The following is a 48,896-nucleotide window of genomic DNA, read 5'->3' as shown; positions in this document are numbered from 1 at the left end:
GATTGGCATTTCTCCACCAACCTCGTTACAGTAAATTCGGGAATGCAGGTTATATATAGACCATCCTAGAAAAGCGTTAATGAAGAAGTTTTAGCCCACTAGAACTTTGCCTCAAATCCGGAGACGTTCTATACGTCTCCGGATTTGAGGATGTGATTTTTTTGTTGGTTATTTCGTCTTCAGCGACTGGGCATTAATGGCCACAATCACCGTACTTAACGACATCAGTACAGCACCAAGGGCCGGGTCAAGGATAATCCCCCATGGAGCCAATATTCCGGCTGCGAGTGGAATAGCCGCAATGTTATAGCCTGCTGCCCACCAGAGGTTCTGGATCATCTTTCGATATGTGAGCCTGGACAAGTCAATGATGGAGACCACATCTTTAGGATGACTGTTCACAAGTACGACATCAGCGGTTTCCATAGCTACATCCGTTCCCGCTCCAACCGCAATACCAAGGTCGGCGTTGGCAAGGGCTGGCGCATCGTTGATTCCGTCTCCTGTCATTCCGACACGGTTCCCGCCTTTCTGAAGTTCTTTGATCTTTTCCGCTTTTTCGTGGGGAAGAACTTCTGCAATAACGTAATTGATGCCAATCTGCTTCCCGACTTCCCGTGCTACTTTTTCGTTGTCGCCTGTTAACATTAGCGCTTCAATTCCTATCTGATGCAAACGATCCACGGCTTCTTTGGCGGAATCCTTTACCGCATCAGCTAGGGCAATCGCACCGAGAAGTGCTTGATCCCTAAGTACAAAGACAACGGTTTTTCCTGTTTCTGACAGTTTGGAAAAATGATCCTCATCGTAACGGATGCCTTCCCTTTGTAAAAAGCCAGGACTAACGACAGAAATGCTCTGGCCATCCACTTTTCCTGTAATGCCTGCTCCTGTCATGGAATCAAAGTCTTCTGGCTGTGGAATGTCGACCTGTTCTTCGCTTGCCTTATTGACAATCCCCATGGCGATCGGATGCTCTGATTGCAATTCAACAGATGCAGCAAGCCTTAACAATTCCTTCTCAGATGTCTGTTCCTCTGTCAGGATGTCCGTAACCCCAAACTCCCCTTTCGTTAAAGTCCCGGTCTTGTCAAAAGCAATCGTATCGACGCGTCTGGCGTCTTCAAAGCCAATTCGATTTCGAATAAATAACCCTTTTTGGGCGGAAATTGCGGTCGAACGGGCAGCGACTAATGGAATCGCAAGTCCAAGCGCATGGGGACAGGAAATAACGAGTACGGTGACCATTCGCGTCATCGCATCTCCCACACTATAGCCAAGCGCTATCCAAATGATGAACGTAAGCAGCCCGGCAACGATAGCGACATAGAATAGCAGCTTAGCGGCTCGATCTGAAAGCATTTGTGTTTTCGATTTGCTTTCCTGGGCTTCCTTTACAAGTTGTACGACTTGTGACAAGTACCCCTCATCGCTTGTCTTTGAAACCTCAATGGTAAGGGAGCCGGAGGAGTTAATCGAACCACCGATTATTTCATCTCCCTGTTCTTTTTCCACAGGGACAGACTCTCCCGTTAGCATCGATTCATCAATCGAGGATTTTCCCTTTAGAATGTGCCCATCTGCCGGTATTTTTTCCCCTGGCTTGATAAGAAGGCGGTCGCCTTTTTTCAGCTCGGCGACAGGCACGGGCGTTATTTCATCGTTCTCCATTAATTTATTGGCTTCCTGCGGCATAAGTTCCACCAGAGATTCAAGGGAATCCGAAGCTTTCATAACGGATTTCATTTCGATCCAATGACCAAGAAGCATGATGGCGATCAGCGTCGCTAGCTCCCAGAAGAAGTCCATACCTTCGACGCCGAAAACTGTTGCAACGCTGTAAACGTAGGCGACGGTGATGGCAAACCCGATAAGTGTCATCATACCTGGGGATTTACCTTTCACTTCACTAACAAGCCCCGTTAAAAATGGCCACCCTCCGTAAAAGAAGACAATGGAGGACAGAATGAGTTCAATAGCCGTATCTCCAGGAAACGTAAGAGAATAGTTAAAGAACATCTGGATCATGTCTGAAAGAACGATGATGGGGATCGCTAGAACCAGTGTAATGAAAAATCGTTTTTTAAAGTCAGAGATCATTTCTTCATGGCTGCCGTGACCGTGATGATCATGCCCCCCATGTCCACTATGTACATGATTTCTGTGGTTTTCATGGTGAGAGTGATGGGGATTTCCTCCAGCATGGTGTTCATGACGCTCATGAGGGTGATCTTCTTGTTCGTGTTTATCCATTTTGGACATTTCTACTTCCCTCCTTATAAAATATGTTACCCTGGTAAGGTATGAGTGAAACATAGGTCATAATTAACCATTTAAAAGCTATTTAAAGCGATATACATAGTATGTGCCAAAATAATGAATTGATTCATCAATAGGGGTATTGTATAATGGAGCCATGTATCGTGAATGGTGCCTGCCATTCTTGCCATAAGTAGGAGGTGAGTATAACGGCTTCATCAGATAAAGGACATACCGTCCAACCAAACAAACAGCAGTTGTTAAACAGACTTAAACGCATTGAAGGGCAAGTACGGGGCGTTCAGAAAATGTTCGAAAACGAACAATATTGTGTAGATATCCTCCATCAAATTAGTGCTGTGCAAGCAGCGACCATTAAAGTAAGTCTTGCATTGATGGAAGATCATACTCATCACTGCGTTGTGAATGCAATTGAGGAAGGCGATAAAGACAAGGCCATTGATGAGTTGATGGATGTGATGAAGCGCATGGTGCGCTAATACGTTAAGGAATTAAAAGTGAATCAAACATTTTCTGTCCAAGGAATGTCGTGCAATCACTGTGTCCATAGCATTGAAGAGAGTGCAGGGAAACTTACTGGAGTTGATTCTGTTAAGGTGGACTTGCAATCTGGACAAGTGGAGGTCTCTTTTGATGAGAACGCCATTTCCCTCCAAATGATTAAAGAAGAATTGAGCAAGGTTACGAAGTTGCATAGCTGTTAATTAATTAAAAATTTAAAATATTTATGTGCTAGGCCTTTAGCCTGTCGACAAAGTCTCGATTTTCTCAAGACGGTGGGCAGTTTTTTTGTATAAGAGGCGTAGAGAAGCCTAAAGGCGTCGCTGTCGGAAGACAACTAAAAAAATTAAACAAAACTACTTGAATACTATAGGGGGGTATAGTATGATGTGATCATACACAATAAGAAACAAAGAAGGAGGTTGATGTTTGTACTTCATTTAAAAACGAAAACTTAGGGAGCGAGAGAGGGATGGGGGAATGAACTTAGAGGGAGTCTCTGGCCACTTTCTTTTGTGCAATGGGAAATCGTGTACGAGAAAAGGAGCCGAAGCTGTGACACAAGCGGTTCGGAAAACAATTAACGACCATGATTTCACTAAAAGCATTCATACAACCAAAACATGGTGCAATGGCCAGTGTAAACATGGACCGATTGTCATTTCTTACCCAAAAGGGGATTGGTACCAGGCAATGACCCCTACACTTGCAAAACAACTGGTACTCGCGCATATCCAACGACAACCCTTTTTAAATAATCGCTTATATACGTATGCAGAGGAACATTTTAAAAAAGAAGAGAAAGACAATACCCCAAAGGAGGGATAGAACTTGGCACAAAAAGAAGTATCGTTACTCATCACTGGCATGACATGTGCAGCCTGTGCAAACAAAATTGAGAAGGGCCTTTCAAAGATGGAAGGGGTTCAAGAAGCCAATGTTAATTTTGCCATTGAAAAAACAAAAATCACCTATGACCCCGACCAAACGAGTGTTCAGGAGTTTGAAGAAAAGATTGATAAACTCGGCTATAAAGTCGTTCATGAAACGCAGACCTTTGATATCTCAGGCATGACGTGCGCAGCGTGCGCTAATAAGATTGAAAAAAAATTATCGAAAATGGATGGCGTAGCAAGCGCCAATGTTAACTTCGCATTAGAAAATGTGGCGGTTGCGTATGACAAGGCTCAAGTGGCTGTCAGGGATATGGTTGAGGCTGTACACAAGTTAGGGTATACGATTAAACCGCAAACATCAAAAGAAGAAACGGCCAATGACAAGGAAAAAGAGATTCAGCATCAAACTGGAAAGTTTATTTTTTCGGCGATCTTATCCCTGCCGCTTCTATGGACGATGGTGACGCATTTTGAATTCACTTCCTTCCTATATATGCCTGATTTGTTTATGGATCCATGGGTTCAATTGGCACTAGCCGCACCGGTGCAATTTATCGTAGGGGCCCAATTTTACAGAGGGGCCTACAAAGCCTTGCGAAATAAGAGCGCCAATATGGATGTGCTTATTGCCCTTGGAACGACTGTTGCGTTCTTCTATAGCATTTTCTTAGGCTGGGAGTGGTATCAAGGCGGTCAAGTCGGCATGCCGGAGCTTTACTTTGAAGCGGCAGCTATTATTATCACCCTTGTTGTATTAGGGAAGTTATTTGAAGTTCGGGCCAAAGGACGCACCGGTCAAGCGATTCAAAAACTTCTTGGACTGAAAGCGAAATCAGCAAGAATCATCCGAGAGGGAGAAGAAATGGAAGTGGCCATTGAAGAAGTGCTCGTTGGGGATACCGTTGTTGTTCGTCCAGGTGAGAAGATTCCTGTTGATGGGAAGATTTCGCAAGGGCAGTCGGCGGTTGATGAATCCATGATTACGGGCGAAAGTATCCCAGTGGACAAAAAGCCAGGCGATGCAGCGATTGGCGCCACCATTAATAAAAACGGCCTTTTGAACATTGAGGCAACAAAAGTTGGAAAGGATACGGCGCTCTCACAGATTGTCAGAGTGGTCGAAGAAGCTCAAGGAAGTAAAGCGGATATTCAGCGGATTGCGGATAAAGTATCCGGTATCTTTGTTCCTGTCGTTGTTGTTATTGCCGTTGCTACATTCCTTGTCTGGTACTTCATCATTGCACCAGGGGACTTGCGTTCAGCGCTCGTGCCACTCATCACGATTTTGGTTATCGCTTGCCCCTGTGCGCTCGGTCTTGCGACGCCAACCTCAGTGATGGCTGGTTCTGGCCGTGCTGCCGAGATGGGCGTCCTTTTCAAAGGCGGCGAGCATCTTGAAAACACGCGTTCCATTCAAACGGTGGTTCTTGATAAAACCGGAACGGTGACAAAAGGGGAACCAGAATTGACGGATGTGCTCGTTGCTCCAGGTTTTGAGGAAGAACAAGTGCTGTCCTTTGTCGGTTCTGCTGAGAAAAACTCGGAGCACCCGCTCGCTGAGGCGATTGTAAAAGGTGTGGAGCAAAAAGGGATTTCTCTGGAAGCTCTAGACGACTTTGAAGCTATTCCGGGATATGGAATACGTTCAGTTGTGAAAGGTTCTGAAGTGCTCGTAGGGACACGCAAGTTACTAAAGAGCAAAAGCATCTCAATGGGAGCATTTGACGAAAAAATGACTACACTGGAGGAGCAAGGAAAAACGGCGATGCTGATTGCCATTGATCAACAACTAGCTGGACTAGTCGCTGTAGCTGATACGGTGAAAGACACATCGAAAGCGGCGATTAAGCGAATGCATGACCTTGGTTTAGAAGTGATTATGCTGACGGGTGATAACCAACGGACAGCCAATGCCATTGGCCAGAAAGTGGACATTGACCGAGTCATCGCTGAAGTCGTTCCTGAACAAAAAGCAGAAGAGATCAAAAAGATCCAAAGCGAAGGCAAGAAGGTCGCGATGGTTGGGGATGGTATTAATGACGCACCAGCACTTGCAGTGGCCGATATTGGCATGGCCATTGGTACCGGCACGGATATTGCCATCGAAGCAGCAGACATTACCCTTATGCGCGGAGACCTTCATAGTGTAGCGGATAGCGTGCACATTAGTAGTAAGACGATCCGTAATATCAAGCAAAACTTATTCTTCGCCTTCTTTTACAATTCTGCATCGATTCCGATAGCGGCAATGGGTCTACTTGCGCCTTGGGTAGCGGGAGCCGCGATGGCTTTCAGTTCTGTTTCCGTTGTGTTTAATGCCTTGCGCTTGCAACGTCTGAAGTTAGAGGGCAGGGGGGAATAAGAGGATGATTAGAACATGGGTAATCAGTGGCATTGTATATGTTGGGCTTGTGATTGCGAGCTATAGCGCAATCACAGGCGAAAATCCTCTTAATAGTGGCGGTATGGACCATGGAGAACATGAAGAGCAGAGCAGCCAAAGCGATGGATTTGAAGAACATGGAGATCATGGGGAACAGACACCTTCTGAGGAGGAAAGTCATATGAACGACCATCAGAACCATAACATGAGCAATGATTCTGACGTTCAAACTGGTGTCAGTTACGAAAACGAACACCTACAAATTGAGCTAATGGATGACGAAGGAAACGCGCCAGAGCTTGAGGTGTCACACGAGAAAGAATTGCACCTGATCGTGGTCTCGGAAGATCTAGAGGAGTTTATTCACCTTCACCCAGAAAAGCAAACGGAAGGGACATTTTCTGTAAAGACACCTCTAGATTATGGACGCTACAAAGCATTTGTGGATATTACACCGAAAAACAAGGAATACGTGGTTGAAGCGAATGAACTCGTTGTGGGTGATGACGTTTCTGAATCAGAAGAGACAGAACTCACGGCAGATACGTCGATGACAAAAGAGGTTTTAGGCAAAACAGTAACGCTTGATGCGTCGGGGATAGAAGTAGGAGAAGACGCCACCCTTTCGTTTGACTTGCATGGGGAAGTGCCAAAACCTTATTTAGGAGCATTAGGTCATGTGGTCATTCTAGATGAAGCGGGAGAAAAATTCATCCATGTCCACCCGTCATCCGAGACGGAGACGGTCTTTGAAACACATTTTGAGGAACCTGGACTTTATAAAGTATGGGCGGAATTTGACCTTCCGGACAGTGGAGTTGTGGCGTTTCCTTTCGTCATTGAAGTGAACTAACCTTCAAAAAAAGGAGGCCGTTTGTAATGTATTCATTAGAGCTGTATACACACCCATGGTGCTCAGATTGCCAAGACAGCAAGCAGTATTTGAAAAAAACGAAAGTTCCTTATGTGGAGCATGATTTAGGTCAGCACCCAGAAAAGGAAGCACGGCTAAAAAATCTTACAGGATCTAAAGTTGTTCCCGGATTTGTGTTTAAGAAAAAGTCGCTTTTGGGGAAGCTTCAAAAGCCTACTGTGTTTACCGGTTTTGAGCGTAATGAAGAAGAAATTAAAGCACTCATTCAGAAAATGGAGGAAAGATAAGAGACGGCGCGCCAGCCGCTCAAACTGTGCAGCATGATTTTGAACACAAGTATGGGGGTAATTGATGTTCTACTCTTGTAAGGGAGGCGGGATCAAATGATTAAAGTGTATACCTCTGCAAGTTGTCCATCCTGTCGCAAAGCAAAGAGTTGGTTAAACGAGCATCGGCTTGAATTTATTGAAATCAATCTGTTTCAAACGAAACTAACGGTGGGTGAAGTGCAGGAGATCTTTCGGCTGACTGAGAATGGCATCGATGAAGTTATTTCAAGGCGATCAAAGGTTTTTGATGAATTGGGTATCAACATCGAAGAACTGTCGTTGCAAGAGTTATTTCGCATCATTTGTAAGTGCCCTGTTCTATTAAAACGACCCATTTTGATTGATAATAAACGCTTGCAAGTGGGCTATCATGAAGAAGAGATCCGGCGCTTTCTCCCGCGATCCATTCGAAAACGAAGTAAAGGAGGGGATATATATGTAAGTAATAGCCGCAGGGATAAGATAAAACGGCCAAACGAATTAAAATCGAGGAGTGATTCACATGAACCACACGAAATTGGAAAAATGTATTGAAGACTGTCTGGCGTGTTTGAAGGAATGCGATGTTTGCTTTGATGCCTGCTTGAATGAAGACGATACGGCGATGTTAGCAGACTGCATCCGTTTAACAAGAGAGTGCGCTGAAATTTGTGCATTTGCCGCGAGCGCGATGTCACGAAACAGTCCATTCTATCAGGAGATCTGTCAGCTTTGTGCAGCCATTTGCAAGGCCTGTGGCGAAGAATGTGAGACCCACGCCAGTCATCATGACCAGTGCAAACGCTGTGCTGAGGTATGCAAACGTTGTGCGGAAAGTTGTTTGGCAGTCGTGCAGTAATAATAGCAAGGAGAATAGATCACATTATTTTTATACCTTACCAGCGTATGGTAAATCGAGCGTAAAGAGAGGAGCAATCAGTCATGAAGGAAATGACATTAAATGTACAGGGGATGTCTTGCGGACATTGCGTGAACTCCATTGAAGGCAATGTGGGCGATCTAAACGGGGTGAATCACGTAAAGGTTCATTTAAGTGAAGGAACAGTTGATGTAACCTTTGACCCGGACACGGTAGCTCTTAAGGAAATAACAGAAGTGATTGAAGAGCAAGGATATGATGTAGCCTAAGAGATGAAGCACAGCAACTTAGCTGAAAACGAATGATTTGTCCTTAAAGAAGATCGAGAAAACCCGCTGTTGAGAGCGGGTTTTTCCTTCCCTAAGCCTAGTTTTTCTCATTTATCATGTCTTTCATAAAGGCTAGATATGGACAAAGTATGAACAGTGGCATTGGAGTCGTGCTCTTCATAAATTCTATAAATTTGTCGTTTAAAGTATATGGTAGGTGTTAATTCAAAGGGGGCAGAAACTTGAAAAAATCATATGCACTAATTGGTGGGACGTTCGCCTTGTCCTTGGTGATAGCTGGCTGCTCGGATGAAGGGGTGGATCATTCTGAAATGGAGATGGGGTCCAGCCCAAGTGAAAGCCAGCAAGAGGAACCAGATCAAGAGGGTCAAAATATGACGAACGAGGATGGCCAGAAGATTTTCAATCTGGATGTCACGGAAACTCATTGGATGTATGATGATGAAACCATGACTGAAGCCTGGACCTATAATGAAACCGTCCCGGGCGAGGAGATTCGTGTGCAGGAAGGCGATGAGGTTGTATTAAACGTAAAGAACAATTTGGAAGAACCCACTGCTCTTCATTTGCACGGCTTTCCTGTTCCTAACGAGATGGATGGCGTCCCTGGCGTCACTCAGAATGCGATTATGCCTGGGGAAGAGTTCACGTATGAGTATCAAGCAAACGTACCGGGAACATACTGGTATCACTCCCACCAGGACGGTGCGACTCAGGTCGACAAAGGGCTTTACGGTGTCTTTATTGTTGAACCAGAAGATCAGGAATCCTATGATGTCGATGAAGTCATAGTGACCGATGAATTTGCTTCTACGGAAATGGACATGGGCGACATGAATGGAATGGATCATGAAGGCATGGATATGGGTATGGATGATACGGGCGATATGGATCATGCGGAGATGGAGAACGGAGACATGGATGGCATGAGCCATACTGAAATGATGAACGAAATGTATGACACGATGGTGATTAATGGCCAAGCATCCTCGCAAATTGAATCAATTGATGTAGAGGAAGGGAATAAAGTAAAGCTACGATTTGTTAATGCGGGACTGTTTACACAAGTCGTATCAATTCCTGAGCATTCATTTAAAGTGACGCATTATGACGGTCAACCTGTTAATGAGCCTGAGGTTATAAGTGATACGGCCTTCCGAATCGCTCCGGCCGAACGATATGACGTTGAGATTGAAATGGACAATCCAGGTGCTTGGGGAGTTCAAATCTTTGCTGAAGAAAATCAAGAAAGATTGAATGCGTTAGTTCCACTTGTTTACGACGGGTATGAAGACGAGGAGCTACAAACCAAGGAAGTTAATTCTTCATTCTTGGACTTAACCACATACGGGGAGGCTCAAGACATTAATGTGGGAGACATTACTAAAGAATATGACATGCTCCTTGGGTCGGATGACGGGGGAGACACCTTCACAATCAACGGCAAGCAATTCCCCGACCACGAGATCTATGAAGTGGAAGAAGGGGATGTGGTGAAGGTAACCATTGAAAATGACACAGATTTCGACCATCCAATGCACTTACATGGGGAGTTTTTTAACGTGATTTCGAAAGATGGAGAGCCAATTCAAGGGTCGTCTGTCCTTAAAGATACGTTAAATGTGCGGCCGGGCGAGACCTATGAAATTGTGTTCGAAGCCCAGAACCCTGGGAACTGGATGTTTCATTGTCATGAGTTTCACCATGCAAGTGGCGGAATGGTAGCTGAAGTGCGCTACGAAGGGTTCGAACCCGCATTTACCCCGAACCCTAATGTCCCAAATAAGCCTGAGTAAATACAGGAAGGGGTCTTTCTAAAAACCAAGAAAGACCCCTTCCTTTGTAAGGATTTGCAGTGGCAAAGAAAGTACTATTGAAGAACAATATTGCTGGCATACTAGTAGTACAGACGGCTAAATCTAGAATTGTTGCGGTGCTCTTATGAATACACGAGCGCTTCGGTTAAGATTGCATTGAGTTTAACATAATAGTACACTTTTAAATCTTCACAAATTGCACATAAAATTAAGGGGCAAGGCTTCCAATGGAACTGTGGCAACTAATGAAAGACATAGGTTTTGATAATCAAGTAAATAAAGAACTAGACATACAAATTAAAGGGATTACCGACATTTCCTCTAACGTAAGAGAAGGGTACCTTTTTATTGCTATTCGGGGTGGCCAAGTGAATGGCCATGATCTTATAGAACAAGCTGTTCAACTAGGTGCGTGTGCAGTCGTAGGGGAAGAAGATAGAGAAAGCGAAACGATTCCCTATATAAAGGTTGAGAACAGTAGGAAAGCATTAGGACACATAGCAAGACATTATTACGGGAATCCTTCGAAACAAAAAGTGGTGATTGGCATTACCGGAACTAATGGGAAAACAACTACTAGTTATCTTGTAAGGCACATTCTTGAAGAGAGCGGTATCTCTTGTTCTTTAGTTGGAACGATTCATAACATCATAAATGGGGAGGTTGTAGAGGCTGTCAATACGACCCCTAATTCCCTTGTTTTAAACGAATTATTGCTAAAAAGCAATGATCAGGTCGTAATCATGGAAGCATCTTCGCATGGACTAGCTCAATTCCGGTTGGAAGGAATCGAATTCGATTTCTGTGTGTTTACCAATTTGACCCACGATCATCTTGATTATCATGGATCGATCGAAAACTACTTTCAAGCTAAAAGGTCGCTTTTTGATAAAATAAAACCAGGGGGAAAGGCCCTCGTCAATACAGACGATGCATGGGGCGAGAAATTAATCACACTCCTGCAAGAGAAGGAAGTAGTCACCTATTCGGTTGGCCAATCTAATAGAAACGATTTACGCATTTTGGATTTCGTTACTGTGGAAAACCCATCGCTTTTGGTTAAAGAAGTTCAGGAGACGGTGACCATCAATGTGCCGATGGTCGGCATACACAACCTATACAATTCAGCTATGGCGTATGCCGTAGCGAAACAGCTTCCAATTGAAACAGAACACATAGTACAGTCGATTCTACGTTTTCCAGGAGTAGAAGGCAGGTTTGAAGTGTTAAAACAAAAAAACGGTTCTATCGTTGTAATAGATTACGCTCATACTGCAGATGCCATTTTTTATTGTTTAAAGGCAGCAAGAGATTCAGGTGCTAACAGAGTCGTTCATCTTTTTGGATTTAGGGGAAACAGAGATCTTACGAAAAGAGAAGAAATGATTAAAGTGACGGCTGAAATGAGTGATGGATACATTTTAACGATGGATGATTTAAATTCATTGCCAATGGATGAAATGGTAAAGACGTATAAATCACTAAATACTAACTATGGAAATCACAAGGGTGAAATTATCCCTGATCGAACTTTGGCTATAAAACAAGCAATGGAACACAGCAAGCCGAATGATTGGATTGTGATAACGGGCAAAGGACATGAGAAGTATGAGCAAGATTTCAAATTGCCAACAACCTCGGATATGGAAACAGTGAAGTACATAAATAATGAACTGTGAGACGTCAATTGCAGATGCTGATAATACATTGCCCACAAAATGGAAGGAAAGAGGTAGACCAATAAGAAATGAATGGTTAGGTGGCATCCTCATCAGAAGCAAGCCCAACGCCCAAACCAAAAATAGAAGAAAGAAGAGAAGAATGAAGTAGGCAGCGAATGTGCAGGAGGTAAAGGAGTCAGAATCTCTACCTGCTAATCGTTGCCTTTAAGTTTATGATTCTCTTTTGCGAAGGTGAAATTGAATTACCTACTAGTATCGCTTGTTTTGATTTGTATATACTCCGTTAAGACTTCCGCCAGAGTATCTCCAGTGTGACATGCTTCTTCAAAAGAATTATCAACTCCACCGACTTTAGTCATCTAATATCTTGGCTCCATTATGATTTGTGGCAGCAAAGCCTTTGACTCTATTACTTCCTGAAAATCGCTAATAAATGTGAATAGGTGGTGACATCTCCAACGTTCCAGTCTATCTTCATTTTTTCCACATATTTTTTCATTAGAATTTGTAATAAGAACGTACGAAAGGAGGAAACCATGAAAAGGAAACGGTTACTTATGCGGTCGATGATATTACTCGTTATGATAGGGGCAATTGGATACATGTTTTATATTAATTTCTTTTCCGATAGTGAAGCAGCTGTACGAGTCGGAGATGAAGCTCCGAATTTTGTGCTAAAAGACTTAGAGGGGAATGAGGCTGAACTAGAGGATTATCGGGGGCAGGGGGTGTTTTTGAACTTTTGGGGAACGTACTGTCCGCCGTGTGAGCGTGAAATGCCCTATATGCAAAATCAGTATGAGATTTATAAAGATCAAGGCGTTGAAATTCTTGCTGTGAACGTTGGGGAGGCCGAATTAACAGTAGATAGTTTTGTGCAACGGCATAACTTGTCTTTTCCAATTCCGATGGATACAAACCGACAGGTGTTGGATCAATACGGTGTGATCCCGCTGCCGACAACAATGCTTATTGATTCAGAGGGAACGGTAGTCAGCGTTATTACAGGTGGAATGACAGAAGCGGACATTGCTGAGTACATGGAAAGTATTAAACCATAGGGGTGATTGGAATGTCTGATTTGCGCTGTGCCTGTGGACAGCAAAATCCCAAGGGCACTGCTTTATGCGGGGCGTGCGGGAAACCTTTGGAGGAGGGAAGCAAAGAAGAAACCGTATTAAATATGCGCTATGAGGGGGCAGCCCGACGTTCCCAAACCTATAACAAAACATTCATTGACCACATTTGGAATTTCTTTTCATCAGTAAAAATAGGAATCTGGATTATTGTCATTTTGCTAGGGGCTTCCTCATTGGGAACGATTTTTCCCCAGGAAATGTATATCCCCCCCGCAGTGAATCCTGCAGAGCATTATGAGGATGAGTATGGTGTGTTCGGAAAGATTTATTATGAGCTTGGCTTTCACAATCTATACCAATCTTGGTGGTACCTATTAATAATGGCTGCCCTGGCTGTGTCACTTACCATTGCCAGTGTTGACCGATTTTTCCCACTTTATCGTTCATTAAAAAATCAGCGTGTACGTAAGCATGTCCACTTTATGAAAAGGCAGCGTCTCGTTAGTGAGTCGCAAATAGTGGATTCAGCGATCGATGAAAAATTAATGAAACGATTGAAAACTAAAAAGTACAATGTCAGAACGGATGGGAACGCAATTCTAGCTGAGAAGGGTCGGTTTGCCAGATGGGGACCCTATGTGAATCATATCGGTCTTATTATTTTTCTAATCGGTGGAATGCTTCGTTTTTTTCCTGGCATGTTCGTGGACGAGCAGCTTTGGGTTCGGGAAGGAGAGACTGAAGTTATCCCTGGGACGGGGGGAGAGTATTATTTAGAAAATCATCAATTTTTATTGGAGATGTACGATGAAGATGATGAAATTTTTCAGGATGCCATTCAGGGACTCGGAGGAGAAGTCGTCGAGACATATGAATCAACGGTGACATTATACCAACGTAACGCGAACAGTCCCGTAGGTTCAGTTCCCGATCTAGAAGAGGTAGATTCATACCAAATTCGAGTAAATGACCCATTTAAATTTGATAGCTTTGCCCTCTACCAAGTTTCATACAAGCTTCATGAGTTCAACCAAATGATGTTCACCCTAGAAAATGAAGAGACCGGGGAAGAGATGGGGGAATTTTCAGTTGACCTTTTCAATCCGGACGAACAATACGAGCTATCAAACAACTATGTCATTTCATTAAAAGATTACTTCCCCAATTTCTACATAAATGATGACGGTGTCCCAGGCACACAAACGAGAATCCCCGATAACCCGGCTTTCATTTTTCAAGTCGATAGTCCAAACCAAGAAAAAAGCGAAGTGAGTTTTTTATCGATTGGCCAAAATTTTGATCCTGAAGAGGATAACACGTATACGATTAGATTGTCTGGTCTTGAGACAAAAAACGTCGCTGGTCTAACGGTTCGGAAGGACTATACATTGCCATTCCTGATCGTAGGGGGAGCTATCTTCATGATTGGACTCGTGCAGGGAAGTCATTGGACACACCGAAGAATTTGGGTCTTACAGGAAGGAAATAGCGTTATCGTTTCAGCCTATACAAATAAAAATTGGTTTGCTTTTCGTCGAGAACTGGTGCAATTGACAGAGGCGATAGGGCTTGAACAACCTATAGATAGAAGGATAGACACACCATCTGCTAAAGGGAAGGAGTAAAAAATGGTTGAACTAAGTAGTAATTTGTTACTTGCTGCGTTTTTTATCTATATTGCCTCGATGGTTGTTTTTTCGATGACAATGTATTATGAAAACAAACAACAAAAGAAGAGAGCGAAGAAATGGGGGTGGTCCAGTTTTGGTCTTACTCTGGCAGGTTTTCTAGCTCAGCTGGGCTATTTCATTACAAGATGGATCGTAGGCGGGCATGCGCCCGTGAGCAACATGTTTGAATACACGACATTTCTAGGAATGACGATCGTCTTAGCGTTTCTTATCCTTTATATGATTTATAAGAAGCCTGTCCTTGGCATTTTCACCATGCCTATCGCGATCGTTATTATTGCCTATGCCTCCGTGTTTCCAAGTGATGTCTCACCGCTAATCCCCGCCTTGCAAACCTACTGGCTTCACATCCATGTCATCACAACAGCCATCGGTCAGGGGATACTTGGGATTGGCTTTATTGGCGCACTGATCTATTTAATCCGAGTTGTCGATCAAACGAAACGCTCCAGGCAAACGTTTTGGCTTGAGGCCATTGTTTTTGCCAGTACCTGCGCTGTTGGAATCGCGATCACGGTTGGTTTGTTTCAGGCTAATAATTACTCAGTAAGTTTCAACTGGGTGAATGAGCTTGAAGTTGAGGCAGAACTCGAATATGATCTCCCAGCAATTGTTGGGCCTTATAAAGGGGAGCTAATCCCTTCCGATCAGAACCGCTTTGGACCATTGCTTCAAACACCGGGATGGATGAATGGGGTGGAAGCACCTCGGAAATTCAATACACTTCTATGGTCGATTGTTTCAGGGAGCCTACTCTATCTTGGTTTGCGAATTATTTTGAGAAAGCGGGTTTCCGCCGCAATCCAACCGGTTTTAAAAAACGTAAACCCAGAATTGTTTGATGAGGTCAGCTATAGAGCCATTATTATCGGTTTTCCGGTGTTTGCGCTTGGGGGATTGATTTTTGCGATGATATGGGCTCAAGTCGCATGGACAAGGTTTTGGGGATGGGATCCGAAAGAAGTATGGGCTTTAATTACTTTTCTTTTTTATGCTGCCTATCTACACTTACGTCTCTCAAGAGGCTGGCATGGGGAGAAATCGGCCTGGCTGTTAGTGATTGGGTTTGGGCTTATTATGTTTAATTTGCTCGCCATTAATCTCGTCGTGGCTGGGTTACACTCTTACGCGTAAAAAGGAGTTCTTTATGAATGATATAAGCATCATACTGGCATTTGGGGCAGGGCTGTTATCTTTTGTCTCGCCTTGCAATCTTCCCCTTTATCCAGCATTTCTGTCGTACATTACTGGGTTATCAGTGGAGGAGTTAAAGGAGAAAGGGAAGGGGGTATCCCCGAAAGTAGTACACACATCCATTTTTATCTTAGGGTTCTCAACAATTTTTATCGTGCTTGGCATGTCCACCTCCCTTATTGGTGAGGCTTTTATCAGGTATAACAATTTGATTCGGCAGATTGGTGCCATTTTCATCGTTGTTTTCGGACTAGTGACAATGGGTGTCATAAAGCCTTCGCTTCTAATGAGGACTCAGCAGCTCCAGCTCTCAAAAAGACCCAGTGGGTATATTGGAACATACGTCATTGGGCTGGCGTTTGCAGCGGGATGGACACCTTGTGTTGGCCCGATATTGGCATCAGTGATTGCCTTAAGTGTCAGTAATCCTGGCTCAGGGATGTTATACATGAGCGTCTATAGCGTTGGATTTGCGATTCCTTTCTTTTTAATGGCATTCTTTGTAGACAAAATGAACTGGATCAAAAAGTACATGAATCTCATTATGAAGGTTGGTGGATCGGTGATGGTGGTGTTTGGCGTCATGCTGTATTTTGACTGGATGACTCGAATCACTTCATTTCTAGTAAATAACGTATTCAACGGGTTTATGGGATTCTAATGGGTCACAACTATTAAAAGAAAGGGTCTGCATGTAATCTGTTAAAAGAAAAGATGAGATGGACTTGCTGAAAATTAAACACTAATACTAAAAGAAAATGATTTTGATGTTAGTGGATATTCAACACATTTCGACATATTTTGTAATTGAATTGTAATCGAACCTCCTTAAGATCTCCTTGTTTTATTGATAGATTTATCTTATGCAAATTTAAGGAGGTTCAAACAAAAATGTTGGCAAACACAAAGAAAGCTTTTATCTTATCTACATCACTGATTGCTGCAATGACTGTTGGTGCGGCTTGGGGTCAAGAAGCTTCAGCTTATGTTAAACCAAACGCAGTCAACTCTCAAAAGGAGACACAAATAAAGAGTAGTCAATCTCAGAATCAAACGTCGACAGTTATTAAACGAAATGATAGAGGAAGCAATGTTGAAAAGTTGCAGATAGAGTTAAACAAGGAAGGGTACAATATTCAGGCGGATGGAATATTTGGACCTAAGACGGAGCAAGCCGTGAGAGAATACCAACAAAGCCAGGGACTCATTGCTGATGGAATTGTAGAATCTAACACTTCTAATGCACTAGCATTAAATACTTCGGTGGAAAACTATTCGTTAGTTAATACGTCTACTAGAGATTCCGGTGAAGGGGAACAACAACCTAACCATTCTGTTGAAGTTCAACAGGCATCAACACTAGAATCAAATATTGTGTCAACCGCAAAAAGCGTGTTAGGAACCCCCTATGTATGGGGAGGGACAACTGCCGCAGGTCTGGATAGCAGTGGTTTTATTAATTATGTATTTGCTCAAAACGGGGTTAGTTTATCGCGGACGCATGCAGAAATGTGGGTAAACGATGGAAAAGAAGTTGAATCCCTTACTATTGGAGATGTATTATTTTATGAAGGTACTTATAATACGAATGGGGCTTCCCATAGTGGCATCTACATTGGAAATAACCAAATGATTCATGCCGGAGCTGCTGGGGTCGAGAAAGCGGACATTACAAACCCTTATTGGCAAAGCCACTTTATAGGCATTAAATCGTTTAAGTAGTCCACACGATAAACTATAACTACATTTAAAACCAATGATTCATGGAATGACTCACGGTATTGTGATTTAGAAAGAGCATCTAAGCCGTGTTGAGTACTTTCTGATTATGTATTTTAGTTATAAAAGTGACAAGTATTGCTTCATGGTTTCACCTCAATGGCGGCATTATCATGGCAGTTCCTATTATGGGACATGCTGGTGATAATGCCTTTTTCTTTGACTAAAGTCGTTCGAAAGTTGAGTAAAGGAAAAATAGAATCTTCACAAAAACCTCAGATTTATTGTCTATACTGAAAAAGTCCTAGTCATGAAAGGAGGAGATACGTGAATTTCTAAAACACCACCGTTCGACTTAAGATACACGATAGCTATTATCATGATTGCTTTCAAAATGCTCAGCAAGTATGGACAATTCTCCTGAAGGGGAGGGAAGAGATGAATGGGCAAGTGGTTCGCTCGACTTTACGATGTAGCGATGTCACCGCTTGAGCAGTTTAAATTTAAAAAAATCAGGAAGCGTCTATTACGTAAGTCAGAGGGAAGGGTTTTAGAAATTGGATCAGGAACAGGGACAAATTTTCAATTGTATCGGGGGGGCCTACAGGTAGATGCGATAGAACCGGACCCTTTCATGAAAGAGATCTCTATAAAGCAAAAGGAAAAAAGTAAAGTGCCGATTCGGACCTATTTAGAAAAGGCTGAATCTCTCCCTTTTGCTAACGATACATTTGATTCCATAATTGGAACCCTTGTTTTTTGTACGATTGAAGATCCTGGTAAAGCATTAAAAGAAGTAAAACGGGTTTGTAAACCGGGTGGAAGAGTGCTTCTCTTTGAACATGTACGTTTCGATAATCCAGTTTTAGGACGACTGCAAGACATGTGTACACCGATTTGGTCAAAAGTATGTGGGGGATGTCGTTTAAATCGAAATACACGCGAACGGCTAAAAAATGCTGGATTTGCAATTGATAATACGGAAGAATATTTTAAAGGTCTTTTTCTTGTTATCGAATGTGTAAATTCAAAAGAGTAAGCGTTTGTTTGAAGTCAATGAAGGCACTAAAGTAATTGCCTATAGGGAGGGGGGGGAAGATGGAGTGGCTATCCCTTTTGATCTTAGCCGCGTGTCCCTTGATGATGATATTTTGCATGAAGGGGATGTCTGGTAAAAACAGTCATCATTAGGTCGTAACAAATAAGCAAGCATGAAGTTTTGTAAAGAAAGGGCATTCTTGAGTTAAAACGGGATGTCTTTTTCTTGTATATAAAAGCCATTGCCTTTAGCACAAAAACTTCAGTACTACATACATTATTCAAATTTATCTCCTATACTGATAAGAAGCTTTAGAGAGAAAGGAGTGGGAACTTGGAACCTCTGAATCGGGTTGCATTCGAAATAGGGCCGTTCGCTGTCAATTGGTACGGAATTATTATTATGATAGGCGTTTTATTGGGTGTATGGGTAGCAAACAGGGAAACAATACGACACGGTTTTCCCCCTGGCTTTTTTTCTGATTTGCTTCTATACGCACTGCCGATTTCAATCGTTTCAGCAAGGTTGTATTACGTTGTTTTTCGCTGGGAGTATTTCAGTCAAAACCCACAACAAATCCTTGCTATCTGGGAAGGGGGCATTGCTATTCATGGAGCATTAATAGGGGCCTTCCTAACCGCATACGTTTACACGAAAAAGAAACAGGTTTCGTTTTGGAAAGTGGCTGATATTGCCGCTCCGAGCCTCATTCTTGGCCAAGCAATAGGCCGATGGGGGAATTTTATAAATCAGGAGGCGCACGGAGGGCCTGTTACAAAAACGTTTCTTGAAAGTTTAAGATTGCCTGATTTTATCATTAATCAAATGTACATTGACGGTGTGTATTACCATCCGACATTTCTCTATGAATCTGTGTGGAATTTCTGTGGATTCATTCTCTTTATGTTAATGAGAAAGTTGAACCCGACAAGAGGATACCTTATCGTCTCATATGCAATTTGGTATTCGGTTGGCCGTTTCTTTATAGAAGGAATGCGGACTGATAGTTTAATGGTGACCGAATCCCTAAGAGCTGCACAACTCATGTCCATTTTCTTGGTTGGACTTGGGGTTTGCTTACTCGTCTACTTGAGAAGGAAATACCCCGATGTTCAATACTGGAGTCAGGATCAAAAACGAAAGCCAAAGAGGAAGAAAAAGAAGAAGTAATAAACGATCATTTGTTAGTTAGTCATGTATAAACAAACCCCACTAGCATCCACATGTCAAGATGTGTTTGACTAGTAAGGTTTATTGTTATGTCTTCGCTAGCTGTTTGCGCTTCCTGACTCGATATGAAAAATAAACGGCGATGCTAATGGAAAGGAAAAGAACTATTCCACCAATCATCCAGCGGTGAGGGTCTGATTTGAAAACGACTTCTTCTCCAACAGTCCATTCCGTGCGATGACCAATGCCATCGTCGGCAACGAAAAAGTGAGCTTCCGTTTCATCGAAGTAAAAGTAACCGTCAGAATCAAGGCTGCCATGATCAATCTCATTTCCTGTTGCATCATAAACCGTAATCAATGTGCGGGTTGAAAAGCTACCATCTTCATACACCGCGCGAATGGTTCCGGGTTCTAGTGGTTCGATCACCAATCGATGAGCATAAGCAGGGGAAGCATCAAAGGTAAACAAAAAGATGAAAAACAAACTAATAAGGATTTCTTTTTTCATGATCACAACTCCTAACGAAGATGTCTTATTTTTGATCACTAATGGCTATGTCCATGTTCTTCATACACCGTTGGGTTTTGCGGAGAAATTTCTTCCCCTACTTCATCGCTAATGGTCATCTCAAATTCCTCTGGATGATGCTCTGTAAAAATGGCATAGTCCCCTGCTTCTTTAATGGTGAACGTAAATTGCGTTATGTCTTCGTTTAACGATAGGTTGTAAACAAACTCATGGTTCGCTTGAAATTCGTTGTTTTCTTTTACTTCTTCAGCACTAGAATCAATAAGATGAGCAGCATGATGTTCGAGGTCCATGATATTCTGATTTTCCAAAATAAAAGCGATTCGCATGCTTTCATCACCGAACTCGTTTTGATTAAAGACAAGGGAGTAGATGCCCTGTTCGAACGAATAACTGCCTGACCATTCATATGGCAATTCTTCATGATGCTCGATGCCTTCTTCCTCAGCGTCGGCTATTTCATTTTCTACGGCTGGCTCATCTTTGGATTCAACATCCGTGTCAACGTCAATGACTTCGGTTTCTAACGCTTCTTCATTTGAAGACGTCCCTGTTTCTTTCTCGGTTGTACATGCCACTAATCCGAAACTAATCAAGCACCCTAAAGCAATAGTTCCTCCCTTTTTCATTGTATCTCCTCCAATATGATTGTATTTTAAGCAAAGGCTATGAGCCTCATGAGCGATCATGAACAGTAATAGCTATGAGACAGAAAAGCTGATTATCATTGCTTTCTAAAAAGGACTTGCCTCAACGTAACTTTCTTTTTTTCTCCATAGTTTCATCAAAGTTAGGGTCTATACTAGTAGTGATTCAAGAATGGAGATGCCCCCTGTTAACAAGCTTCTTCTCAAGGTCATAAATTTGCCACTAATCTGTACAATTTTCGCAACAGATTTACTAGTATCCAAATGATACAATATAAGCAAGGAATAAATTATTACATATTTGATAAAAAAAGGAGAGATCAAATTGAAAAAGAGCTTCTGGTTAACACTTGTCTTATTGTCGTTGTCGGTTATAATCGTTGCTTGTGGATCGGATGGTACATCCTCTGAACCTGAAGAAGAAGGTACGGAACAAACGGAGAACGCCAGTGATGCTACTAATGAAGGCGAAGTCGTGGAACTTGTTGTTCACGCTGAAAATTATGCATTTGATCAAGCGGAGTATGAAGTGCCTTTAGGTGCCACTGTCGAGGTAACGTTTGAGAACATGGAAGGTTACCATGAGGCGTTAATTGAAGGATACGACGTTACGCTGACTGAAGACGAAACCGTTGCCTTTGTTGCGGACGAAGCTGGAGAATTTGAACTTCTTTGTAGTGTTGTATGTGGTCCGATAGATGACCACGAAAATATGAAAAGTACACTGGTTGTAACAGAATAAACGCAAAAGGATCAAAACCTTTCTTTAGTAAGGGAGAACCATTGTGACGTCTCTTCTTACTAAAGGAAGGTGTTTTTTTAGAAGAGCCAAATACTTTTTCCTTCTTCATAATTTCTTTATATTTACAATGTATACTGTTATTGAGTGAGCATAAGGGTAGAATCATGCTGAAATAAGGTTCTGTGGGAAACGAGGGGAAGTAGTGATCAGCTCTCTTTTTTTGCTTAAAAAGTTGCCTTTGTGCAATAAAGTATTGAACATGCCACTTTCTTTCCCACGATGAAAGGAGTAAAAAGATGAACGCTATTGGAGTAAGGGATTTGAATGCCTCTTATCATGGAGTAGAAGTATTGAAGGATATTACATTTACCGTTGGTTCTGGTCGTATTGTTGGGATCATTGGACCAAATGGTGCAGGGAAATCGAGTTTAATAAAATCCATGCTAGGTCTTTTACGGATTGATAAAGGAAGCATTCAATATTTTGATAAACCGATACAAGAAATAAGAAAAACGATTGCCTACGTGCCACAACGGAACGAGATTGATTGGGATTTTCCGATTACCGTTCTTGATACTGTGCTCATTGGCACATACCCTAAGGTAAAACTTTTCAAGCGACCAAAGAAAAAGGAGAAGCAATTGGCATATCAGTGTCTCGGGAAGGTCGGAATGGCTGAGTTCAGTCAACGTCAAATTGGCGAATTATCTGGGGGACAGCAACAACGAGTCTTTTTGGCGAGAGCTTTAGCTCAACAACCAGAGATGCTTTTTTTAGATGAACCTTTTATAGGGATTGACGTGGCAAGTGAAAAAAAGATCATGACTCTTTTACATGAGTTTCGAAAGGATGGGAAGACGATTGTCGTTATTCATCACGACCTCAGCAAAGCCGCTGTTTATTTTGACGACCTTCTTTTACTGAATAAAAAACTGATCAAATACGGAAAAGCTCATGACGTGCTGCAACCGGTAACCCTCAGAGAAGCGTACTACGATCAGTTTTCTTTTCTGGAGGATATCGGGGTGACGTTGACATGATGAATGTCGTTTCTTTTGTTGAATCGATTATGGCCTATGAATTCCTGCAACGAGCGCTTCTTACGTCGACGATGGTAGGAATTCTATGCGGAGTAATCGGATGCTTTATTATCCTAAGGGGCATGTCGTTGATGGGGGATGCCATTTCTCATGCTGTTCTTCCTGGGGTAGCCATCTCTTATATTTTAGGGATTAACATTTTCTTTGGAGCGATTTTCACGGGACTCCTAACAGCGATCGGTATTGGCTACATTAGCCAGAACAGCCGGGTAAAACATGACACATCTATTGGAATTATGTTTACAGCAGCATTTGCATTGGGGATTATTATTATCACGTTCGTTCAGAGTAGTGCCGACCTCTATCATATTTTGTTTGGCAACGTACTAGCTGTCCCAACGTCCGACATGTTGATGACATTCATTGTTACACTAATCGTTCTAATGACAATTTATCTCTTTTACAAGGAACTCCTAGTGACGACATTTGACCCGACTATCGCGGCAGCCTTTGGACTACCAATCAAGCTGATTCACTATTTGCTTATGATTCTACTAACGATGGCGACAGTGGCATCTTTACAAACAGTAGGCATTGTTCTTGTCGTCGCGATGTTAATCACACCAGCCGCGACTGCTTATTTATTAACAAATAAACTATCGCTGATGATTTTGCTTTCAACAGGGTTTGGTGTGTTTGCGTCCGTCGTTGGTCTGTATTACAGCTTCACCTATAATTTATCATCTGGATCAACCATTGTCATGGTTGCAACCACGATGTTTTTTATCGCTTTCATTTTCTCACCGAAGCAAGGACTTTTATGGAGAGCAATGAGAACGAGAAAATATCGCGCACAGCTTGCCAAAAATTAGGGAGGTATATTTAATGAAAAAGAAACTTCTATCCTATGGAATCGGATTTCTGATATTGCTAGTTCTTGCTGCTTGTGGTCAGACTACTACATCTCAACAAGAAGGTGAGTCCGACAGGTTAAAAATTGTGACTACCTATTCAATTCTTTATGACATTGTGAAGAACGTGAGCGGGGAGGAGGCGGACATTTATAGTCTTGTTCCAATTGGAGCCGACCCTCACGAATATGACCCTTTACCGGAAGATGTAAAACAAACAACAGATGCAGATCTTGTATTTTATAACGGGTTAAACCTTGAAGAAGGTGGGTCTTGGTTCAGCCGGCTTGTTGAAACCACAGGAAAGTCTGCTGAAGAAGTTTTCTTGGTAAGTGAAGGTGTGGAACCTATTTATCTCGAATCGCAGGGGCTTGACGGGGAACCTGACCCGCACGCTTGGATGGATGTAAAAAATGGCATAACGTATACGGAAAATATTCGCGATGCCTTGGTAGAAGTAAATCCTGAAAATGAAGATGTTTATGTAAAAAATGCCGAAGACTATATCCAGCAGCTAGAGGAGTTACACAATGACATACAGAAAAAGATGAGCGACATTCCCGAAGAGAAGCGGTTTTTAATTACGAGCGAAGGAGCGTTCAAGTATTTTGGGGCAGCGTATCAGGTTGAAACCGGCTATATTTGGGAGATTAATTCGGAAAACGAAGGCTCTCCCCAGCAAATTCGTGATGTCATCGATTTAATTAGGGAAAGGGACGTCTCTGCACTCTTTCTAGAAACAAGTATTGACGCAAGGAGTATGGAAATGGTCTCAAACGAAACCAACGTCCCGATTGCCGGAGAAGTTTATACGGATTCCCTTGGAAACGAAGGCACGCCTGGAGATACGTACATGAAGATGATGGAGTCCAACGCCAACACGATTTTCAATGGACTTGTCAATGATGGCCGTTAGAATGAATTCATCTACTCGAAAATAAAGAATGAGCCATAAGTTTTAGCGAAAAAAAAAACAGTGTGTTTGAAGATTCATGCACACTGTTTTTGCTCTAAAAATAGAGAACAAATGCCCGGGTATTTCGTATGGTTTATGAAACTTCATACTTTTAACAAAGAATCACCATAATATTAACAAACTTTTTTTTATTCTAAGGACAAAGCATCAAAGGATATGGTTGAACGCCCCTTCTGGGCTGGAGCTGCTATTGAACCACCAGTGCATTTAAGCCAAATTGAAAGGCGTATCATTTCAATCACCTCCAATTACATCTGGAAATCGTTGCGCAAACGAAGAGAGGAACCCTTTGTTGAAAAGGAGGTTCCTCGTTCAATCTGAAAAGCGCTATGTAGCGCTTTTTTCATAACATAGAATAGATGTGGCGAGAGGCTTTAGTTAAAGTAAACAAAGCCTCCAAAGTGAAACAAGTAAAAGTTGTTGAATTTCAACAAAAGCTCTAAACTCCAAAACTCCCATAGATTACGAATAAAGTTACAAAAATAATAAAATATGTAACATTTATTATTTTTTACGGGTCGCACACAATTGGAATCAATAATAACGAAACTCACGCTACTATCAAAGGGAGATGAAAATATGTTGCAAGAAATAAAAAGCAAAAAGGTCATTTGTCTGCGCCATCTGTGCATAGCGGTTTTTTCCGCCCTTTTAGTCTATTTGTTTTACCTATCGTATTCGGCCTGGGGGGTTGAACCTGCCCTGTGGCCTGACTGGGGGGCTGACCATCCCTACTGGCGAGCGTGGGCACATGCCGCGTTTGTTCTTCTGTTCCTCGCTCTTATTTTATCACCAGCTGCTAGGCTCTGGCACCCCATTAAACGGTTTATTTCCTGGAGGCGGGAGCTTGGAATATGGTTCGCGGTACTTTCGTTCGGACACGCTTATGCGATTTGGGATCGCTGGGCGCGATGGGATGTGGCTACGCTATTCGGGTTTGGATATATGGAAGAGCTGGGCGGTTATGTTCTCTTTAGGCCGGAGGTTGGCATCATGAATATGATGGGGCTTGTAATGGCCCCTATGATCATCTTACTCGCCGTGACTTCCTTTAACAGAGCGGTGAAGTTTCTAGGTGCATCTTCGTGGAAATGGCTCCACAGCACATTAGTTCATGTCATTTTCTATATTGCTATGCTTCGCGGCATGTTATACCTATTCTATTTTTTTCAAGCCACACCCCCTGACTGGAGATTTTATCCTCCGATCTGGTTCTTGTATATCTTTTTTGGGATGGGGGTTTTTGCTGTCTTGCTTCAGGCGGCTGCTTTCGCTAAAACTGTTCTTCAACGGAGAAGTCATAGACAAAAGAATAGCCTGTTTCAGGTAGCCGCTGTGATTGGCGTAGCCGTCATGTTTGTCATGCCTATGGCGCTTATGCTGGGAGTGGTAGCTTATTTTGACAGCCGGGTCATAAAAGAACCGCCCACGTTTGCCGAACAAACACAGCCTCCACAGGATTATGCGCAAAGCTTTGAGATGGTGATTCAAGCTGGAGACCAGGATACCTACTTTTGGGCAAGGGAGTTGGACAGCGCACCGTACTTTCGCCAAACGACTGAAATCGCAGGGGAGCTAGTCTCTCACCAGATTTATCGATACAGCGATCGGACTTTGTATACTGCAGAACAAGACGCTGACTTAGAGCTTGTTTGGTCTAAGATTGAAAATGTCGAACCAGAAGATATTGAGGTTTTGGAGGTGGCCATGGAACTGGGAGTGTGGGCGGCGCAATATGGAACAGGAGAGCACCAAATCCAACTTCCAGAGGGAGAGTTACAAGCCACTATGCATAGCGTGGAAGAATCTATTGCTGATGAGGTTTTTGAAATTCCCGAGGACGCTTAGCCGATGTTGATAGCACCCTAATTTACAGTATAATAAGATATTCTACACAATTATGGTTGGACAGTAACAGTCCCAAGCATATTCATGATGAGGTTTAAACAACGTTGGATACAGAAAAGCTTATTTAGCTGGCTAGTTGTTGCCCTTTACATCTGAAATGACGACATAGTCATTAAATCTCTCTTGTTTAACTACATGGAAATTCTGAAAGGGTCTCCCAAAATCTGTTTGGGAGACCCTTTTGTCATGCATTTAAGTTATGTTCCTTTAATTACTCATTCAACCCCTGTTTCAAGGATTCAATATTTCCTCTCATCAAACTAAGATAGTTAGCACCGGTTTCAATATCTTCATCTGTTCGCACTTCAAGGTTGTGTAAATAAAGAACTTCTGCACCGATCTCGTTTGCAATCATTTCCGCAACTTGAGGCGTGAAGTTTTGTTCAACATAGAGGTGATCCATATACAATGACTCTCCTAGTTCGATCACCTCTTGGACTTGACGTTGAGAAGGTTCATTCGTAGGCGATAGACCTGAGATAGCAATTTGTTCTAAGCCATAGCGATCTTCCCAATAACCGTAACCAGCGTGTGAGACGATAAATTGGTCACGATCCGCTGTTGAGACCATCTCTTCAAATTCATTATGCAATGTCTCAAGGGCATCCTTCAAATCTGTATAGTTGCTTGTGAATTCATTTTCGTACTCTGGATAGAGCTCAAGTAAGAGCTCATAAATATTCTCTGCGTATTGAAGGGCAAAAACAGGGTCTAGCCATGCATGAGGGTCAGCATCCTCATGGGCATGCTCCTCTTCAACATGCTCTTGGTCCGTCGCTTCCTCGCCGTGTTCATCTTCATGTTCGTCAGCAGTTTCATCCCCATGCTCATCTTCATTTCCTTGTCTTAATGATATTCCAGTGGTTGCTTCGAGTGTTAAGATCCCCTCTCCCTGCAAAGAGTTCAGGACAGACTCGACAAAGCCTTCAAAGCCAGCGCCGTTATAAACAAACGCGTCAGCCTCCGCAATTTCAATCATTTGTTGTGCGGTTGGCTCAAACGAATGTGCATCCCCACCAGAAGGAACAAGATTGGTTACTTCAACGTTTTCTCCACCAATGGTCTGAATAAAATCTTCTAAAACAAACGTGGTTGTGATAATCGAAGCTGTTGCCTCTGATTCTGTCTCGGCTGGTTGAGATTGTTGTGGTACATCATCACTCCCTCCAGAATTGCATGCCCCTAGCACAAAAAGTGATAACAGCAGAGTGAAAATAAAATTTTTACTGAACATCTTTCTTCTTCACCTCTCACAAATCGAAATAGTTACGTTTTATATTGTAATAGGTAAATGTGTAGAAAGTATGTAGGGGTGAAAGATAGTAGGAATTGTGAGAGGAACTTTTTTATTGTATAGGTTCTGGTAGACAAGGGGAGGTCTTTTTGGACATCTGTGGAAGGTATGGTTAACTAATTTTGAACCATCACATTTTCTTCAACTTTTTGGTCTAAACTGAAAGAACGAGCGATGGTGGCAATGGCTTTTACCTCAATACCCTCTTTTGATAAGGTTGAGACCAAGTTCATTGGAAGACATTTATCTAGTAAAACTTATTGAAGAGCCTGAGAACTAGGACAGTCGCGAAGAAAAGCCAAGCAGGAACTAACAGAAAATGTGATGTCCAATTAACTGGCACAAGATGTAATAAATTTAAAGACTGGAGTGGGTGAACAAAATGATGGGCGACGGGATGATGAACACTGGGATGGTCCTATATATGATATTTACCATTTTCATTGTAGGGTTACTCATTTACGGTGTAATTACGTTCGTGATGAAGTTCTTTGATAGGCGCGAAAGAAAGTCTGCAGATGCAGCGGGAGGAGACAGCGCAATTCAAATGTTGAAAGAACGGTTTGCAAGGGGGGAGATAAGCGAGGATGAATTTGAACGCAAGTATAAAATCATAAAAGAAGAAAACTAATTTTGATTCATCACAATTTCTTCAAATTTTTATTAAAACTAGAGTGATACAGAGGAGGAGACGGAGGAGATGAAAGTGCCAAAAAAGACGAAAGTGCTTATTTTCTCATTCGCATTTGCTACGGTCTTAGTAATCGGTACTGTAGGTTTTCCAGGTACTTCTGGTGCAAACATCATGAACGTAAACAAAATGATGGAGGCGATGAACATGGACTCTCCTGAAGCCCAAGAATGATCGATGCTTGCACTAGCTTTATGTCATCATAGGAGAACTAAACAATGTTTAAAAGGAAGGGTATTGCTCCTTCCTCTTAAAAAATTAGCCGGAGGTAGCAACTAGTCTGACTTCATATGTGAGTTTTCCTATAAAGTGGGGTAAAACCTTCTGGCTTGCATTCTACCGAAGCAAACAACCAACCAATAATATCTTGCGGGACATAAGGACAGGGGGGATGGCAATTAAAAAATGGTGGTTAGGGCTGCTAATTGTATTATTTATTTTGATCAATATCGTAATAACTAGGCAATCTAACAACTATGAAAAAAAGGAGAATGATATTAACCCTTTTGACAGTGAAATATCAACCCATTGAAGGGATGTCTTAGTGTCTTCCTGTTCGTACAAGCTGCTATTTATAGAGTCCAATAACAAACTGTTTTTACCAGTAGATTAGAAAGTGGGTGAAGGAATGGGCGGTAAATATTTAATGCCAATCATTTTTATCGTGACATTAGCCTTAGCGGTTCTTGTCATCATTAATCCATTTACATCTGAAACGGCTGTTGATGATGGTGCGGATTGGGAAGAAATTAATCAAGAAGAGGTAAAGAAAGAAATTGGTGATGAAACGGTTGAATTTGTGGACTTGCGTGAAAAAGAGCTTTATGAGGAAGGGCATATTTCTGGTGCAATTCATATTCCTTACGAAGACTTTCAACAGCGTTATCAAGAACTGAGCGATGAAAAGCGCATCATCCTAATTTGTCATACAGGGCGGATGGGTGTTGAAAGCGCGGACTTTTTGGTCAGTCAAGGATTTGATGATGTTGCCAATTTCGGCGGTGGCATGGCCGTATGGGAGGGCCCACTGGAAACAAGCTAAAAGACCAGCAATTGTTCCACGCTGGTCTTTTTTTATCGTTGTTCTATTTCCAGTAGATCACCAGAAAATATGTAGAAACAACCTATTTTTCTACATATTTCGTCATATTTTGTGTTAAATCATGCAACTTCATGTTTTCTCCACACTTGCCTCGTATACTCTATAACATCATGTTTAAACCATAAGTAAGAGTCCGAATCGGGCAAAGTATTGACTCACTTCTTCAAGGGAGAGGCTACATAATTTATAGCTGAAGATATGAACGATTTCGATATTGCAATGATCTAGGAAGGGGCCTCGTATTTTGAAACATAAGATCTCTATTATGCTATTACTATTTCTGATGATTTTCTCAAGTCACTCATCATCTCTTGCCAGTTCAGAGGATCAACCTAATTTGATGAGCGAGGCAGCTATTTTAATTGATGCCAATTCGGGAAAAGTCATCTTTGGCAAGAATGCCAAGAGGCAGATGTACCCTGCAAGTATCACAAAAATGGTAACTGGGATTCTCGCCATTGAGGAAGGGGATTTAACTGATATTGTTCGAGTGAGTAAAGAAGCGACCAAAGTGGATGGAACAAGGGTCTATCTGTTAGAGGAGGAAGAAGTGAAATTGAAGCGATTAGTGCAAGGGCTTCTTGTCAATTCTGGCAACGACGCCGGAACAGCGATTGCTGAGCATTTGGCTGATAGTGAATCTGCTTTCGCAACGAAAATGAATAACTTTGTAAAAGAGGAGGTTGGGGTGACAGACTCTAACTTTACAAACCCTCACGGCCTATACGATGAAAATCATTATACAACAGCGTATGATATGGCCAAAATTGCACAGTATGCAATAGAGAACGAATCCTTTAAAAAGATTGTCGGAACAAAGGAATTGGAATGGAATGGCGAGGGCTGGGAAACCACTCTCTATAACCATCATCGTCTTCTGTGGGATTACGAGGGAGTGACTGGTATTAAGAACGGATACGTGTTGCAATCGGGTTTTACCCTAGCTACCTCTGCAGAGCGGGAGGGTGTTGAATTAATCGCTGTCACGTTAAACGCTCCTTCCTCTCAAGATGCCTATAGAGATACAACCAAGTTACTAGACTACGGGTTTGGAAACTTTTCAACTGAAGAATTTTCAGCCGGTCAAACGTTTGAAGATAATGAGGGGAATCAATACCAGCTGGAATCGCAAACATACGTCACAGTTCCGAAAAATAGCACTACTACAACAAACATCTTTGATGATGCCCTGGTGATACGAAACGAGGATGGCACAGTTATTTTTGAAGAAGAGCTCAGCCCGGTAAATGACTTCGAAAAACCTCTCAAAGAACGTGTTGAGGACTTCGTTGCCTTAGATGACAAAGTAGAACCGTGGCCTCCGAATTTGGGGATTCGTAACTGGATTAATCAGGAAGTGAACAAATGAATTTCAGGGGAGTGTGATACTTTCCATGGTTTATCGGAAGAAAAATATTTCCCATTTGGTTTGCCCGGCTGGTCTATAAGTGGTTCACGAAGGACTCATAGGTTGACGAGCACCCAGACACAGAAACGCACTTCTAGGTAGACCTTCCCTCAATCTTCATAATTAATGGGTAAATCATATAAAGACGCGGAAGGTTACCAAATGCCGTAGTCTATTGAACAATAGAAAGGAGAATGAAGGGTTATGACTTATCAGGAGTGTATTCAAGCATGCCTAGAATGCATGGAGCAATGCAAGCGGTGTTTCGATGAATGTTTGAAGGAACAGGATGTTAAAATGATGGCTGAATGTATTCGGTTAGACCGAGAATGTGCCGATGTTTGTGCTTTTGCTGCTAAGGCAATGCAGACGAACAGCCAGTTTGCAAAGCAAATCTGTGGATTGTGCGCGGACATTTGCCAGGCTTGTGGCGATGAGTGTGCCAAGCATGACGCACAGCATTGTCAAGACTGTGCCGAGGCCTGCCATCGTTGCGCAAAAGTATGCCGTGAAATGGCGGCTGCATAACTTTAGTAATGAGAACCTTGAAAGGCGATTGATCTTTTTTGCCTTCAAGGTTCTTTTCATGCTTAATTCCGAGCGGACTAGATGAAAATAACCTATTTGCAAGTGAAGTTTACGAATTAAAGGGTCCGTCCTTTTTAACCTTTAACGTTGATTAAATCGCCCAGCCGCCCTCTCGAAAGACCGGCTCCCGCGTGCCGTCCTTATGAACGCCATCAATGTTCATATCCGCTGCACCCATCATAAAGTCGACGTGGGTAATGCTCTGGTTGATTCCTTTTTTCTGAAGTTCTTCCTTGCTCATGTCCTTGCCACCTTCAATATTAAAGGCATAAGCACTGCCGAGGGCAAGGTGATTGGACGCATTTTCATCAAAGAGCGTGTTAAAGAAAATAATGTTCGTATCGGAAATCGGGGACTTGTGCGGCACAAGAGCGACTTCTCCAATATAACGTGCCCCTTCGTCGCTCTCCAGCAGTCGTTTAAGTGTCTCCTCGCCTTCTTTGGCGGAGAAGTCGACCACTTTTCCGTCTTCAAAGGTGAGCGTAAAGTCCGTGATTAGCGTCCCGCCGTAATTCAGTGGCTTCGTACTTGAAACGTTTCCGTTGACGCCTGTTTTCTTCGCTGCCGTGAAGACTTCTTCCGTTGGCATGTTCGCGACAAAATTCACCCCTGCTTTGCTGACGGAACCTCCAGAAGCCCATGTGTGCGTCCTAGGGAGCTCGATCGTTAAATCAGTCCCTTCCGCTGTGTAGTGAAGCGCATGGAAGTGCTTTTCGTTGAGCGTGTTCATTTTTTCATCAAGCAACCCAAGATGGTTTTGCCACGCTTCCACAGGATCCACTTCATTCATCCGCGTCGCCGCAAAAATCGCTTCCCATAGTTGGCTAACAGCTTCTTCTCCTTTAGCTTCCGGAAATACTTTTTCCGCCCAGCCTACAGAAGGAACGGCCACAATCGACCAGCTCACTTGATCGGACTGAATGTAGCTGCGGAAGACGTTCATTGCGTTGCCGGCGGTCTTATTTGCCGTCGCTACTCGCTCCGGATCGACATCTTTTAATAGATCGGGATCGCCGCCGGTAATGCTTAAGAACGCCGCGTTGTTCTCTGCTTCTTCTTCAAGTGCCTTGGCCTGCCAGTTAGGGTACTCTGAGAACGCTTCCTCCGGGGCATGTTGGAATTTTAGCTTCGTCAGCTCTTCATCATTCCACTCTACGCGCACATGTTTAGCACCAGCCGCGTAAGCTTTCTTTGCCACGAGGCGCATAAACGGGGCCGCATAAAGCGGGGTGCGAACAAAAAGCGTCTGACCTTCTTGAATATTAACACCAATTTTTACAGCCATCTCCGCATAGCTTTCAAGCTTTTCTTGAAACGTAGACATGAATAAACACTTCCTTCATATGTAGTGAACGCGTATCGTTAGTTTACCAAGTTATGCTCCACCTGCAAACAAACTTGCTTTAAAAGTATGCTACAATAAAGGTGAAATCATAAGTAGAAGAGGTTCGCAAACTCCCTCTCAAAAAAACTACGGTGAAACTGCGCGTAGTTGGCAGTTTATTTGTATGGTTAGAGCTCAATTGGAGTTTAACGAATGCTCGTTCTCAAAAGGAGAAAAGAGCCATGAGCAAGAAAGAAAAAGCCGTTGTTGTTTTCAGCGGCGGCCAGGATAGCACGACTTGCCTGTTCTGGGCGTTACAGCAATTTGAAGAGGTGCTCACCGTGACGTTTGACTATGGTCAGCGTCACAGTGCGGAAATTGAGTGTGCCAAAGAAATCGCCGATGATTTGGGCGTTTCGTTTAAAGTACTGGATATGCGCTTAATCAATCAGCTTTCGCCAAACGCCTTAACGAGGTCTGACATTGAGGTCAAGGACGGTGAAGCTGGCGAACTGCCGAGTACATTCGTTGCCGGCAGGAATCATTTATTCTTATCGTTTGCTTCTGTCTATGCTAGAGAAATGGGGGCGCGCCACCTGGTGACAGGAGTATGTGAAACAGATTTTAGCGGCTACCCAGACTGTCGCGACGTATTTGTGAAGTCGCTCAACGTAACGCTTAATTTAGCCATGGATGAGCAGTTCGTCATTCATACCCCTTTAATGTGGTTAAACAAAAAAGAGACGTGGAAACTTGCCGGCGAGCTAGAAGCCTTTGGATATGTGCGTTCACGGACGCTCACATGTTATCACGGCATACGCGGCGATGGCTGCCGAGAATGCCCGTCGTGCAAGCTGCGTCTAGAGGGCATGCGCCAGTATCTGGCTGAACGAGAGGGGATACGTGTATGATGCAGCAATTTTACCCTCAAGTCATGCACGCCTACCGATTTGAACTAAACAAAGATATGCAGTTTGCCGCTGCACATTATATTGATGATGAACGCGCCGGTGCTTGCAGGCGCGTTCACGGACACACCTATTTTGTCAATCTTACCATTGCTGGTGATGAACTTGACGATCTTGGGTTCTTGATCAACTTTAAACGACTAAAAGACACGATTCACAAACGCTTTGATCATCGTCTCCTTAATGACGATGAACGTTTCCGGGAGGCGGAGCCGACAACCGAGGTCGTTGCCGAAACCATTCATGCGCTCGTGACGGAAGAGCTTGCGACACAGCCAAATGCTCCTGTTTGCTTGCAAGTCATCGTGCGTGAGACACCAACGAGCTATGTGACCTACCGGCCGCAGAAGGATGGGAGACGATGAAGAAGATCCCGGTGATGGAGATTTTCGGGCCGACGATTCAAGGCGAGGGGATGGTCATTGGCAGGAAAACGATGTTCGTGCGCACAGGTGGCTGCGATTATCGCTGTTCCTGGTGCGATTCGGCGTTTACTTGGGATGGAAGCGGCAAAAGCGAGCTGCTGCATGCGGAGCAAATCGTTGAGCGACTCGAAGTCTGTGGAGGGGAACGCTTTGACCATGTGACGATCTCAGGCGGCAACCCCGCACTTCATAAGGGGATCGCGGAACTGGTGGCCTTACTAGAACAGAGGAAAGTCAAAACCGCTGTGGAAACACAGGGAAGCATCTGGCAGGACTGGCTGCTTGATATCACCGATGTGACGATCAGTCCGAAGCCGCCGAGTTCTAAGATGGACACCGACTTTGCTAAGCTCGACGACTTTGTAGGAAAGCTTGACGAAAGGCAAATGAGTCTTAAAGTCGTGGTGTTTGACGAAGAAGACTTCGCTTACGCCTGCGATGTGCATCTTCGCTATCCGAATGTCCCGTTTTATTTGCAGGTGGGAAATGCCGATACCCATACGTCGGATCAGGAGACGCTGCTTCAGCGATCGCTTCATCGCTATGAATGGTTGATTGAAAAAGCGATGGATGAACCAATTATGAATGACGCCCGCGTACTGCCTCAGCTTCACACCTTCTTGTGGGGCAACAAGCGCGGGGTCTAGATCTAGGAGGGAACAATATGAATACAGGACGTAAGGACGAACAATTAGAAGGTGTGACGCTTCTGGGCAATCAAGGCACTGACTATACGTTTTCCTACAACCCAGAGGTACTTGAGAGCTTTGACAACCAGCACCCGAATCGAGACTACTTTGTGAAATTCAACTGCCCTGAATTCACAACCCTTTGCCCGAAAACCGGACAGCCTGATTTCGCCACGATTTACATCAGCTATATCCCGGATGTAAAAATGGTCGAAAGCAAGTCGCTGAAGCTGTATTTGTTTAGCTTCCGTAACCATGGCGACTTTCACGAGGATTCGGTTAACATTATTATGAACGACCTAATTAAACTAATGAATCCGCGGTATATCGAGGTCTGGGGCAAGTTCACCCCACGTGGAGGAATTTCGATTGATCCTTATTGCAACTACGGACGGGAAGGGACGAAGTACGAGGAGATGGCAGATTACCGGATGATGAACCATGACTTGTATCCGGAGACGATTACGAATCGATAGAGAAAGGGCAGAAACGTTAGTGAAGGGACCCCCCTTCACTAATCGTTTTGCAGAAAGTCCGAAAGCGGCAAATATTCTTCATCCTGTTTATTGTCGTCTGTGGAGGCGTTGGTGTGGGCGATCTCGATCGTAACGTGGTAGTTGCTGCTTTGATTTTCAATCATCTTCGCAATGTCCTTCAGCAATCGTGACGCTTCGTAGCCAAGTTGCGTTCCTTCAAAAGCAAGAGATAACCCTTTGTTTGGCGGCGTTTTTTCGCTCACCACATTGTGCGTTTCTTCCACCTTTTAACCCCCCTTCACGTTTCTACATTGATTCCTATGGAAAAAGAGCTTGTTGCATAACATCAAACTTAGAATGCGTAAAAGCCACGGGGGGATGGTCTCTATTTCCCTGGCAAGCGCAGTTGGCGGTTCTGCCTTCTATTGTTGTAAGCCCCGAACGGTTTTTTCACACACGCTTCCTAGCTTCTAAAAGGATCGATTGTCCTCGAAAGTTTTGTACTTGGCCTGATATGGTTTCGATTGAAAACTGGGAAATGACTTCTGGCTTTTGCCTGAGCATATAGTCATTCAGTTCCTTTTTTTCGTTAGCGCCCAGATGCATTCGTTCCGTCCAATTACTAAACTGGAACGTCTTGCTGAAAGTAAGAAGGCTTGCAAGGTTCAGTCCAGCCTTTTCTACCATTTGAATCCATTCTGACTTTTTCCATGCTCTCACATGGCTCTGGTCTCTTTGCTTTTCCACCTCGTTGTAAAACCGGTCCATTTCCCCGTCTTCTGGGGCTACGTTATCAAGAATGAAAAGGCGTCCTCTATCGTTCAGAACCCTAGCCGCTTCGTTAACAAACGCCAAGGGGCGCTCAAAATGGTGGGCAGCTATTCGGGTGATGACGACATCAAAGGAAGCATCTTCAAAAGGGAGAGCTTCAGCTGGGCCCTCCAGGAATGTAGCGTTGGTGATGCCTTCGTCTTTCACAAATGTCTCGGCCACGCTAAGCATTTCGGGGGTAATGTCAATCGCTGTGACGCTTGCCACATGAGGGGCGATCGTTTTGACGACATGTCCTGCGCCAGTGGCAACATCAAGGAGCCGTTCAGTGCCTGTTGGTTGCAGGACGGTTTTTAAGGCGAGCAGGTCTTCGCCTTTTGCGTGTAGCGGACTCGTAACATAGGCCTGGGCTGACTTTCCAAACGCCTGTTGTACATCTTTTTTTGCCATATTATCGCTCCTTTCAAGATGAGGGCTTCGTTTGTTAGTATTATACCTTATGAGAACGAGGGTGAATAATCGCGATTTTGAATGGAAGGAGATAAAAGGTGGTTATCGCTTTTTTACCAAGTTGCGTTTGATGAAAAAGACGCCCTTGATCATTTCAAGGGCGTTCGTTCTCACCAGATCTTGCCTTCCTTCTTTTCAAGCATTCGTTTTTCGTTAAAGCGCTTCGTCTCTTTGACGACAACACCGGACAGGAGAAGAACTCCGATTAAGTTTGGAATCGCCATAAGTCCGTTGAAGATGTCTCCAAAGTTCCAGACGATGTCAAGCGTAAGAATAGAACCGAAAAATGCGGCGAATACAAAAATGATGCGGTAGAGAACCGTCATTGAATCGCCGAAGAGGTAGGTGAAGCATTTCTCTCCGAAGTAAGCCCACCCGAGAACGGTTGAAAAAATAAAGAAAAGCAACGTGGTCGCGACGATGATGTCCCCGTGCAAATAATCGGGAAGCAGCAAACCAAAAGACTGGGCAGTTAAGCCAGCGCCTTCCGCTCCGCTTGTGTACAGATCGGCAATAACAAGCGCAAGCCCCGTGATCGTGCAGACGACGATCGTATCGATGAAGACCTGCGTCATGGAGATGACAGCTTGCCGGGCAGGAATGTCCGTCTTGGCAGCCGCTGCTGCGATCCCTCCTGTCCCGAGACCAGCTTCGTTTGAGAATAATCCTCTGGCCACGCCCATCTGGATAACGGCGCCGACTGCACCACCGGCGACGGCTTGTCCTGTAAAGGCATCCGTAAAAATTAGCGCAAATGCAGATGGGACTTCCGCAACATTGAAGATAATAATGAATAGACCAGCAAATATGTAGAAGATAATCATAACAGGCACGATAACCCCGCTCACTTTCCCAATGCTTTTAATGCCCCCAAGAATAACAAGGCCAATAAGAACGGCTAGCACTAGACCCGTAACCCATGTTGGAACGTTGAAGACATCTTGAGCCACGCCTGCGGCTGTATTTGTCTGTACCATATTGCCGATACCGAATATGGCTGCAAAGACAGCAAATAAAGCAAAGAGAACGCCGAGCCATTTTTGCCCCAATCCTTTTTCCAGATAGTACATCGGCCCGCCTGACATTTCGCCTTTGGCATTCTCCTCACGGTAGATCACACCAAGAATGGCCTCTGAATATTTCGTTGCCATTCCAACAAGAGCGGTAATCCACATCCAAAAAACTGCGCCCGGTCCCCCGACGGCAACCGCCGTGGCGACACCAGCAACATTTCCCGTCCCGACAGTGGCCGCCAAGGAAGTCATTAGTGCCTGAAAATGTGAAATATCTCCTTTTGAGTTTTTATCCGGATTTTTGGAAAACGCGATTCGTAAGGCATAAGGCAATTGACGAAACGAAAAGAACATCAGCCTTACGGTCAGGAAAACCCCACTTCCCACAAGCAAAATAATAAGAGGCAGTCCCCAGACGAAACCGCTCGCCGCTCCAGAAAAGCTGTCCAACCACTCTATAAATTCTTCCATGAAACATCCCCCTTTTTACGTGCTACTACATAATTAGACAAAGGCTGCTAAATTCCTTTGTTGACGTCGAAATAATTTGGAAGAACATCTTACAAGAGTATTCTCATGTCTAAGGCGAGGAAGCTGAAACTTTTTTAGCACGTTTGTTCGCTCTTATGCTATACTACTAGGTACAAAGATGATTGAGGAGAGGTGATTACTATGGAAGCCATCGTAGCGGAAAAAGCGAGTCAGGCGAAGGCCATCGCTGCGCCTTTCCCTCATAAAGTACAGCGCGATCAAATTGACATTGCTCCGTGTTCGACATTTCCAAGCGGAGCGGTCATCGTTTGGTGTGCCGGTCATTTGGTGGCTTTAAAGGAACCGAATGAACTGGATTCGACATATAAGCGCTGGAGTTTAAACACGCTCCCAATTCTGCCTGATACGTTTCGTCATAAGCTGGTCCCAGGCAAGACGAAGCGGTTCCAAGCGGTCAAAAGCGTGCTAAAGCGAAAAGACGTCACATCCATTATTGCCGCAGGGGATCCCGGACGTGAGGGAGAGCTGATTGTCCAACTTGTTGTCCAAATGTGTGGCGTGCGAAAGCCGATGAAAAGGCTGTGGGCGCAAAGTTTGACCAAAGAAGCGATCAAAGAGGCGTTTGCACGACTTTTGCCAATCGAGAAGACGCGGCCGCTTTACGAGGAGGCACTCGCCAGAAGCTACGCAGATTGGCTCGTCGGCATGAACACAAGCCGGGCGTATACGCTTCTCCTCCAGCAAAAACACGGGGGCCGGGAAGTGTTTGCGACGGGACGCGTCCAAACGCCCACGCTTGCCCTCATTGTTAAACGTGAGATAGTGATTGAAGAATTTCAAGTGGAGACGTTCTATCAAGCGGTCGCAACGTTTGACATCGAGGGACGTACTTATGAAGGCGTGTATACAACCGAGGAGGGGACGCGTCTATCAAAGGAAGCGGCCGAGCAAGTAGCGAAGACGGTAAAAGCAAAAGAGGCAGAGGTGACACTTGTCAAAGAAGAGGACAGGCGTCAGCTCCCACCGTTTTTCTACACGCTCTCGTCACTGCAGGCTATGGCCAATAAGCGCTTTAAGTACGGAGCCAAGAAAACGTTGGAGCTGCTTCAAAAGCTGTACGAGAAAAAGTACATCACTTATCCTCGGACCGATTCCCCGTTTGTCACAAAGGCAGAAGCGGCACAGTTCCCTGACATCTTAGCGAAGCTCGCAAGTCTTGAGGCTTATCAAGCGCATGTGCCAACAGAGCCGCCAACACTCGTCGGGAACAAACGCTATGTCAATCCAGGGAAAGTTAGTGATCACCACGCGATTTTGCCGACGAAAAAAGTTCCTTCCAGGCAAGGGCTTAGGGGCGATGAAGCCAATATCTATGATCTTGTGGCAAAGTCGCTGATTGCCGCCCACTTGGAACCGGCGATTTTGATCCACAAGCTTGTACAAACGGTATCGGAGGGGCACCGCTTCGATAGCAAAAGCAAACAATTAAAGTCAGCGGGCTGGCGCAAGGTTATCTACGGGGAAGAAAAGAAGGTGGAAGCTTCTATCCCTGACCTTTCCAAAGGCATGCGCGGGACAGTCGCAGATGTCACGATTAAAGAAGGAAGCACAGAGCCCCCAAAGCGCTATACAGAGGGGGAGTTGATCACGGCGATGAAAAACGCTGGCAGAGGCGAGGAAGACAGTGAGATTGCCGATGTGTTAAAAGCCGTCTCTGGCATCGGGGAAGAGAGCACGCGGGCCTCGATCATTGAACGGTTGAAAGCCTTGCGCTATATTGAATTGGAGAAGCACCGCGTCGCACCGACCGCCAAAGCGCGTGTTTTGATTGGCGCTCTCGGGGACTCAGTGTTAGCGTCGCCGGAGCTGACAGCGAGATGGGAAATGCGCTTAAAGGAAATTGGCCAAGGGTCTGCTTCAGGAGCAGTGTTTTTGCAACAATCCAAGAAGCTGGCCGCCAAGCTTGTGGTAGACGCAACAGAAGCTTCGGCCTCGTGGAAAGCCGACGCATCCTATGTACCTAGCAGTACCACAACAGGGGGTGGCAAGAGCGCTCCCCAAAAAGCAAAACGGCCCGTAGGCATCTGTCCGCTCTGCGGAGGAGAAGTGGTTCATAAAGGGAAGCTCTACGGCTGTTCGTCCTATAAGGAAAACGGTTGCTCGTTTACCCTACCGGCGATGATCTTAAAGAAAAAGTTGACCGAAGCCAATGCGAAAAAACTGCTAGCAAGCGGAAAAACGAATACGATCCGCGGGTTTAAAGGAAAATCAACGTTTAATGCACGCCTCGTTTGGAAAGACGAGACGAAGAAGCAGCTGGCGTTTGAATTCGAAAACAAAAGGGAGGGAAGAAGGAAATGAGCACGCATCTCTTTCATTTAGATGCTCAGTGGTTTGGCGGGAGAAACAGCGAGGGGTGGATAGAGGCAGGCGGGCTCCAAGAGAAAATTTCCATCCCGGCTTCGGTGGGGGGGTCCTGGAGTTGGAACAAACCCGGATGAAATGCTGCTCGGTGCCTCGGCTACGTGTTTTCTTATCACCTATGCAGCGATGCTGGAGCGAGCGGAGATTCCGGTGGAATCGCTGACGCTAGAGTCAGAGGCCGAAGTGGACGTCAGCAATAATGTGTTTACATTTCAAGCGATCTCCCACTATCCAAGCGTGCTTTTAGCGCCAGACAGCGAAACAGCCCTTGTAAGCAAGGCAGAAAAACTAGCGGTAAAAGCAGAGCAGTCGTGCATGATTTCAAAAGCCTTAGCGGGAAATGTCATGATTCATACAGAGGCGAACGTGCGGATGAAGGAATAGGGAGGAGGCGCCCCAGCGATCGTGCTGGGGCGTTCTTAGCGTACACATGCAAATGTGTTTAGGGTCAAAGCTTTCCCCATTGTTTCACGGGTAAGCACATTTATAGAACATCCGTTTTCTACATAGGGTTTCGAATCTTAGCTGTAAACTTCACTAACAAAACCAAACGTTTGCATAATCAAGCCAGCCGAGGGCATTGAGCTGAACGCCACGGCAGTAGGAAGGGTAAAGCGCTAGTTGCTGAACCCGATATAGGGGCAGAACAAATGAGCGTTCTCTCAATTCTTTCTCCACTTCCTGCAATTGCTGAAGCAGTACGGCTTCTGAAGGGCTTGTTTTCATAAGTTGATCGAGCTTTTGCTTGTGCTCGTCCGGCAGTTGTCTAGAGGTGGCGTTGCCACGATCGAAGAAAGCGCCGATGTAGGTGGAAAGTTCATTTTCATGGCTTAGCTGTTCTGAAAGAAGAAGGTCGGCAGCATCTGCGCAGGCTGGTGTTAGCCACTCTTCATAGGAGACGACGCGGAGCTCTATGTAAATTCCAGCTGCCAAAAGTCGTTTACATATCCAGGCCCCGTCTGCTTCATTGCCAGCGCCAGCATAAGTTATAAGCGTGAGCGTAACGCCACAGTTGTAAGAAGTAGGGGAGGAGTCCCGTGGCTTTAGTGAACCGTCTTCTGTAAAGCGGTAGAGATACCGTGCCTCTTTTGTACGAATGCCTCCAAGTTCTCGGACCATAGAGTGGCCGCCTAGTAAAAGTGAAATCGCTTGCCTCAACTTTTGATCTGTCGCAACCGCACCGCGCTTTCCGTTCAGCGTAAGTACCTTACAGCCGTCGTCTAATTCGCTTAAGCGTAAATAAGCTTCACCTGTATGGGTAGCATGGCGGTAGTTGTAAAAGTTGTTGCTTGATTCTTCGTCCGCAAGAATGCTTTCATCGATGACTTGGCTATCATAGAGCTGCTCATGAAAGTACATTTTCACACCATCGAGCTGTGGACGGCTTTGAAAATGTGAGGCAAAGGCAGAGAGCGATAAGCGGTGGTTCGTGTTCTTATCCACTGAGAAAGGGCCCGTCCCTATGGGGAGTGCTTCAGTATCAGCTTCTGTTCGAAGCATCACTGAGCCAGCTTGTGTCGTTAATAAGGCTGGAAGCCACCAAGCGGGACCCTTACACTTGATCTGAAGAGTTAACTTGCTGAGGGGGCGCAACTCCTTGATGAGAACATAAGCCGGGGTATGTGGTGAATGTCCTCTTTTATGTGCGCATAGACTTTCGCGTACAACTTCTGCCGATAAGGTCTGCCCATCATGAAAGAGAACGCCTTTACGAAGGTAGAATGTCCAAACGCTCGCGTCCTCATTATGCTCCCAGGCATGCGCCAAGCTTGGACGAAACCGATTTATTTCGCCATCCCACTCCAAAAGTCGGTTAAAAAGATAGCGCATAATGTGATTTTCCGTTCTACGACTCGTTTGTGCTGGGTCGAGGGTAGGGAGCGGGCGGTAGGATGGGAAATGAAGCGTATCCGCCTGCTTGTCCTTATCGATAGTTATTTCTCTTGAAAAGTGAAACCAAAAACGTTTTTGTGCCTCCGCAGATCCTTTTTGCGACTGCAAAAAGAAAAGCGCCTGGTCAAGAGAGTGATAGCGAGCTAAAGAAAGCGCATGTTCAAACATAAGCTGTTCGACATCGGCAAGAAGGGTTAACGTAGATTTATGGCCACGTCCCCGCCCTGGTTGCCTTGTGATCCAACGCTCAGTCTCCATTTCACGAAGAAGTATCTTTGCGTGGCGGGGAGAGACCTGCATGAATGCCGCCGCTTCCCCGAGCGTCAGTGTAAAGGAGAGACGAAGAGGTTGGTCAGAACCGCGACAGAGCTGAACATAGTGTTCTAGTAAATGCATGCATATCCTCCTAAAAGGGGAGATAGTATAAAAATAGTTTACCCTTTTTCTCCCCTTTTGCCTAGATGATAATGGAGGTTAGAGAAAGGGAGGGGATTGGATATGAAGCTAGTGCTTGCGACAACGAACAAACGGAAACGATCCACATTTGTTTCTTATTTTCAAACGCTACCAGTAGCTCTTTCGTTTATGGGAGCAACAGTTGATGTGGAAGAAACCGAAAGCTCGTTTTGCGGCAATGCCGAGAAAAAAGCAGCGGCAGCGAGAGGGAACGAAGAAGAGGCTATTATCGTGAGCGAAGACTCTGGGCTTGTCGTCCCAGCGCTTGACGGTTTCCCTGGCGTGAGGACTGCTCGTTTCATGGAAGGCACGGACGATGACCGAGCCAAAGCATTGATTCAGAAACTGGACGGGGTGCCAATGAGCAAGCGTCAAGCCTATTTTGTCAGTGTGATCGTAATTGATTTTCCAAACGGTGAGAAGAAGATTTGTCGAGGCGAGCAGCATGGCTGGGTCGAAGCGACTATGAAAGGGAAGGAAAGTGAAGGATACACGCGCATTTTTCTTCGCAGCAATGGATGTACGCTGTCCGAAGACAACGAGGAAGCAAAACAAGTGAACCATCGAACGGATGCTCTCTATCAAGCCACATCTGTAATCGAAGAATGGCTCAATGCAAACGGTTAACCCGAAAACTCGGATTCAAGCCATCGCTTTAATTACGGCGGTGTGCTTGGCAGGAGATGCGATGTTATTAATTGCCTTGCCTCTGTACTGGCAAGAGTTCGGGCTGACCGCCATCTGGCAGGTCGGTGTTTTGCTTTCCGCAAATCGTTTTATTCGCTTGCCGCTTACGCCTTTGATTGGCCTTTTTTATAAACGCTATTCAAGAAAAGCAGGCTTCCTTATAGCGATTATGCTTGCCTCGCTTACCACTCTTTCTTACGCCTTTGCGCAAAGTTTTGTCCTCTTGCTCATAGCGCGCTGCTTGTGGGGAGTTGCCTGGGCTCTGCTTCGACTCGGCGGAACGATTACTGTCACGGAATTGTCGACCGAGCAAAACAGGGGTCGCTTGGTGGGCCTCTACAACGGGCTTTGGGGATTGGGTGGCCTCGTGGGTATGCTTGTCGGAAGTTTCTTTATTGAATCAATCTCTCTTGCCTTTGCTTCTATTGCGTTTGCATTGCTTGCCTTATGTGGTTTTCCGCTCGCCATAGGCTATATCAGTGGGGAGAGCAGAACGGTGGATCCAAAGGAAAAAAGCTTCAAGCAGGCGTTTAAAGCAACAGGAGCGACGAAGAGCGGACGAATCTTTCTTTCAAGTGCAGCGAGCGGATTTGTTGTATTTGGCTTGTTTGCGACGACCCTCTCGCCGCTGATTGCTGAGAGAGAACAACCATCGTCGGTCGTAGGAGCCGCCACCATCGCAGGCATCATTCAAGCCATTCGGTGGGGGTGGGACCCATTTTTAGCACCGTTTGTTGGGCGTTACTTAGTCAACGCGACCTCACGCCGTTTGGCTCTTCTTCTCAGCTTGGGTTCACTTGCGACGCTGTTTGTCATGCTTTCATTGCCGGTCAGCTTTGGGTGGTTACTTGTGCTACTCCTTGTGTTCCAACTCGTCTCGACCGCGTTTATCACGACGGTTGATACGAATGCTACCGATCTGGCCGCCTCTGACGATAAGATAGTAGTGATGACCAAGCATACGATGGCCTCTGATCTTGGCGCTGCGGTCGGTCCTCTAGCCTCGTTTCTGCTTCTCGATTATACGTCGCTGTCCACCGTCTATCAGCTGGCTGCTTTGCTTCTGCTCTTGGTCGCGATTCCATGGGTGAGGAGATAGTAATTTTTGCTTTTCAATCAGGAGTTCATTTGCTACACTATTTACAAATTGACCGGGGAAAAGAGGTGGGGTTTTTGTGGAAAAGAAAGTACATGTTTGCGATAATCGTTCCTATACTTTTAATAAGCGCTTGTCAATTTGAGCGTGAGCAACACGGAAATAAATTGAACCAAGAACGCCCCTCCTCTTACGTAGAGCCCCTTGAAGTGGAGCAAGTGACCGAAGATCCTGTTTATGTTTCAAAGGCTGATTAAAGAAATGGGCGGTCTGAGACGTCTTTCCTTGATCACGGCATTCAAAGTATGCAACCCTCAAGCCCTGTTGGTGGGTTGAGGGTTTTATTTCGGTGAGAGAAGCTGTATCTGAGTAAGAAGAGGCCGGATATGCGTGAGAGAGTGTGGAATGTGCGTGAGAAGGAGTCGGATGTGAGTGAGAGATCAGAAAACGATGAAAAGCGAGCCGTAAGATCCCACCATCTCAGGGAGAATCAGTCATTCAAGTAGAAAAAGCTCATGAGCATTCACCCTCTCATGAGCTTTTTTGAGTTCAGTACTTTGCATCTTCATTCTGAAAAGGGATCGAGACCAGTTCGTAGCCTTCGTCCGTGTAAGTGGTGTAATAACTCATCACTTCCTCCACGTAATCATGGCTTTGATTGTAAGAAAACAGTGCTCCCTCAAGGTCACCGTCTGTTGCCCCGTGTTCTGAAAGGTAACGAGCGGCTGCAAAGGCAGAGTCATCAAGGTCAAAGGGGTCTGCATTGCCGTTCCCTTTGGCATCCGTCCCATACCCTTCATGTTCCTCGATTAATGTGACATCCGTAATATCGATGTCCTCTTCAACATTGCCGATCTCGTCCACGCCAGGGTGCGTCCAGCCGACCCACGTTCTTGGCATGAACTGAAAGTGGCCAAGTGCGCCAACGGGACTTTCAAGCGGGTCCATAGTGGAAAAGATCGTTTCCACGCGATGGACCGAGGCGAGAAGCTCCCACGGGATTTCGTATTCATCGGACGCTTCCTGATAGATGGGGACATACGCTTCGGGAATTTGGTTTTCTGCAATGAGGGTTTTATACATCCCTTGTCTAAACGTAGCATTTTGCTCAAACAATAATACAACAGCTGCGACAAGCACAAGCAGCATGGCAAGCAGTCCAATTATCCATTTACGCACAGTGGTACCATCCTTTGTCGCATTATATAAGAGAGAGACCTAGCTCCACCCTTTTACTAAAGCAAACTATCTCATGTCAGCTTGCTACGCTTTACGAGGTAAGAGCAATTCGTCCAAACTATAGTTTACCATGGGTGGGCAGATTGTAACACGGATTTACTCAAAATGAACCGATAGTCATGCCCAGGTTTGAACATGGCTGAAAGGGGAAAGTGTCTTATAGAAAATGAGGTGAACGGCTTGCAGACGGACGTGCTAATTATAGGCGGCGGTGTAGCTGGGTTAACGCTTGCCCTTAAACTAGTCAAACGCAGGGTGAACGTCACGATCGTCGAAAAAGATCCTACTCTAGGTCGAACTTATAAGGGAGAATTAATTCAGCCTAAGACAATTTCCATTTTTAAGAAGATGGGACTGCTTGAGACTCTAAACCAGGATTGGCGACCCCTTCAGGAAATTCGTGCAAAAGAAGTCGTCGACGATCGCATACTCGTTGATGCCACTATGTCGTACAGGGTGCTTGAGCAGGGGGAAGATTATGCTGCAATGATGCCTCACAATCTTTTAAAAAAGCGTTTGCTCGATGAGGCTCAAACGTTCCCAACATTTACGCTCCTGCGTCCAGCGGTCTTTGAAAAAATGGAGAGCGCGCATAAAGCCATCGTTCGAATGGACAAAGAGCGAGCTGTCATCAAAAGCCAATTTGTTATCGGGGCAGAAGGGGTGGCGTCAAAGCTTCGCTCATACATGAACGTTGATTTTAAACGAAAGTTCTACAACCATGATTTCTTAACGGTCTCTTTTCCATCTCCAGAGTCATTAACAAAGGGAGAAATGATAGGAACGCCGAAACGCTTTCTTGGTCTGTTCCCGCTTCCGGAGGGACGGGTTCGCTCTGTATATTTAATAAAAAAGGGGGAATTCAAGGAATGGCGCAAAGGTTCGATTCAAAAGTTTTATTCGCATTATACGTCTCTAATGCCGGAGCTAGAGGGCTTTGTTCATCAGGTTCCCTCTTGGCGAGAGATTCAGCTTATGGTGCCTGTTCGCCTCAATGTTCGCCGTTATGTTGACCGAAACATGGCCCTCCTTGGCGATGCGGCTCACAGCGTTCATCCCATGGCTGGAGAAGGGATGAATATGGCGATTCAGGATGCCGACGTCCTAGGAGAGTTGATTGCCGACTTGTTTGAAGCGGGGAGGGAAGAGAAGGTCGATGAACTGAAACAGTACGAGCATGTTCGTAAAAAACGTGTCCGCTTTCTCACAGCACTTTCCCATGTGAGTGCCCTAATGTATGGTATTGGAGGGGAAAAATGGCAGCGAGCCCGGGCACTTGCGATTCTGCGACTCGTCCAACGTGAAGTGCTGCAAGGCAAATATATGTACAATGTGTCTGGCCTTGGAATGTGGGGACCAAGCTTGCTTGATGGTTTACAAGTGATCGGCCTAGGGAAAGGACAGCTGCGTCGACAAACGATGAAACAGAAAACATTCAGTCGTCTCGATGACTATCCATGGCAAAAGTGAAGAGGTGAAAAGGCAGTGGCGATTAATGAGTATCTTCAGGTGTGGAACGCCCGAAAATGGATGAAGCAAACCGAGCCTTTTTTAAAGACGTGGCATGCGCATCTTGGCTATAGTTTACATTTATTTGATTATTTTCAAGCCGGTGAAACGGTAGAGTGTGTGGCGAAAAACCATGGTTTGGAGCCGATGCTTTTGAAACGGTGGGTGGATGTAGGCTTGGCTGTTGACCATTTAGAGAAGCGCCGAGGCTATAAAGTGCAAACAAAAAAACGGATGGTTAAATATTTGTCAAAGGAAAGCAATCAATCCGTAGGGATACTGCTTGAGGAAATGTTCGAACTGCACATTCCAACGCTGCTCTCGTACCGCGAGAGGATGCAGGGAGAGGGGAAAAAGAAGAAACCGGGCATGGCAGACATGGTTGCAGCGACATCGAGCCTGCTTGAAACGCTCACCCTCCCGAAGGTGGCGGGACAAGTAAAAAGACAAAAAGTAAGAGAGCTGCTTGATGTAGGCTGTGGCTACGGTGGGTATCTGCGAAGGCTTGGGGATAAGTTTCCAAATGTTCAGCTTGACGGCATTGAAGTCGATCAAGATGTTTGCATAAGAGCGTGGGAGGCCAATCAACATGAAAATGTTTCCATTGTACAAGGGGATTTCAACGCCTATCAGCCAGAAAAGCCGTACGATATGCTGATGTTAAACAACCTGTTGTACTACTTCCCCGCAAGTACTAGGCAGGCGCTGTTTCGCAAATCTCATAAATTAGTCGTCCCTAAAGGCACGCTGATCGTGATCACCCCGCTAACCTACGAAAAACATGGAAATCGCTTTGCAAGCGCCTTTAATAGCTTTATGAGTGCGCACGAGGAAATGTTCCCGATCCCCTCGAAGCAGGAATTGAACTTATATGCAAAGGACGCCGGGTTTAAATTGATAGAGGCCAAGCCCGTGGTTAAAGAAGGCGGCTGGTATATGCTCGTATTCAGAAAGAAGCGCAGGTAGTAAGCCCCCAACTCAAAGTCTCCCTTCATATAAGCCAGTCGTTTTGCTATGATCATAAGAAGGAGTGAGACGATGATTGAGATGGATACGTTCCAGAGCCGTAGGATTACTATAGATCAGGTTCAGATTTTGCATATCGAGGAGAAGGAGCACTGGACGACTGTGCAAGTCGCTTTTTCCATCATCCCAAGCGTAGAAGGGTTGGAAGCGCCTGGAGCGGAGCTGATACTCTCTAGACAAGGAGAGCTGATCGAGGTGGCGTTTCAAGAGGACCGCACCGATGAGCCTGCTTTTCAGCTTGAGGAAAAAGAGATGGA

The 48,896-nt window shown here is 44.6% G+C and carries 49 protein-coding genes, 2 pseudogenes and 1 riboswitch (1 of these 52 cut by a window edge); of the genes and pseudogenes, 41 read left to right on the top strand and 10 right to left on the bottom strand.

Going from position 1 to position 48,896, the window contains the following annotated elements; all coding sequences use genetic code 11:
• Positions 1-168: 168 nt before the first annotated feature.
• A complete protein-coding gene (locus AVZ68_RS12475; protein ID WP_437182693.1) occupies positions 169-2,262 on the bottom strand; it encodes a copper-translocating P-type ATPase in 2,094 nt (697 codons plus the stop codon).
• Between the two features lie 197 nt (positions 2,263-2,459).
• On the opposite strand from AVZ68_RS12475, the gene AVZ68_RS12470 reads away from it, so the two are divergent.
• The 19 genes and pseudogenes from AVZ68_RS12470 (at position 2,460) to lgt (ending at position 19,803) form a co-directional block, all read left to right on the top strand.
• Entirely contained in the window at positions 2,460-2,759 is a 300-nt protein-coding gene (locus AVZ68_RS12470) for a metal-sensitive transcriptional regulator (RefSeq protein WP_059104885.1), read from the top strand.
• A gap of 18 nt (positions 2,760-2,777) precedes the next feature.
• Positions 2,778-2,984 carry a copper ion binding protein gene (locus AVZ68_RS12465; protein ID WP_367576336.1) on the top strand — a complete coding sequence of 69 codons (207 nt, stop codon included), beginning with the start codon at positions 2,778-2,780 and terminating at the stop codon, positions 2,982-2,984.
• Positions 2,985-3,261: 277 nt separating this feature from the next.
• The gene (locus AVZ68_RS12460) at positions 3,262-3,609 is read left to right on the top strand and encodes a (2Fe-2S) ferredoxin domain-containing protein (RefSeq protein WP_059104884.1); all 348 of its coding nucleotides are present in this window, start codon (positions 3,262-3,264) and stop codon (positions 3,607-3,609) included.
• Between the two features lie 3 nt (positions 3,610-3,612).
• Positions 3,613-6,039: a heavy metal translocating P-type ATPase gene (locus AVZ68_RS12455; RefSeq protein WP_281176623.1), complete on the top strand. Its 2,427-nt coding sequence runs from the start codon at positions 3,613-3,615 to the stop codon at positions 6,037-6,039.
• Positions 6,040-6,043: 4 nt separating this feature from the next.
• Positions 6,044-6,913, top strand: a complete 870-nt coding sequence (locus tag AVZ68_RS12450) for a DUF8832 domain-containing protein (RefSeq protein WP_245628133.1) — start codon at positions 6,044-6,046, stop codon at positions 6,911-6,913.
• A 26-nt stretch (positions 6,914-6,939) separates the two neighbouring features.
• Entirely contained in the window at positions 6,940-7,221 is a 282-nt protein-coding gene (locus AVZ68_RS12445; RefSeq protein ID WP_059104883.1) for a glutaredoxin family protein, read from the top strand.
• Positions 7,222-7,317: 96 nt separating this feature from the next.
• Positions 7,318-7,674: pseudogene (gene spx / locus AVZ68_RS12440) on the top strand (transcriptional regulator Spx); the annotation flags it as partial.
• Between the two features lie 91 nt (positions 7,675-7,765).
• On the top strand, positions 7,766-8,101 hold the full coding sequence (locus tag AVZ68_RS19880; RefSeq protein ID WP_082676562.1) for a four-helix bundle copper-binding protein: 336 nt from the start codon (positions 7,766-7,768) through the stop codon (positions 8,099-8,101).
• 83 nt (positions 8,102-8,184) lie between these two features.
• Complete coding sequence (gene copZ / locus AVZ68_RS12435; RefSeq protein ID WP_059104882.1) at positions 8,185-8,391, top strand: copper chaperone CopZ; 207 nt, start codon at positions 8,185-8,187, stop codon at positions 8,389-8,391.
• 242 nt (positions 8,392-8,633) lie between these two features.
• Complete coding sequence (locus tag AVZ68_RS12430; protein WP_059104881.1) at positions 8,634-10,208, top strand: multicopper oxidase family protein; 1,575 nt, start codon at positions 8,634-8,636, stop codon at positions 10,206-10,208.
• A 248-nt stretch (positions 10,209-10,456) separates the two neighbouring features.
• Complete coding sequence (locus AVZ68_RS12425) at positions 10,457-11,908, top strand: UDP-N-acetylmuramoyl-L-alanyl-D-glutamate--2,6-diaminopimelate ligase (RefSeq protein ID WP_059104880.1); 1,452 nt, start codon at positions 10,457-10,459, stop codon at positions 11,906-11,908.
• A 539-nt stretch (positions 11,909-12,447) separates the two neighbouring features.
• Positions 12,448-12,972, top strand: a complete 525-nt coding sequence (gene resA, locus AVZ68_RS12420; protein WP_059104879.1) for a thiol-disulfide oxidoreductase ResA — start codon at positions 12,448-12,450, stop codon at positions 12,970-12,972.
• An 11-nt stretch (positions 12,973-12,983) separates the two neighbouring features.
• A complete protein-coding gene (gene resB / locus AVZ68_RS12415; RefSeq protein WP_059104878.1) occupies positions 12,984-14,615 on the top strand; it encodes a cytochrome c biogenesis protein ResB in 1,632 nt (543 codons plus the stop codon).
• Between the two features lie 3 nt (positions 14,616-14,618).
• A complete protein-coding gene (gene ccsB / locus AVZ68_RS12410; protein ID WP_059104877.1) occupies positions 14,619-15,815 on the top strand; it encodes a c-type cytochrome biogenesis protein CcsB in 1,197 nt (398 codons plus the stop codon).
• 13 nt (positions 15,816-15,828) lie between these two features.
• Positions 15,829-16,536, top strand: coding sequence for a cytochrome c biogenesis CcdA family protein (locus AVZ68_RS12405; protein ID WP_059104876.1), 708 nt, complete (start codon positions 15,829-15,831; stop codon positions 16,534-16,536).
• A gap of 230 nt (positions 16,537-16,766) precedes the next feature.
• The gene (locus AVZ68_RS12400; RefSeq protein ID WP_059104875.1) at positions 16,767-17,597 is read left to right on the top strand and encodes a C40 family peptidase; all 831 of its coding nucleotides are present in this window, start codon (positions 16,767-16,769) and stop codon (positions 17,595-17,597) included.
• A gap of 439 nt (positions 17,598-18,036) precedes the next feature.
• Entirely contained in the window at positions 18,037-18,633 is a 597-nt protein-coding gene (locus AVZ68_RS12395; protein ID WP_059104874.1) for a class I SAM-dependent methyltransferase, read from the top strand.
• Between the two features lie 59 nt (positions 18,634-18,692).
• The gene (locus AVZ68_RS21070) at positions 18,693-18,785 is read left to right on the top strand and encodes a DUF2933 domain-containing protein (protein ID WP_082676560.1); all 93 of its coding nucleotides are present in this window, start codon (positions 18,693-18,695) and stop codon (positions 18,783-18,785) included.
• Positions 18,786-18,966: 181 nt separating this feature from the next.
• Positions 18,967-19,803: a prolipoprotein diacylglyceryl transferase gene (lgt, locus tag AVZ68_RS12390; protein ID WP_059104873.1), complete on the top strand. Its 837-nt coding sequence runs from the start codon at positions 18,967-18,969 to the stop codon at positions 19,801-19,803.
• A gap of 87 nt (positions 19,804-19,890) precedes the next feature.
• Here lgt and AVZ68_RS12385 read toward each other — a convergent pair whose 3' ends face one another.
• The gene (locus AVZ68_RS12385; RefSeq protein ID WP_059104872.1) at positions 19,891-20,313 is read right to left on the bottom strand and encodes a hypothetical protein; all 423 of its coding nucleotides are present in this window, start codon (positions 20,311-20,313) and stop codon (positions 19,891-19,893) included.
• 38 nt (positions 20,314-20,351) lie between these two features.
• Positions 20,352-20,963, bottom strand: coding sequence for a hypothetical protein (locus AVZ68_RS12380; protein ID WP_059104871.1), 612 nt, complete (start codon positions 20,961-20,963; stop codon positions 20,352-20,354).
• A gap of 343 nt (positions 20,964-21,306) precedes the next feature.
• On the opposite strand from AVZ68_RS12380, the gene AVZ68_RS12375 reads away from it, so the two are divergent.
• The 5 genes from AVZ68_RS12375 (at position 21,307) to AVZ68_RS12355 (ending at position 26,498) form a co-directional block, all read left to right on the top strand.
• Positions 21,307-21,723, top strand: a complete 417-nt coding sequence (locus AVZ68_RS12375; protein WP_059104870.1) for a cupredoxin domain-containing protein — start codon at positions 21,307-21,309, stop codon at positions 21,721-21,723.
• A gap of 296 nt (positions 21,724-22,019) precedes the next feature.
• Complete coding sequence (locus AVZ68_RS12370; protein WP_059104869.1) at positions 22,020-22,763, top strand: metal ABC transporter ATP-binding protein; 744 nt, start codon at positions 22,020-22,022, stop codon at positions 22,761-22,763.
• On the top strand, positions 22,763-23,635 hold the full coding sequence (locus AVZ68_RS12365) for a metal ABC transporter permease (protein ID WP_059104895.1): 873 nt from the start codon (positions 22,763-22,765) through the stop codon (positions 23,633-23,635). Before AVZ68_RS12370 ends, AVZ68_RS12365 begins: the two co-directional genes overlap by 1 nt.
• A gap of 13 nt (positions 23,636-23,648) precedes the next feature.
• Complete coding sequence (locus tag AVZ68_RS12360; RefSeq protein ID WP_059104868.1) at positions 23,649-24,590, top strand: metal ABC transporter substrate-binding protein; 942 nt, start codon at positions 23,649-23,651, stop codon at positions 24,588-24,590.
• 639 nt (positions 24,591-25,229) lie between these two features.
• Positions 25,230-26,498 (top strand): cytochrome b family protein, encoded by a 1,269-nt coding sequence (locus AVZ68_RS12355; protein ID WP_059104867.1) that lies wholly within the window; start codon positions 25,230-25,232, stop codon positions 26,496-26,498.
• A 271-nt stretch (positions 26,499-26,769) separates the two neighbouring features.
• On the opposite strand, the gene AVZ68_RS12350 is transcribed toward AVZ68_RS12355, so the two are convergent.
• On the bottom strand, positions 26,770-27,792 hold the full coding sequence (locus AVZ68_RS12350; protein WP_059104866.1) for a metal ABC transporter solute-binding protein, Zn/Mn family: 1,023 nt from the start codon (positions 27,790-27,792) through the stop codon (positions 26,770-26,772).
• Positions 27,793-28,234: 442 nt separating this feature from the next.
• Between AVZ68_RS12350 and AVZ68_RS12345 the strand changes: the two genes are divergently transcribed.
• From AVZ68_RS12345 to AVZ68_RS12330, 5 genes are all read left to right on the top strand, one after another.
• Positions 28,235-28,483, top strand: coding sequence for an SHOCT domain-containing protein (locus tag AVZ68_RS12345; protein WP_059104865.1), 249 nt, complete (start codon positions 28,235-28,237; stop codon positions 28,481-28,483).
• 69 nt (positions 28,484-28,552) lie between these two features.
• On the top strand, positions 28,553-28,717 hold the full coding sequence (locus tag AVZ68_RS20275; protein ID WP_245628131.1) for a hypothetical protein: 165 nt from the start codon (positions 28,553-28,555) through the stop codon (positions 28,715-28,717).
• A gap of 442 nt (positions 28,718-29,159) precedes the next feature.
• On the top strand, positions 29,160-29,585 hold the full coding sequence (locus AVZ68_RS12340) for a rhodanese-like domain-containing protein (RefSeq protein WP_245628130.1): 426 nt from the start codon (positions 29,160-29,162) through the stop codon (positions 29,583-29,585).
• A gap of 304 nt (positions 29,586-29,889) precedes the next feature.
• A complete protein-coding gene (locus AVZ68_RS12335) occupies positions 29,890-31,014 on the top strand; it encodes a D-alanyl-D-alanine carboxypeptidase family protein (protein ID WP_245628129.1) in 1,125 nt (374 codons plus the stop codon).
• 243 nt (positions 31,015-31,257) lie between these two features.
• On the top strand, positions 31,258-31,581 hold the full coding sequence (locus AVZ68_RS12330; protein ID WP_059104863.1) for a four-helix bundle copper-binding protein: 324 nt from the start codon (positions 31,258-31,260) through the stop codon (positions 31,579-31,581).
• 151 nt (positions 31,582-31,732) lie between these two features.
• Here AVZ68_RS12330 and AVZ68_RS12325 read toward each other — a convergent pair whose 3' ends face one another.
• Positions 31,733-32,965, bottom strand: coding sequence for an aminopeptidase (locus AVZ68_RS12325; protein ID WP_059104862.1), 1,233 nt, complete (start codon positions 32,963-32,965; stop codon positions 31,733-31,735).
• Between the two features lie 113 nt (positions 32,966-33,078).
• A riboswitch (PreQ1 riboswitch) is annotated at positions 33,079-33,122 on the top strand.
• 85 nt (positions 33,123-33,207) lie between these two features.
• Between AVZ68_RS12325 and queC the strand changes: the two genes are divergently transcribed.
• Genes queC through queF form a run of 4 tightly spaced genes read left to right on the top strand, consistent with a single transcriptional unit; the run spans position 33,208 to position 35,523 of the window.
• Positions 33,208-33,876: a 7-cyano-7-deazaguanine synthase QueC gene (queC, locus tag AVZ68_RS12320; RefSeq protein ID WP_059104861.1), complete on the top strand. Its 669-nt coding sequence runs from the start codon at positions 33,208-33,210 to the stop codon at positions 33,874-33,876.
• On the top strand, positions 33,873-34,298 hold the full coding sequence (gene queD, locus AVZ68_RS12315) for a 6-carboxytetrahydropterin synthase QueD (RefSeq protein ID WP_059104860.1): 426 nt from the start codon (positions 33,873-33,875) through the stop codon (positions 34,296-34,298). Before queC ends, queD begins: the two co-directional genes overlap by 4 nt.
• Entirely contained in the window at positions 34,295-35,005 is a 711-nt protein-coding gene (queE, locus tag AVZ68_RS12310) for a 7-carboxy-7-deazaguanine synthase QueE (protein ID WP_059104859.1), read from the top strand. Before queD ends, queE begins: the two co-directional genes overlap by 4 nt.
• Before the next feature lie 17 nt (positions 35,006-35,022).
• Positions 35,023-35,523, top strand: coding sequence for a preQ(1) synthase (gene queF, locus AVZ68_RS12305; RefSeq protein WP_059104858.1), 501 nt, complete (start codon positions 35,023-35,025; stop codon positions 35,521-35,523).
• A gap of 38 nt (positions 35,524-35,561) precedes the next feature.
• Here the strand turns inward: queF and AVZ68_RS12300 are convergent, their stop codons facing one another.
• From AVZ68_RS12300 to AVZ68_RS12290, 3 genes are all read right to left on the bottom strand, one after another.
• Positions 35,562-35,807: a hypothetical protein gene (locus AVZ68_RS12300; RefSeq protein WP_059104857.1), complete on the bottom strand. Its 246-nt coding sequence runs from the start codon at positions 35,805-35,807 to the stop codon at positions 35,562-35,564.
• A gap of 166 nt (positions 35,808-35,973) precedes the next feature.
• Positions 35,974-36,744, bottom strand: a complete 771-nt coding sequence (locus AVZ68_RS12295) for a class I SAM-dependent methyltransferase (RefSeq protein WP_059104856.1) — start codon at positions 36,742-36,744, stop codon at positions 35,974-35,976.
• A gap of 170 nt (positions 36,745-36,914) precedes the next feature.
• On the bottom strand, positions 36,915-38,288 hold the full coding sequence (locus AVZ68_RS12290) for an alanine/glycine:cation symporter family protein (RefSeq protein WP_059104855.1): 1,374 nt from the start codon (positions 38,286-38,288) through the stop codon (positions 36,915-36,917).
• Positions 38,289-38,489: 201 nt separating this feature from the next.
• Between AVZ68_RS12290 and AVZ68_RS12285 the strand changes: the two genes are divergently transcribed.
• Both AVZ68_RS12285 and AVZ68_RS12280 read left to right on the top strand, forming a co-directional pair.
• The gene (locus AVZ68_RS12285) at positions 38,490-40,670 is read left to right on the top strand and encodes a type IA DNA topoisomerase (RefSeq protein ID WP_059104854.1); all 2,181 of its coding nucleotides are present in this window, start codon (positions 38,490-38,492) and stop codon (positions 40,668-40,670) included.
• A pseudogene (locus AVZ68_RS12280) lies at positions 40,667-41,117 on the top strand (SACOL1771 family peroxiredoxin). The gene AVZ68_RS12285 and the pseudogene AVZ68_RS12280 overlap by 4 nt, the downstream one beginning before the upstream one ends.
• 153 nt (positions 41,118-41,270) lie before the next feature.
• On the opposite strand, the gene AVZ68_RS12275 reads toward AVZ68_RS12280, so the two are convergent.
• Entirely contained in the window at positions 41,271-43,022 is a 1,752-nt protein-coding gene (locus AVZ68_RS12275) for an ABC transporter substrate-binding protein (RefSeq protein ID WP_059104853.1), read from the bottom strand.
• A 102-nt stretch (positions 43,023-43,124) separates the two neighbouring features.
• Between AVZ68_RS12275 and AVZ68_RS12270 the strand changes: the two genes are divergently transcribed.
• Genes AVZ68_RS12270 through AVZ68_RS12260 form a run of 3 tightly spaced genes read left to right on the top strand, consistent with a single transcriptional unit; the run spans position 43,125 to position 45,122 of the window.
• Positions 43,125-43,709, top strand: a complete 585-nt coding sequence (locus AVZ68_RS12270; RefSeq protein ID WP_059104852.1) for a non-canonical purine NTP pyrophosphatase — start codon at positions 43,125-43,127, stop codon at positions 43,707-43,709.
• Entirely contained in the window at positions 43,696-44,868 is a 1,173-nt protein-coding gene (locus AVZ68_RS12265; RefSeq protein WP_059104851.1) for an MFS transporter, read from the top strand. Before AVZ68_RS12270 ends, AVZ68_RS12265 begins: the two co-directional genes overlap by 14 nt.
• A complete protein-coding gene (locus AVZ68_RS12260) occupies positions 44,853-45,122 on the top strand; it encodes a hypothetical protein (protein ID WP_157404650.1) in 270 nt (89 codons plus the stop codon). The genes AVZ68_RS12265 and AVZ68_RS12260 overlap by 16 nt, the downstream gene beginning before the upstream one ends.
• Positions 45,123-45,414: 292 nt before the next feature.
• Here the strand turns inward: AVZ68_RS12260 and AVZ68_RS12255 are convergent, their stop codons facing one another.
• A complete protein-coding gene (locus AVZ68_RS12255) occupies positions 45,415-46,044 on the bottom strand; it encodes a lytic transglycosylase domain-containing protein (protein ID WP_059104849.1) in 630 nt (209 codons plus the stop codon).
• 240 nt (positions 46,045-46,284) lie between these two features.
• Here AVZ68_RS12255 and AVZ68_RS12250 point away from each other — a divergent pair, with 240 nt between their 5' ends.
• The 3 genes from AVZ68_RS12250 to AVZ68_RS12240 form a co-directional block, all read left to right on the top strand.
• Positions 46,285-47,574: an FAD-dependent oxidoreductase gene (locus tag AVZ68_RS12250; protein ID WP_059104848.1), complete on the top strand. Its 1,290-nt coding sequence runs from the start codon at positions 46,285-46,287 to the stop codon at positions 47,572-47,574.
• A gap of 15 nt (positions 47,575-47,589) precedes the next feature.
• Positions 47,590-48,579, top strand: coding sequence for a class I SAM-dependent methyltransferase (locus AVZ68_RS12245; protein ID WP_059104847.1), 990 nt, complete (start codon positions 47,590-47,592; stop codon positions 48,577-48,579).
• 72 nt (positions 48,580-48,651) lie between these two features.
• Positions 48,652-48,896: the 5' portion of a hypothetical protein gene (locus AVZ68_RS12240; RefSeq protein ID WP_059104846.1), read on the top strand. It continues 43 nt past the right edge of the window; the window shows 245 of its 288 coding nt (coding positions 1-245); its start codon is at positions 48,652-48,654; its stop codon lies off the right edge, out of view.

The sequence above is a fragment of the Shouchella shacheensis genome, from assembly GCF_001484965.1.
GTDB classification, from domain to species: domain Bacteria; phylum Bacillota; class Bacilli; order Bacillales; family Bacillaceae_D; genus Shouchella; species Shouchella shacheensis.
This window is presented reverse-complemented; position numbering and strand designations above follow the sequence as displayed.

Excerpts from the sequence above, each read along its gene's own strand:
- AVZ68_RS12475 (WP_437182693.1), bottom strand. The coding sequence starts at position 2,262 with ATGTCCAAAATGGATAAACACGAACAAGAAGATCACCCTCATGAGCGT.
- AVZ68_RS12460 (WP_059104884.1), top strand. The coding sequence starts at position 3,262 with ATGAACTTAGAGGGAGTCTCTGGCCACTTTCTTTTGTGCAATGGGAAA.
- AVZ68_RS12450 (WP_245628133.1), top strand. The coding sequence starts at position 6,044 with ATGATTAGAACATGGGTAATCAGTGGCATTGTATATGTTGGGCTTGTG.
- AVZ68_RS12445 (WP_059104883.1), top strand. The coding sequence starts at position 6,940 with ATGTATTCATTAGAGCTGTATACACACCCATGGTGCTCAGATTGCCAA.
- AVZ68_RS19880 (WP_082676562.1), top strand. The coding sequence starts at position 7,766 with ATGAACCACACGAAATTGGAAAAATGTATTGAAGACTGTCTGGCGTGT.
- copZ (WP_059104882.1), top strand. The coding sequence starts at position 8,185 with ATGAAGGAAATGACATTAAATGTACAGGGGATGTCTTGCGGACATTGC.
- AVZ68_RS12425 (WP_059104880.1), top strand. The coding sequence starts at position 10,457 with ATGGAACTGTGGCAACTAATGAAAGACATAGGTTTTGATAATCAAGTA.
- resA (WP_059104879.1), top strand. The coding sequence starts at position 12,448 with ATGAAAAGGAAACGGTTACTTATGCGGTCGATGATATTACTCGTTATG.
- resB (WP_059104878.1), top strand. The coding sequence starts at position 12,984 with ATGTCTGATTTGCGCTGTGCCTGTGGACAGCAAAATCCCAAGGGCACT.
- ccsB (WP_059104877.1), top strand. The coding sequence starts at position 14,619 with ATGGTTGAACTAAGTAGTAATTTGTTACTTGCTGCGTTTTTTATCTAT.
- AVZ68_RS12405 (WP_059104876.1), top strand. The coding sequence starts at position 15,829 with ATGAATGATATAAGCATCATACTGGCATTTGGGGCAGGGCTGTTATCT.
- AVZ68_RS12400 (WP_059104875.1), top strand. The coding sequence starts at position 16,767 with ATGTTGGCAAACACAAAGAAAGCTTTTATCTTATCTACATCACTGATT.
- AVZ68_RS12395 (WP_059104874.1), top strand. The coding sequence starts at position 18,037 with ATGGGCAAGTGGTTCGCTCGACTTTACGATGTAGCGATGTCACCGCTT.
- AVZ68_RS21070 (WP_082676560.1), top strand. The coding sequence starts at position 18,693 with ATGGAGTGGCTATCCCTTTTGATCTTAGCCGCGTGTCCCTTGATGATG.
- AVZ68_RS12385 (WP_059104872.1), bottom strand. The coding sequence starts at position 20,313 with ATGAAAAAAGAAATCCTTATTAGTTTGTTTTTCATCTTTTTGTTTACC.
- AVZ68_RS12380 (WP_059104871.1), bottom strand. The coding sequence starts at position 20,963 with ATGAAAAAGGGAGGAACTATTGCTTTAGGGTGCTTGATTAGTTTCGGA.
- AVZ68_RS12370 (WP_059104869.1), top strand. The coding sequence starts at position 22,020 with ATGAACGCTATTGGAGTAAGGGATTTGAATGCCTCTTATCATGGAGTA.
- AVZ68_RS12365 (WP_059104895.1), top strand. The coding sequence starts at position 22,763 with ATGAATGTCGTTTCTTTTGTTGAATCGATTATGGCCTATGAATTCCTG.
- AVZ68_RS12360 (WP_059104868.1), top strand. The coding sequence starts at position 23,649 with ATGAAAAAGAAACTTCTATCCTATGGAATCGGATTTCTGATATTGCTA.
- AVZ68_RS12355 (WP_059104867.1), top strand. The coding sequence starts at position 25,230 with ATGTTGCAAGAAATAAAAAGCAAAAAGGTCATTTGTCTGCGCCATCTG.
- AVZ68_RS12350 (WP_059104866.1), bottom strand. The coding sequence starts at position 27,792 with ATGTTCAGTAAAAATTTTATTTTCACTCTGCTGTTATCACTTTTTGTG.
- AVZ68_RS12345 (WP_059104865.1), top strand. The coding sequence starts at position 28,235 with ATGATGGGCGACGGGATGATGAACACTGGGATGGTCCTATATATGATA.
- AVZ68_RS20275 (WP_245628131.1), top strand. The coding sequence starts at position 28,553 with ATGAAAGTGCCAAAAAAGACGAAAGTGCTTATTTTCTCATTCGCATTT.
- AVZ68_RS12330 (WP_059104863.1), top strand. The coding sequence starts at position 31,258 with ATGACTTATCAGGAGTGTATTCAAGCATGCCTAGAATGCATGGAGCAA.
- AVZ68_RS12325 (WP_059104862.1), bottom strand. The coding sequence starts at position 32,965 with ATGTCTACGTTTCAAGAAAAGCTTGAAAGCTATGCGGAGATGGCTGTA.
- queC (WP_059104861.1), top strand. The coding sequence starts at position 33,208 with ATGAGCAAGAAAGAAAAAGCCGTTGTTGTTTTCAGCGGCGGCCAGGAT.
- queD (WP_059104860.1), top strand. The coding sequence starts at position 33,873 with ATGATGCAGCAATTTTACCCTCAAGTCATGCACGCCTACCGATTTGAA.
- queE (WP_059104859.1), top strand. The coding sequence starts at position 34,295 with ATGAAGAAGATCCCGGTGATGGAGATTTTCGGGCCGACGATTCAAGGC.
- queF (WP_059104858.1), top strand. The coding sequence starts at position 35,023 with ATGAATACAGGACGTAAGGACGAACAATTAGAAGGTGTGACGCTTCTG.
- AVZ68_RS12295 (WP_059104856.1), bottom strand. The coding sequence starts at position 36,744 with ATGGCAAAAAAAGATGTACAACAGGCGTTTGGAAAGTCAGCCCAGGCC.
- AVZ68_RS12290 (WP_059104855.1), bottom strand. The coding sequence starts at position 38,288 with ATGGAAGAATTTATAGAGTGGTTGGACAGCTTTTCTGGAGCGGCGAGC.
- AVZ68_RS12285 (WP_059104854.1), top strand. The coding sequence starts at position 38,490 with ATGGAAGCCATCGTAGCGGAAAAAGCGAGTCAGGCGAAGGCCATCGCT.
- AVZ68_RS12275 (WP_059104853.1), bottom strand. The coding sequence starts at position 43,022 with ATGCATTTACTAGAACACTATGTTCAGCTCTGTCGCGGTTCTGACCAA.
- AVZ68_RS12270 (WP_059104852.1), top strand. The coding sequence starts at position 43,125 with ATGAAGCTAGTGCTTGCGACAACGAACAAACGGAAACGATCCACATTT.
- AVZ68_RS12265 (WP_059104851.1), top strand. The coding sequence starts at position 43,696 with ATGCAAACGGTTAACCCGAAAACTCGGATTCAAGCCATCGCTTTAATT.
- AVZ68_RS12260 (WP_157404650.1), top strand. The coding sequence starts at position 44,853 with ATGGGTGAGGAGATAGTAATTTTTGCTTTTCAATCAGGAGTTCATTTG.